We start from the raw sequence: 56,232 nt of genomic DNA on the forward strand, positions 1-56,232 counted from the left end.
CTAATGCAAGACATTAGCCACTTTGCTGAATGCGCATTAGACAACACCTATGGTATAGAGGATTTCCCAGAGCATGAATTGGAAGCTATCAGAACTGCCCTGTCAGGGATAACTGATACGGCGGCGGGACTGCGAAGGCGGATTTTAGGTAATTAACTTTATTTACAAAAACAAACCCACTTGACCGTGGGTTTTGTATTTCAATCTCACTAGTACGATAAAGCTTGTTCACTATTTTATTGTGGGCTATTTACTTTTCCCGAATCTGTGTGTATTGTTCTCTAACGCTGAGATTCCGTTGATTCGTTGCGGAACCTAAAAAGATAAACAAAAGCCCAGACTTTAACCGGTCTGGGCTTTTTGCGTTTTAGGCTTTATCCGCGCGCAATTTCTTTCCTTGCTAACTCAGCGAGAAAGGCAGAGCGGTTTTTATACTGGCCGTTCTTCTCGATAAACCTATCGATCGCCGCGATGAGATTGCTTGGCATCGTTAAGTTGAACTTAACTGCCTTGCTTTCATATTTTGTTGGGTCAATTTCCACAAAGCCGAGAAATCCGCCATCTTCAATGAGTCTTTCATCACCAAGATAAGCGGATACGTCGGCTGGCGCAGGCACGTGATCACCTCTTTCGGTTAACACATCACAATGCGCCCCAAACGCTGCTTCAGAATCTTTAACGGCATCTTCAAGCGTGTCACCAGAAAAGAAACATCCTGGAACATCAGGGAAGTAGCCATCAAAGCCGCTTTCGCTTTTGAAAATGAAGATTGGGTAAATCATATAAACCTCTTGTGTTTAACGGCTGATGCAGAGTTAAAGGGGCGGCTTTCGCCGCGCCCTGAGTTACAACAATTTCATTCCTGTGTACTTCTGAACCTGTCGGAGAATGCCTTTTGAAGTGTCTTTCCTCGGGTGGGGTATGGTGATTATTTCTCTTACCCCTTCCTTTGAGAAAGTGCGGTGGCTTCCTGAGCGTCCCACCTCCTTCCATCCGTCAGCTTCGAGAAGCTTTATCAACTCTCTACTTTGCATCAAGCCTCCATGTTGTCTTGATGTGGGTATAATACCCACATCAAGAGAGTTCGTCAATATATTTATGGGTAGTATACCCACCTTTTTTAGTCCCTGCCAAATGGTGACGACCCAATAAGGCAAACCTGTATCGCCCGAGCGTCTACGGCAGGGACTAAACCCCATTCTCATTAAAGGCAGCTTATGAAAATCGGCATTGGCGTCATTACCACTGGTGACCGGTTGATCCCTGAATATGCGATGCCCGGCAATGCTGTCTTTGAGGTGTTTACCGATGCAGATCGAAACGGCCCGGCTTATGCCCGCAATCGCGTTCTCAAGTCTCTTTACGATCAGGACTGTGATTACATTTTCCTGATGGACGATGACGTCACACCGCGCCGGGAAGATTGGGCGGAGCTGGCGATCACGGCTGCAAACAAACGCGGATTGGACTTCATCGGCTGGCCGCATGTTTTTGAAACATTGCCTTATGGCTATGTCGATGGCGTGTTGTTCTGTACCGGCGTAACGGTGCAGTTCTCGATGCTTACCCGCAAATGCGTTGAGCTGGTCGGATATTTTGATGAGCGATACGGAAAATACGGCCCTGAAGACATCACCTACGCTTACCGCGCGCATCGGGCGGGTCTCTGCGGTCGCTCCTGCGGCTGGGAAGTCCCTCTCTCAGTAGTGGCCGGGGTTCATGTAGAAGACATGTTCTCGGGCTTTCGTAAATCAGTTGTGCCAGACGACGTTAAGAAGGCCGGAATGGAAGCAGGAAACAAATTGTTAGAACAACTGGTGAGAGATGGAGGCCCTGTTTATGTCGGCTACCCAGAATAATCTCACCTCAAACCTGTTTGCCGATCTGCGGCCTTCGACGGCCTGCGACTTCCACCGCGTTGTTTTGCCTTATGAGCACATGCAGCGGACCACGATGCCGCAGCCTAAAGTACCGGTCTACTGGTGCAACCGCATGCCCACTGGTGGTTATGCAGAGATGATCCAGAAGAAGCGTGAAGGTTACCGCGTGGTGATCGACATAGATGACCACTGGATGCTTGATGAGGGCCACTACCTTTATGACCGATTCCGCAAGGCTGGTGTAAATGAAGTCATCCCGCTTTGTCTGAAAGAGGCGGCGGCTGTGATTGTCACGACACCGCATCTCGCTTCACAGGTCAGGAAGATTAATCGCAATGTGGTGGTGATCCCCAACGCTTTGCCATATGACGAAGGGCAATTTACCCGGTCCCAGGATCTGGAATCGGATACGCCCTTCATTTGGGCCGGTGGCGCGTCGCACCGTGAAGACCTGAAGCTTTTGCCCCAGTCGCCTGAATTGACTATTGCCGGGGTGCGCTTCGATGATTCGGAGTGGAAAAAAATTCTCGGCGGCATCAAAGCCCAGAAGATTAAACCGGCCATGCGGCTCGCGGAATACATGCGGTTGTATGACGGACACAAGGCCTCGCTTGCCCCTTTGGTCGATACAGCGTTCAACCGCTGCAAGTCCAATCTGAAGATGCTTGAGGCTGGGGCCAAGGGACTGGCGTTTATCGCCTCCAAGGTCCGACCCTATTTCAATGAGGTGGACTGCGATCACGTTCTCTACGCTGAGAGCGCGCATGAGTTTTCCCGAAAGATGAAGGCGCTGGCCGCTGAAAAAAACCAGATGGAAGACTATCAGTGCTCGCTGGCCGAGCATGTACGCCTTAATTATCACCTGACGGATGCGAATGAACTACGCCGCCAGCTATTCGAATCATTTTCTTGAAGGCTCCCGCGCAGATGGGTAGCCATCCCCCATTTAGCGCCGAGTGGTTAACCCTCAAATCTCCTGTAGCACTTTATTCCGGCGCTAATCCTCACGACTACAAAACACAGCCAACTAAAAGTTGGAGGTGGAGATTATGAAGATGAACCAACAGAACGACGGAGCTTGGACACATTTTTGGGCCACTATTACGGCGCTTGCCAGTGCGGCGGGCCTTACTACTGAACAATGGGTTTACGTATTCTGCGCAATTCTCGGCGCGATATTGTCGTTTAGCTCCTACCTGAATAATAAGCGCGCCCTGAAAGAGCGTCAGATTCAGGACGAGAAGCGCACAGAAGTCCTTCAGGCGTATCTGGCAGGAAAAAAGGCCAGCGCTGAAGCCGATCCGGCTACTGTAGCCAGCAACGTGAGTAACGTAATTGGTGAGATGGAAGAGGCTGATTCCTAATGGCTATGTCACCGGCAATGCGAAATAAAATCCTTAAGTTGGGCGGAACAACCGCGTTAACAATAGCGATTGCTCTGCTCGGTGGCCCGGACGGCGCAGAAGGTCAGCGCAGCACGCCCTACCGTGACCAAGGCGGCGTATGGACCGTATGCAGCGGCATAACCGGCGCAGACGTGATACCCGGACACCACTACTCTGACAAAGAGTGTGATGCGCTTCTTGTAAAACACCTGATCCCGGTTAAAAAAGCCGTGGACGCCGCCGTGAAGGTGCCGATCGACGAATACACCCGTGCGGCGCTTTACTCCTTCGCCTACAACGTCGGGGTTGGGGCTTTCCGTCGTTCTGCTTTGCTGCGTCATCTCAACGCCGGTAACACGATTGAAGCCTGTAACGATCTGCGCCAGTGGGTCTACGTGAACAAGCAGCGTAATCGCGGGCTAATCAACCGGCGCGAGATTGACAGGCAAGTCTGCCTAATGGGGCAATCATGAATCGTCATGAGGTAGCCGCGATGCTTTTCTTCTTTCCCTTCGTGATGGCGCTATTTGGCAAAGAAGGGTGGGGTTGGTGCTTGTTCATTGGGGTGCTGCTCTCATGATCAACAAAATCGCCGTGATGACCACTGTGCTTATTCTGGCCTGCATTAGCTTGCTGATGTTCATCGCTTTCCACTTCTACGGTAAGACGGTGAGCCAACAATCCGAGATTTCCGCCGCCAATCAGGCAAAGAATCAGGCTGAATTTATCACCCAATCTCAGGCGCTCTCTGTGGGCATCTTCAACCAGATCGCCGGAGCAACAATCGATGACCAGAAATCGAATATTGCCAAGAGTCAGGATCGGCAAGTCGTCATTAAAACGGTTCTGCAAACAGAGCCGTGCACTGTGGTTAATATTCCTTCTGCCGCTGCTGACAGCCTGCTCACACACTACAACGCAATACGTACAGGTTCCGGTAACACCAATTCCGACAAGTCTGCTTCAGCAGTGCCAGCCATCGCCGCCACCAAGTGACCCTCTAACCTACGGGGCGGCGGTGCTGTGGAACGAGCTGCTGCTGACCAACTTACAGAACTGCAACAATCAACTCGATGGCATCCGCAAAATTGAGGTAACTCGCAATGACCAAAGTCCCAATGCAAAAGCCCAGGGCGAATGACGTCGATGAGTTGATTGCCCGTGAAGCCTACAAAGAATATGCAGCCCAAGGGCATGGCAGTCAGTCATTCGAACGGCTGCATGAGCGTGGAGGGTTCTGCGCCATGGAAATAATCCTACTGCTATACCAACGCATTCAGAGAATCGAAGAGGCCAGACAGAAATGATTAAGCAATTTTTCGAATGGCTGAAAGGTCTTTATTACACCCCAGCCGCCACGGCTGAAACCCAATCATCAGGAGTTACCATGACCGACCAAGTAGTAGACGTCACCCTGCCCGCAGCAGCTGTTCCCGCTGCCGCAGTCGTAGCAACAGACACTTCAGCACAGACAGTAGCGCCAGTTGTTGTAAGTGCAGAAGTAGCAGCGCCTGCTGCCGCAGTAGTGACAGCGCCAGTAGCTGATACCTCAACTGTGGTAGAGACAGCCGTTGCGACTGCCGCCGCAGCTGTGACCACTTCCGCACTGGCCGAATTCAAAGCCAAAGCAGAAGCTGAGGTAGCAGCGTTTGTTGCGTTCGTTGAGCACGGCATCAAAGTGCTAGGTGCAGACGCCGAAGCCGAGCTGGTGGCCCTGAAAAACAAGTATCTATAAATGTAACGCTAAAATATTAGCCAATTTTGTTAATAACATTTAACAAAAATTCAAGCCTGGCTCATCATGGTCTCCTTTCTAATAAATAATCAGGTGGGCATGTCTATGGAGCGGGATTTTGAATACAACGGTTATAGAGTTGTCATGACTTTAAATACTTACCCAACAAAATTTAGCTTCAGTTATCAAGTTACGGATATTCAAACGGGCTTGGTCATTAGCCAACTTGGTTCTCCTTTAGAAGAGCATTCTCTACTAGGGGCTTTTAATTATGCCTTGTTCGCTGAAAATGAAGTAATCAGAAAAATTGATGCTTATATCGATGATAAATAATGAGACCGCCTACGGGCGGTTTTTTATTGCCTTAAATTCAGGAGTTAAAAATGACAGATGTAACCACCGACGAACTAAAATCTGCGATTACCGACGCAGATGTGACAGCACTGATCGCAAGCAAAATCACTGAAGCCAAAACCGTTGGCTTGGCTGATGCAGTGACAGCCTCAATCGCTGCACTGTTCCCGGGCAGCACAGACCCTACATCTGATGCTTTGGCATCGACTACTGCTGTAGTGGGAGATAACTCAGAATATGATGGCACAGTAGCTGCTGTGGCGTAATTTATAAAATTCTGCAAAAGGCATTCATAGAGTGCCTTTGACAGAATAAACATATTGAATCCTTAGGTGGTGGTGATGAAATTGCCGAGGGTAATACTCAACTAGCCAGCAGGATATTCTAAAATGACCGATTCTATCAAAAGACCGATGCCACCATTAGACCCTGCTGGCAGATTTCATTTTTACAATCGAGTCTTTCCTGCGCCCGAAGTTCTTGAATGGGTTAACGGACAAATTCTTGATGAAGACGGTCCGCTTTATAACGAAGACCATGCCCACCTGATTGAAGCCGACATAAAAATCATGTGGGCATCGTCGGCATTCGAAAAGCAGGGTAGAACTGTGCTAGGTCAAGCCGAGCAAGTGGCAATGCGTGTCGGTGGCTGGCAGAAGGCCAGAATGGAGCAGCAGATGCATGAGTGGTTCGGTGAAGTGCCGAAATTCATCATCACACTGGCAGCAGACTATTGTTCTCAGTGCACTGACCTTGAATTCTGCGCACTGGTCGAGCATGAGCTTTATCACATCGGCCAGGCCAAGGATGAATTCGGCGCGCCAAAATTCAACAAAGAAGGTCAGCCGGTATTGGCAATGAGGGGTCACGACGTTGAAGAATTTATTGGCGTTGTTCGAAGATACGGTGCGAGCGTTGAAGTCCAGGAGATGATTGACGCTGCGAAAAAAAAACCAGAGGTCGCGGGAATCGACATTGCGAGAGCATGCGGTACGTGCCTGCTAAGACTGGCCTAATGCTTTATTCAGATTGTCATGGAGGAAACCTATGGCCGCACTTTCAACAGAGGTCAAAGCCTTCATTGTTCAATCGTTAGCATGCTTTGAGCCTCCCGCAAAAGTAGTTGAGCTTGTAAAGGCTGAATTTAATGTCCAAGTCTCTCGCCAGCAGGTTTCTCAGTACAGCCCTGGCAACGCTATGGCTGCCAAGTTGAGCCAGAAATGGGTAGACCTTTTCGCAAGCACCAGGAAGCGTTTTCAAGAAGAAGTATCGGATATCCCTATCGCCAATAAGGCCTATCGTCTGCGGGTTCTGGATCGCATGGCAACTAAAGCTGAAGGCATGAAAAACTTTGGTATGACCGCCCAGCTTATTGAGCAGGCGGCCAAAGAGGCTGGCGACGCGTATACCAACCGGCAGAAGATTGAGCATACAGGGAAGGATGGCGGCCCGATCGAATCAACAACGCTGACGAAAGAAGAATACAGGCAAGCTCGACAGGAGATGTTGGAGGATGACGACTGTTGAGCAGAGGAATTACGCGCGAAGCATAGAATGCGAGGAGGACGGGCTTTACTTCTCCCGCTACTTCTTCAAGCAGCGTACCGGCGGCAAGATGATTGTCGCGCCACACCACGAGGTGATTCAGCAGACCCTCGACCGGGTGATTTCTGGTGAGATAAACCGGCTGATCATCAACGTTCCGCCTGGCTATACAAAAACAGAGCTGGCGACCATCAACATGATGGGACGCGGCCTGGCGTTGAACAATCGCGCCCGCTTCATGCACCTGTCCTATTCGCACAACCTGGCGCTGCTTAACTCCTCGACTGCGCGCGGCGTAATTAAGTCTCGCGCGTATCAGAGCATGTGGCCTATGGAGCTGCGCGATGATGCGGACAGTAAGGCGATGTGGTGGAACCAGTTCGGCGGCGGCGTCTATGCGTCGTCGGCAGCCGGGCAGGTAACGGGCTTTCGTGCCGGGCATATGGAGCCAGGCTGGCAAGGCGCACTGATCATCGATGACCCAGTTAAGCCGGATGATGCTTACTCGGAGACGGTACGTGATGGCGTAAACAACCGCTTTAACGAAACGATCAAATCGCGCCTGGCTATTGAAACCACGCCTATGATCGTCATCATGCAGCGCATCCATTACCACGACCTCAGCGGCTATCTTCTGCGCGGGGGAAGCGGTGAAATGTGGCATCACCTGAATTTGCCGGTGATCATCGATAACCACAAGAGCTACGCCGACCTCTACCCGGACAACACTCACGCTATTCCTATCGATCATGGCCTGCCTGATGGCTGGCTGTGGCCGTTTAAGCACAACGAGTCTCACCGTGTAGCGCTGTTCTCTCACCGGCGTACAGCCGAAGCCCAGTATATGCAGAACCCACGGCGCTTTAACGCCGAGGGCGCCCTATGGACTGAGGACATGGTTAACGCTGCGCACCAGATGTCTATCCTCCTGGATAAGTCGAGAACGGTTGTGGGCATCGACCCGCAGGCCTCCAACAATCCAGACAGCGATGAAACGGGGATTGTCGTCGCTTCCTCCTACGGTGGCGGCAAAGAGCGCTTGTACTCCCTCGATGGCGACTATTCGGGCCATTACTCGCCGAATGGATGGGCAACCAGAGCTATCGATGCGTACAAGGCGCACGACGCTGATGCCATCGTTATTGAGACGAACCAGGGCGGCGATATGGCCGAGGAAACGCTGAAGAACGCCGGATTCAACGGGCGCATCATTCGCGTTCACGCCAGCAAAGGTAAATTCGCCCGAGCTGAGCCAATTTCGGCGCTTTATTCGCAAGGTAAGGTCGCTCACCTGGGCAACCTGTACCAAGTCGAAAATCAGTACCTAGAGTACGTACCGGCCACCGCGAAGAAATCCCCGGACAGGCTCGACGCCGCCGTCTGGGCGTTGACCGAATTAAGCGTCGGCGCGGGCGGCCTAAACATGAACCCAAGCACTGCCGCCAGGGCGCGCGCACGTAACCTTCAATCACGACGCGGTTAATCTATGACAACAAAAACTCAACGTCGTAATGCGCGGCGGGCCTCTGCACGTCGCGAGCGTAAGGGGCTAAATCTGGGAGCGACGGCGCGCGAAAGGATTCAGGAACCTGGATACATCCCGACGCTGGACGAAATCAAGGCGCTATTCGGCCCAGCCAAGACGCTGGGAACGCCGAAGGGAGCCGCTATAGCTGTTGACCATGCGATGAATAACAGCGGGGGCTACTCGCTCTTGCAGCACGCATTCGAGATGGGACAGGGCTTAGGCGGCGGTCCGGCGTTTATGGGCTATGCCGCGCTTTCGAATATCGCTCAGAACGGCCTCATTCGTGCCTGTGTCGAGACGGTGGCGGACGACATGACCCGAGAATGGATCGAAATCATCTCTGCTGATATCGACGGCGACGGCGATGATTCGGACGATAAAAAGATTATCGAAGATGCGATGATCGACTATCAGGTCCGCGAGGTGTTTCACAAAGCCGCTGAGCTGAATGGCTATTTCGGCGGGTGCCTGATTTTCATCGATACCGGCGCGAAGGACACTTTGCTGAGTCTCCCTCTCGACATCTCGGACAAGTCGGCAGAGCTGAAGAATTTCCAACGCTTTACTGTCATCGAGCCGATAAATATCTTTCCAGGACGCTACGACTCAACCAATCCGCTAAGCCCGCGTTACTTCAACCCGGATACCTGGTGGGTGTTGAGTAAAGAAGTTCATGCGAGCCGACTGATCCGCATCGTTGGCGATGAACTGCCGGTGCTGCTGAAGCCGTCTTATAACTTCCTCGGCATCCCTCGGGCGCAAATTTTGTATGACTACGTGCTCCACTTCCAAGATGCGCGCGCGGCGGCTACCCGGCTACTGGAGAAATTCAGTCTGACCATCCTGAAAACGGATATGCAGGACATTCTTACCAATCCAAACTCGACCAGCTCGCTCGATACGCGCCTTGATTACATGAACTCTTATCGCTCCAACGACGGTACGCTTGCTATCGATATGGAGATGGAGGACATCGTAAACGTTGTGACGCCGCTCTCTGGAGTGACCGATATCGTGCGCCAGCAGCTCGAATTTGTAGTGGCAATAAACCGAACACCGGCGGTTAAAACGATGGGCATCTCGCCCGCAGGTTTTAACACGGGCGAAGCGGACTTGACCAACTACAACGATCACGTTGCGACCGAGCAGGGCAAGCTATTCAGGCCTGGCTTGCAGAAGGCGCTCGATATCATCCAGATCGTGAAATTCGGGAAGATCGATAAGTCGGTCAGCTTTGAATTTCGAAGCCTCAATGAGGACGATGACGCGGCGATTGCCAATACGCAGAAAACGAAATCTGACTCTGATGCGAGCTATCTCGACAGGAATGTCCTTTCGCCGCAGGAGGTCCGCCAGAAATTAGCGGCAGATCCGAATTCTGGTTATTCGGGCATAGATGCCGACCAGTTACCAATCAATCCAGAAGACGAGGCCCTATATGCGGATATTGAAAACCGCGCGGGCGACGAGGGGGAACGCGGGGCTAGAACAACGGTACCAGAAGAAACTAACTGATATCGTCGATGAGATGAACAAGTCGGTGAGCTACTGGCTCGAGGCTGAGTATAAGCGTCAGATGCCTGGCATAGCACAGGATGCGAATCCTGCGAAGGTAATGGCAGCACGGCTGTCAAAGCTGCTCACGCAGTGGCGCGAGCGCTTTAACGAGCATGCAGAAATCACGAGTAGCTGGTTTGTGCGCTCGACCGACAAAGCCGTTTCATCTTCCGTGACCCATGCGCTCAACACCGCCGGTATGTCGGTGAAGATGCGCAACACGCCCGAGCTGAAAAACGTCCTGGCGGCCACCTATCAGACTCAAGTGAGCCTGATCAAGAGTATCCCCGAGCAATACCTCACCCAGGTTGATCTCCTCGTACAGGAGAGTGTTTCCCGTGGGCGTGATATTGCCTGGCTCAGAGACGAACTTCAGCAGCGCTATGGTGTGACCCGTCGGCGCGCAATCATGATAGCCCGTGACCAGAACAACAAGGCCACGAACGCTATTGCGGTAGAGCGCAATATTGCCGTAGGAGTTACCGAGGGGATATGGGAACACCATAGCGGGGGCAGCAAAACCTATCGTCAATCACACGTCAAAGCCGGGAATGACAAGCTTAAGTTCGACTTGAGGAAAGGCGCTTACATCGGCGGCCAGTGGATCATGCCCGGCGAGTTACCGAACTGTAACTGCACGTTCCGTCCGGTTGTGCCGGGATTTGCTTAATAGGGTCGCTGAGGCGGCTTTTTTTATGCCTGCAATTTAGAGGGCTGAATGAGAAGAATCAGGAAAAAGTCGGTGCGTGGTATTGCCTTCGATGCCCTGGCGCTAGATGCCGAGGGCAGCCGACGCCGTAAGGATGAGAATGGCTATCTTCACATCTCGCGCACGCACCTCACAAAAGAGCAGGTTGCGCCGTACTACGGGAAGGAGATTCCCGGCTGGGAAGGCTTAGACCTTGACCCTGAGCGAGTCTATTACGGCTACCGGCCCGCTGAGGAGCTGGAAAAGTCGGCTGACATGTTTAACGGCATGCCGCTGCTCATGGTCCATCAGCGGGATAGCGCCCACGCTCCTCTGAAGGAGGTCAGGGTCGGCTCGGTCGGCACAACGCCGGTTTGGGACGCACCCTATCTCGACAATGCGTTATCTGTCACCGACCAGGTGGCGATCGACGCGATTGAGGATAAATCTCTCTCGGAAATTAGCTGCGGCTATTTCTACACCCCAGATTTTACACCGGGTGAGTTTAACGGCGTGGCGTATGACTTCGTGATGCGAGACATCCGGGGGAATCACGTTGCGCTGGTTAAGGACGGAAGGGCAGGCCCTGACGTTTGTGTTCAAGACGCTATGCCGTCGAAAATCAAAAAGGTAAAGAAACCTATGAAACTGACCCGTATGCAAGTCGCTGTTCGCGCGGCACTTGCCACCGCCCTGAATCCGCTACTGGCTCAGGATGCCGCGCCCACCGACTTAACTAAGCTGGTTGGCTCATACAAAAAACCATCGACCCTCGCTAAAGCGGTCGAACGCAAATACAGCAAACTCCTGGCGCAAGATGCTTATCTGGACGCTGAGGAGCTGGCCGAAGTTATTGAAGCGGCCACTTCGCTTGTCAGCGCTGATCCGGAAAGTACAGAAGGCGACCCAAGCGACCCTCCGGCGTTTGACGATGACAACGTTGCCGAAAGCCTGCGTGCGCTGTTGGAAGGGAAAGTCCCTGACGACTTACTGGAAAAGCTGATCGCTTGCGCGTCGGCCCCCGCGAAGGATGAAGCAAATCCTGAGCCAGGCAAGCCAGTAGTTACCGGCGACGATAATCCTGGTGATGACCCTGATAACAAAGATAACAAGGACGCAATTGGCGCGATGGATGCGAACACCATTATGCAAAAAGCCACTGAGCAGGCGATGGCGAAAGCCCGCTCTCTTACCGCTGCGGCCGCGAAGGTTCGCCCGGTGTGCGGCGAGCTGGACGCAATGGCGTTCGACAGCGCTGAAGCTATCTTCGGCCACGCCCTGAAGGCAAAAGGCGTTAAGGTGAAGAACTACACGCCAGCGGCATACGAGGGCATGGTCGACATGATGATGTCACAGGAACGTTCTGCAATGGCAAATGACCACGCTCTTGAGCCAGAAGAAAATACCGAGCTGACAGGGCATTTTTCCCATCTCGCAAACATTAAGTTCGGCTAAGGAATCATTACCATGCAATCACAAGTTGGTCTTTATTACTCCCCCGGTATCGCCGGCGATCGCGCATCAAACAACGCTGTCATTTACACGCCTTACAACCCGCTGGCAACGAGCGACGTAACGGTTGGTCAGTTCGTCTGGGCTGGTGCTTATGCTTTCACCGAGGCGCAAGCATCATCCGATGAGGCTGTGCAGCCGCTGGGCCTGGTTGAGCGCGTTATCGTGAACTTCAACTACAACCTGACTAGTCCAGGCACGATGGTGCTCCCAGCTGGCACTGTCCTGACCGTTGCTCGCCGTGGTGACTATTACGTCAAACCGACCGCAGCAGTCGCTATCGGCCAAAAAGTCTTTGCCTCCCTGGCCGACGGCAGTATTTCAGGTGCGGCCTCAGGCGCTACGGTAAGTGGCGCGGTTGAGACTGATTGGCGCGTCGAAAACTACGACACCCAAAGCGGTATCGCCACAATTTCAAACTGGACCTCGCTTTCAGCTGCTGCCTAAATAACCCCATAGATTAATCTCGCAGACGTATCGCCTTAACTGGCGAGGATTTCCCGCGTCTGTAGATTGGAGAGATAGAATGCCATTATCCTTTAACCAGGCCGCTAAATACGGCTTTAATTTCCCTGGCGCTCGCATGTGGATTGATCATGCAAACATGCCAAAAATGGCGCAGGATGCCGCGTTAATCACCAGTGCCAACGCCACCGTACCGGCTGAATTTACCGCTTATATCGACCCCGAAGTAATCGATATCCTGACCGCGCCTCGTAACTCGCGTGAGCTTTTAAGCGAAGAGCAAAAAGGCGACTGGACCACAGCCTATATGAAGTGGCGCACCAACGAAATTACCGGTACCACTTCCCCGTATTCTGACTTTGGGCAGTCTGGCCGGTCAGGTGTGAACGTTAACTGGCTGACACGCGAACAGTATCGCTTTAGTACCGTAATCGACTACGGTGATCTGGAAGTGGAGACGTCGTCTGTTGCAAAAATCAATCTGGCCGCTGAAAAGCAACGTTCCGCAGCCACGACCATCGATATTGATGCCAACAAATTCTACCTGCTGGGTGTTGAAGGTCTGGAAATTTACGGCGCGCTGAACGATCCAAACCTTCTGGCTGCTATCTCTCCAATTCCGGTCACAGTGAATGGTTCCCCTGTGACTGAGTGGGTGGATAAGAATACTCAGCAGCGTTATAACGATGTGCTGGCACTATTCCAGCGCCTGGTGAAGCAATCTAACGGTATCATCACCAACAAAGACGAACTTAAGCTGGCTGTCTCTCCTGATACCAGCGTTCAGTTCGGCGGTGCGACAGATTTCAACGTATCCGTTCTGGATATGCTGCATAAGTATTTCACCAATCTTACTATTGTTGTTCTCCCGCAGCTTTCTGGCGATGCAGGCGAGACGATGTTCATGTTTGCGCCAAAAGTGGCAGGCATGCAGACGGGCTTGCTGGGCTATGGCGCAAAACTGCGCGCTGGCCGCATCGTTCCGGGGCTGTCGAGTTTCGCACAGAAATTCACGGCAACTACTTACGGTGGCATCATCAAGATTCCGTTTGCTTATGCCCAGATGGTTGGTGTTTAACTCAATCATCAGGTTTACACATTCTTAAAGGCTCCTCAGGGGGCCTTTTTTATTTTCAGAAGAGAAAATCATGGCCGCAGAAAAAATTAAGCATGTCCGAATGAACAATCCTCACGGGATTGAGTTCAGCCTCAGCAATGGGAAGGTCATTAAAGTCAACGGTAACGCTACGTCGCTGATTGGTTTGGATAAAGGTAAAATTCCTGTCGGATTATACGGAAAAACTGAAATTCCGGCTGCTGATTGGGAAGCCCTGGTCAAAGAGCACGGGAAAACCAAGCTGTTCCGTAACGAACTGATTATCGCAGCCGATGACTTTGCAAGTGCTGAGGATATGGCCCGTGAACGGATCGAAAAACGTCATGGCCGTGAACCTGTCGATACCGAAACGACAATCACAAAAGCAGAAGCGGTTAAAGAATAATGGCTATCGTCACGTTTGACTCCACTGAGTTTACGGCGAAGTACCCTCGATTCGCTGGCACACTCACCGCTGATCAGCTCCAGCAGGCGTTTGACGTGGCATGCCTGCTAGTTGATAACTCCGACGTCTCGATCATCAAATATGACCCGGTGACCGGCGTTAACGACCGCAAGACCATTCTTTACCTGTTGACTTGCCATATTGCGACGATGGCGCTTTGGGACGACGGCCAGGCCGGGCCAATCGCTGGCGCATCGGAAGGCTCTGTCAGCGTGTCGTTCTCGGTACCTGACGCCACGAACGCCTCATGGTTCAAGCAAACCCCTTGCGGAAGCATGTACTGGCAGGCCACACGCAAATACGTCGTTGGTGGCCGTTACGTAGCGAAGAAATACATTCACCCCTTTGGGTAAGAGGTTCGCATGGGTAAGGGGTCATCTTTGAAGGTTGGCGGAAAGCTCCAGGCAGCCATAGCGCGGATCAACACGGTCAAAAACATCAGCATGAAAGTTGGCGTTCTCGACGGCGCCACCAACCCGGAGACGGGGGAGAAGATTGCGCCATACGCTGCCGCGAATGAGTTTGGTCACATGGTGCGGGGCGGGAAATATTTCGTCCTCCCGCGCCCAGCATTTCGCAACACGATCGCCGCGAAGTCAGATAGCTGGGGTGACGGCCTGTCATATCAGCTTGCGCTCAAGCCCATTTCTGGCGAGTCAGTGAAGGCTGCCTTGCAGTTACTGGGCAGTGTGATGGTTTCTGATATTCAGGCCACTATCGAAGCTGGAGAGTTTGCCCCGCTTGCGCCGGTCACCATTGCTGAGAAAACCAAAAAGGGAAGGGCAGAGCCTGAAAAGCCCATGGTTGATACCGGCGCATATCAGCGCGCCATTGATTACGAGATTATCGAATGAACCTCAGGGCTATAGTCAACAGCGCTACTCAGAGCGTTAACCCAAACGTGTCGGCGCAGATTTATAAATCGGCCGGTAACACGACAGCAGACGATGGCTCGATGACACCAAGTTACGCTGAACCGGTGACGATGGATGTGCAGAAGCAGGCTGTTTCACAAAGAGACCTTCAGCACATCGACAATCTTAACCTCGAGGGCATCTTTGCCAGTGTTCACACGAACGGAAACTGGTGCGGATTGAACCGAAAAAAGGATGAAGGCGGCGACATATTCGTGATCGGGGATGATACCTGGCTGGTTGTCGCTGTACCGGAGAACTGGCCGAACTGGACAAGGGTAGTGCTATGTTTGCAAACAACGTAAGCAACTCGCTCTCGCAATCGTATATGTTCACCGCACTGCGTAAATTTCTCCTGCTTCTCGTCGATGTGCCGGTGCTCCAGAGCCAGCAAAACAAAGTGGCACTGCCGACAGGCAATTTCATCACGATGACTTCGCTTGGTGAGGATGTGAAATCTACCAACCGAATCAGCTACGCGAATGAGGCTGGCGATCCGGGGAGCGAAATTCAGCAGCGAACGGCATTCTGGCGTGTGCAGTTGGATTGCTTCGGAAGTGAGGCCCAGTCGCTGGCGTCGTTGATATCGACCGCATTCCGTTCGGAGTGGGCTTGCATGGCCTTTAAATCCTTAAGCGACTCAATAGCCCCCATATCCGGAGGCGACCCCCGGCAAACAGCATTCATCAACTCTGAATCAGAGTATGAAGACCGGTGGACTTTAGAGGCAACCTTGGGCATCGATAAGGCGGTAACGCTTCCTCAGTATTTCTTCACCCAGGACGACGTAGAAACCTACTCCTACGAAATGTCGCAATAACTATCCCGATCAATATGGCTCGCTACGGCGAGTTTTTTCGTTTCTGGAGACAATAAATGTCTATCTCCCTGAATAAAGATATCCAGATAACCCCAGGCGTGCTGGCCGCAGCAGGCAATGCACTCGATCTGAATGGGGTTATCCTGACAAACAGCGCATATGCGCCGCTGGGCACGCTGCTGACGTTTACCAGTGATACCGATGTGGGAAGTTATTTCGGTACCGCATCGACTGAGTATTCCATGGCCGAGGTGTATTTCTCCGGCTACAGCAACGCTACTTCTCTGCCTGGCACCCTGCATTTTTGGGGGTACAACACTGCTGCGGCGTCCGCCTGGCTGCGTTCCGGCGCGTTCGCTCTGACCGTGGCACAGCTCAAACTTCTTTCCGGCTCGCTAACCCTGACCGTGGATAATGGCGCACCGATTTCGGGAGTTATCGACTTCGCCTCGGTGACCAGTTTCGCTCAAGCGGCCACCACGATTGAGACCGCACTGGGTAATACCGTGACCGTAACCTACGACACGAACGTGAAAGCCTTTATCATCGCCTCGGCGACGACCGGCGAGAACTCGGCAATAACCTACGCTTCTGGCGATCTGGCAGCATCGCTGCTGCTGACCTCTGCTACCGGCGCATTGGTCTCACAGGGCGCGGATGCCATTACTGACCCATCGGCTAACCTTACGGCGCTGGTCGGCGCTACGGGCGATTGGGCCACGTTCTCTACTGCTTTTGAGTGTTCGGTCGGCCAGCATTTGCTTTTTGCAGAATGGGAATCGAATCAGAACAACCGGTATGCCTATATTGGCTGGTCCAATGACGGCACCGAAATCGTATCTGGCAGCACTGAGACGATGACTTACCAGATTGACGAGGTTTACAGCTACGGCGGGGTGATCCCGGTCTATGGCGACCAATCTCACGCAGCGAGCGTAATGGGCTGGGCAGCGGCGTTTAACTTCAACCAGCAGAACGGTCGCAACTCGCTGAAGTATACCCAACTCGATGGACTGCTGGCCCAGGCATCAAACGATGCTGAATGGACCGCCCTAAAAGCGAACGGCTACAACTTCTACGGCCAATACGCGGCGAATAACATTGCCGAGAAATATTGGTCACCGGGCAGCATCACGGGAAAATTCCTCTGGGCCGATGCCTATCTCGGGCAAATCTGGCTTAATGCCAATCTGCAAAGCGCGGTGCTAACCGGCTTCCTGGATAAAACCTATCTGCCTTATAACACCTCCGGCACCGCGACCATCGAGTCCTGGTGCGCTGAAGTTATCGCGCAGTTTAAGGCCTGGGGCGGTTTCTCTACTGGCATGCCCCTCGACGCGAGCGAGCTCCTCGCGATTAAGTCCATCGTAGGCGTAGACGTCAGCTCGACCCTTTCTAACCAGGGCTATTACATGTACATCGCCAGTAGCACGGCGACGCAGCGCATGGACCGCGACAACGTGGTCATCTACTTCTGGTACACCGACGGCGGCATGATCCAGTCGCTGACCATTAACAGCACCGAGGTTCAGTAATGAGCGGAATAATTACATCAGCTGACGTCGTTGCCACAATGACCGTCACCAACCTTTACCCGTCCGGGTTCCAGCTACAGGGCTTTTCCGCAGATAACATTTTCGATGCCAACTCACTTGAGCTGGCCGAAACCGTTATTGGCGTCGATGGCAAGCTCTCTGCTGGCGCAATCATGGCAGCGGTGGATCAGACATGGCACATCATGCCGGACAGTCCGACCTATACCAAATTCCAGACCTGGTCTACTACCAGCCGGACCAGCATCGCAGTGTTCCGCTGCAATGCCACGATCATCTTCCCAACTCACGGCAAAAAGTACACCTGCACCAATGGTGTGTTGGTTAACTGCCAGGTTATGGCCGGGGCCGGTAAGACTGTCCAGCCCATCACTGCTTTGATCCGCTGGGAAACTGTTATCCCAAGCGAATACTCAGCCTAATAAGGACAAAAATTAAATGGCTCGTAAGCAAAAAACAGTCTCGCTCAACAAGGGGCGCGATAAGGGTAAGCGTTTCATCATCACCGAAATGTCAGCGGCGCAGATAGACCGTTGGTCGCTTCGGCTGCTGAATGGCGTTTACGGTAGTGGTAAGGGGGCTGAACTCAGCCAGATCGGTAGCGCGGCAGCTATGGCGCAAATTCTCTTTGCTGCTGCCGGTAAGGGCAATGAAGAAAATACCTCCGTAGACAAAGATAACGCCTCGAAAGCCGTCGAAGCCATGTTCATGGATATGCTGATCAAAGCTGACCCAGCGGTTTCAGAGGTCTTGCAAGCCGAACTAATGGCTCAGGTGCAAATCATGCCAAGCCCGTCTGATCCAACCGTTACGCGTGCGCTCGAGGAAGACGATATTGAAGAACTTTCTTCAATATCGAAAATTCGTGCCGAGGCTATCAAAATTAACATCGATTTTTTTACCGACGCCGCAGAGTAGAAACACCCCTCCAGGCTCCGCCGACCAAAAAGCTGATCGAGTACACCAACGTGTCGGTCACGATCGCGTCGGTGGTTTCCTCCAAGTTGGCGACGCTGTACGAATGTCAGACGGTTTATAGCCTAGAAGACGTCTATGACTTGTTGGAAATAGCCTCGGTAGACAGCCACAACACACAGATATTGAGCGGCGGTGATTAATGGATGCCAGCACCTTAGAAGAATTTTATATCAGTATCGGCGTCGATGCTGAACAGCTGAATGACTTTCAAAAAGCCGTGCTGCCAATGGTTCAGTCCATTCAAAAGAACCTTGCTCTGCTGGTCACTTCCTTTGACGACACTACAAAGCGAACTTCAGAGTCGCAAAAGAAGCTCGGTTCTGCATCTTCGAAGATGCAAAAAGGACTTCAGGACACGGCCAAGAAGACGCAAAACATTTTCGCCGGCTTAAAAACGGAATTACTGGCATTCGCGGGGATTAGCCTCTCGATCGGCGGCGCGGTCGGCTTTGTCACCAGCATGACGAAAGGCGTTATGCAGCTTTCGATCCAGTCCAAAGCGTTAGGGATGTCGGCTAAAGAGCTGGATGGATGGCAAAAAGCCGCTATAAGGGCTGGCTCAACGGCACAGTCTATTACCGGTGCGCTGGGCAGTGTGCAGCAGCAGCTAAACACGGGGAATAGCCTCCATGATTACAGCGGCTCTGTGTACCAGGTGGCCGCACGCTTAGGTGTGTCTTCTCAGGTAATGTCTGCTCATAACGCTGGTGATGTTATGAAGCTCCTTATGTCCCGTATGCGCGGGCTGAATAAGGCTGACCAGTATCAATACGGTTCGATGTTAGGACTTGATGCTGCGGAAATACAAAGCAACCAAAGCGGTGAGTTTTTACCCGCAGTCAGGCGATACACGCAAATTTCAAATATGTCGCCCGATGAACAGAGAAAGGCAAAGCAACTTAACGATGCAATGACCGATCTGAATGCTCAGTTCACAGCCATGAAAAACACGCTTTATGTGGCGCTTATACCCTATGCAGAAAAACTGATTGGCTACTTAAACCAGTGGGCAGAATGGATAAACCAGCACCCTAAAGAGGTACAAGCGGCTTTAAATAAAATCCAGAAAGCCATTGGAGATGTTGTTGACTGGGCCAATAAAGGCGTCGATGCAGTCGGCGGCTGGAAGAACGCCATTGAGATATTAATCGGTCTCAAAGTTGCCTCATGGGTGATCCAGTTTACTGGCGCAGTCAGAGGGCTAATGGGGCTGGGGTCTTTAGGTGGTGCGGGGGGAGTAGTCGGCAAACTGGGAGTGACGGGTACGGTCGCTGCTGTTTCTGAACCAGTGATCGATAAGGTATTAAACTACGCGTTTGGCAATAATGAGTCGTTTCAGAAGATCAGGACGGCGCAAACCTGGGGAGCATTCGCAAAAGCGATTTATGATGCTTTGCCGACTTTGCACGCAGGAAATGCGGGCGTACTACCTGAGGGAGAGGGGGCGTCAGGCGCATATGCCAATGTGCCTTTTCCTTTGCAACATGCGCAGGCGGCTAGAGCCGTTGGCAAGGGTAAAGAACTATTGGCCTTTATGTCCGGCCAGTTTGGGCAACTTGAGGCGCAATATGGTCTACCCGCCGGGCTGCTCAACTCCGTAGCCACTACAGAATCAGGCGGTAATCAATTTGCTCAATCCGCCGCAGGCGCAAAAGGCTTGTTCCAATTTGTGGACGGTACCGCGAAAGATTTTGGCCTATCAGGGAATGATGTTTTTGATCCACAGAAGTCGGCGCAGGCTGCCGCTAAATATCTTTCACAGCTCCTTAAGCACTATCACGGCAACTTACAGAAAACGCTGGCCGCCTATAACTGGGGGATTGGTAACGTCGATAAATACGGCCTATCAGCGCTCCCTGGTGAAACTTCTGCTTATGTCCCCAAGGTAATTGCAGGCATGCCATCACCAGGCTCTCATATGGCCGCTCAGCGCAATTCAGTGGTTAATCATCGTGGTGGCGATACCAATACCACGACGACGCATATCAGCATTGGAAGCATGACCACCGGCGCGACAACGGGGCCAGCGTTGGCAATGGACATTCAGAAGCGTTCTGCAGGAACCATCATCCCTTACAGCTCAGGACAATAAAGTGGCGTTAAATCTCAACGAAACGACGATACTCAGCGCTGTGCAGGGCGGTAGTCTCACGAGCATACTTTCCAGCGTGCTAAAGCCTGGATACAGCATCACCGTCGCCACAGTGGATAGCAATTCGAGCTTTAAAGCATCCTTCACAGCCAATACGGAGGTTTTCACTCCTACGTCTTGGGTAGGGTTCGAGCGGTCCTCCGATGCTGCGGTATCGAACGCGCCGATCCAAAAAGGCAGCTTCACCAGCTATAACAAGGTGCGGCGTCCGGGTGACATCCGTTTAACCTTCACCCTCGAGGGCTGGACAGGATACAGCGGGGCAATACCGAATCTCACCAACCTGACAACACTTTCGCGCGAAAAGCTGATCAACCTCCTCGATATGATGATCGCCAGCGCGAACACTTACACGATTGAAACCCCCGACACCACTTTCGGCTCATGTGACCTAGTCCACTACGACTACCAGATGAAGGAAGGACGGGGCGTAACACTGATGATTGTTAATGCCTATTTTCAGGAGGTGATCAGCATCAGTGAGGACTCGACCGTCAGTAGCAACGATAAAACATCTGGCGGCGTTGCCATGACGACCGTAAAAACACAAAGCTCAGTTGTAAACGCAACTCTGAAAGATGTGACCAACGCGGTCAGCAGTGGAAAAGCCAGTCTTTCTTCAGTATTGGGAGAGGCCGCCGACGCAGTTACCACTGAAATAAGCAGCGCTGCCACGAGTGTTTCGACGGCCTGGGAGTCTGCCACAACCCAAGCGGGTAATCAGATCGTTTCGGGTGTTAACTCGCTTCTAAAAAATTGGGTGATGTGATGCAAGTGATCACTTTGGCGGCGGAAATGTCGCAGCAGTTCAATATCGTGCTGGATGGCGTGACCTGTACGATGCATGTTCACCAGCACTCTACCGGGCTGTATATGGACCTGTGGGTCGGCGATATCGCTGTGTGCCTAGGCGTTCTGTGCCTCAATGCCAATCGGATAGTTCGCTATGACTACCTGCGGGCCAAGAGCGGTTTTCTGGGGGACCTATTTTTTATCGATACCCAGGGTTCAGATGATCCTGAATGGTCTGAGCTGGGCGGCCGGTACCAACTTTACTACATCACCAATTCAGAGCTGGAGAGTGCCGCAGCATGACCTATAAAACCAGAAAAATTGACGTCACCATCAGCCTGACGGGAGGATCATTCACCTCTGATGCAAACGGCAATACGCTGCATATCTCTGACGCTAAGGTAATCGCATCGCAAAATATCAATGCCGGGATGAGCGGCTATACGATGGATGCGAGTATCTACGGGCTGAGTGAATCGCAGATGGCGATCATCTCGGGTAGTGGGTTTAGGTTTAACAGTCGGCCAGGTACAACCATAAGGCTCAAAGTAGATGGCACTTTATTCTTTGAAGGGGTTATCTTTTGGGCAAGGCCAGATTACAACCAGGCTCCAGATGTTCCGCTGCAAGTACAGGTATTTGCACAGCCCACAACTTTTAATAATCCTATCACTGACACAAATATTCAGGGAAAAGTATCACTTAAAACTGTTCTTTCCACAGTGGCGCAGAAGGTGGGAATGTCAGTAGGGGTGTGCAACGTATCCTTCGATTTTGATGGCATATGCTTAAGCGGGAGCGCAGCCTCCCAACTTCAAAAGATTGGCGATGCGGTCAGTCCAAACAGGATTTTTATCACCTGGGGGTATTCCACTGTTAACGCCTATCAGGAAGGAGTTGCTATCGATGATGGGATTATATCGTTATCGCCCGATACGGGCATGATTGGTTACCCAACGTTCATGGAATTTGGATTGTTTTGCTCGGCAATATATAACCCAAAATATGAACTTGGAAAGGCGGTAGACCTCTCGACTTCAGTCCCTAACGCGTCTGGTGAATATGTCATTAACGCTCAATCATCACACCAGATATCCTCCTGGGTGGATAATGGACCTTTCTTCTCAACGCTATTGTTAACACCAAAAAATGGGGTGGCAAATGGCAGTTGAGACAACCATGATGGCACATAACTCATCTTCTGATGCTAATGCGTTAGCATTTATGTTTAGGAAGTTAATGAGCGAAAGCAAATTTATTGAGCTGGTTACGGTAGAGGAAGTGGATGCCGAGGCCAAAACCTGCAAGGTTAAACCCCTGATTATCCCGGTGGCTGCATCGGGTGTGCCGATCGATGTGCAGCCAGTTTCTGATATCCCATATTTTCGCCTACAGATGGGGGGGAGCGCCATCGTTATCAACCCAAAGGTGGGGGACATGGGGTTGATGCTGATCTGCGATGAGAATACCACCGGCGTGCTCGCAGGCAAGAGTGCCGCCACCGCATCGACCGGCCAGCAGCATTCCCGGCAGTTTGGCATCTATCTCGGTGGCGTCGCCCTGTTAAACGGTGAGCCGACAGAGTATATCGAGTTCACCGGTTCGGGCATTAATATCGTGGCGCCGAATGGGGTAAATATCGACGGCGAGGTGACCACCACCGGCACCATTACCTCCTCGGGTGAGGTGACCGGCAACGGCATCAAGCTGTCATCCCACGTTCATGGTGGCGTTGAAAACGGTGGGTTTAATACTGCTAAACCCCAATAATTTGCTTGATGTTGCAGTGACTAAAATGCAGCCTTATCAATAACTACACGCATGGAGTTATTGATAATGAAGAAAATATCCCTTGTTTTAGCCCTGTCCCTCTTTTCCAGTACAGTATTTGCTGACACTGATCCGATGTGGGGTGTCTGTGGAGGGTTGTTCGGCGCGGTTTTTGCGGCTGCGGCTAACGCTTCACATACTGGGGAACCTTGGACGGTAGAATCAGCTGAAGAGAACTTAAAGGGAGCGGGGCTGAGTCCGAAAATTTATTTCAATGCATTGAATTACTATAAGACACACCAGGAGGAAGCAAGGGATTTCTCATCAAGCTGGGGTGCGCATGTGAACGAGTTCATTCATGGTTGCCACGATGACCCCGGTAAATACCTGTCTATGTTCAAGTAAGCGATTAAGCCCACTCAGGTGGGCTTTTTTTATTTCCAAACTTCAGGATAATAATGCAAACACGATCACTATACCTCGATCCCGATACATGGGATGTGGTGCTCGATGGTAACGGTGCTCTGAAGACGGTAACCAATCCGTATGCCGTTGCCCAGGACGTTGCTTGTGCGTGCAAGACGGTGTTGGACGAAGTTGTCTACGATACCACGCTCGGTATTCCTTACTTTGATAAGCTACTCGGGCGGCCAGTGACTACCACGCTGTTATCCTACTGGCTCCAGAAGCAGGCCACGCGCTTAAGTTACGTTCAGAGTGCCACAGTAACGCTCGTTCCTGACCGCAGCACGCGCAACACCACCGGCTATATCGTCATTACTGACACCAACGGAACATCCTCTCAATTAGTCCTCTGAGGCTATCATGACCACTACCGCTACAGTTTCAACAGCAGTGCCGTCAATGACGTTCAGCACTGAGGGCATTACTGCGCCCGATTTAATCGACGTGCTTACCGGCGCGTTGACCGACGCACAGACGGCCTACGGCAGCGACGCCAGTACCGATTTAACGACGCCACAGGGCCAGATGGCGATGGTCGAGACGGCCGTGGTCGGCGATAAGAACGATCAGCTCCTGGCCTTCGCAAATAACGTGAATCCTGATTTCGCCAGCGGGCGGTTTCAGGATGCGATAGGGCAGATTTATTTTATTGACCGTAATGCCGCCACCGGCACAACCGTCACCGCGACTTGCACCGGCCTGGTGGGAACCATTATTCCCGCAGGTGTGTACGCCCAGGACACAAGCGGCTATATCTATTATTCGACGGCGTCGGCCACAATTGGCAGCGACGGTACTGCGTCGATCACTTTCATCAACACGACCACCGGTCCTATAGAGTGCGCAGCGGGAACGCTGACCAAGATTTATCAGGCTTTCTCTGGCTGGTCTGGCATCACCAACGCCGCCGCAGGTGTGCTTGGGTCTGATGAAGAGTCCCGGAATAACTTCGAGTGGCGTCGCCGCCAGATGGTTACTGCCAACAGCAAAAACACCATTGAGGCGCTGTACGCCACGCTGCTGGGTTTATCCGGGGTCACTGACGTTTATGTGAAGTCCAATAATACCACGACCACGCTGTCCGAAGGCTCTACCGCCGTGGAAATCCCAGTGGGTAGCGCCTATGTTGCGGTGTACGGCGGCGAGGCGGCGGATATTGCCGCAGCGTTTTACAACAAGCTGAACCCAGGATGTGCGACACAGTGCTCGACAGCAGGCGAAACGTCTTACACGATGGTCGATGATACCAACTACACCTCGAACTACCCGGAGTACACTTACTACTGGACAGTGCCGACGGTAAAAACCATCTACGTAAAGGTGACGCTTGAGAACAGCGATTATCTGCCGCAGGACCTGACAGCCTCAGTGCAAACGGTGGTAATGGACGCATTCAGCGGGGAGGACGGTGGAACGCGCGCGCGGATCGGCTCCACGATTTACGCCGGGCGTTACTATGGCGGCGTGCAGGATATCGATCAGCAAAACGTCAATATCCTCAGCATTGAGCTATCCACCGACAACACGACCTTTTCAACGAGCCTTGAATTCGGCGTTGACGAAATACCCTCACTGAGTTCGGCAAACATCACGGTAACACTGAGTAGCTAACTTATGGCGACAGGATTCACTGATTTCGATGTCAGTGCTGTCATCCTCAGGCAATATTCCAACTCCCCTGGGATCGTCAATATGGCTAACCTGCTCTGGCAGGCCGTAAGCCCATCTGAATTTATCGACGACTTCTACACGAATATCTGGGATGTCAGCACGGCTAATACCTACGGGCTGGATATATGGGGCAAGATCGTCAACCTGAGCCGCACAATGGAATACAGCGACACCAATCTCTATTTTGGGTTTCGCGAGGCGCAGCTCGAGGTAACGACCACCACGGATCCGCAGCCATTCAATACCTATCCGTTTTATGACCCGACCATGAGCGCCACTGGGCGCGTAGTGCTCTCAGATGACTACTACCGAAAAGCCATCATGATGAAAGCCATGATGAATATCACTGATTGCACGGTACCGAAAATGAACGCGATGCTGATGTATATGTTCAGCAGCTCCGGTAATGCCTGGGTGCAGCACGATGGCCCAAGGGCTATGTCATATCGGTTTAATTTCACGCCTAACACCACAGATCTAGCGATCATCCAGAACGGCAATATTCTGCCGCGCCCAGCGGGCTGCGTGGTTTCTTACATCTTCGAGACAACATAATGAAAAGTTCAGGAATCCCGGACCGTTTGCCAAATGCATTTGCCCATAGCGGCGATCGTAACGATATCGCCGATACATCAACCACTGCGTCGCTGGCCGACGGCCAGGCAACTTATGATGTCGGCTTCCCACCACTCACCAGGACGGCGATCGCCTCAGGTGGTATCCCGCCATCAGGGCTGGATGTTAACGGCGTGCTGTATGACGTGACGAACAAACTACAGTGGCATGACGCCGGGGGCGGCTATCCGTTTGATGCAGCGTTTTCAAACGGTATTGGGGGCTATCCGAAAGGGGCTGTAGTGCCTTCATCGGACCTGACCGGATATTGGCTTAACACCACAGATGCTAACGGCACGAACCCGGAGGGTACAGCGGCCAGCGCCACCGGCTGGGTGCCGCTCGATTTTTATGGGCTGGCATCAGTAAGTCTGGCATCTGTGAGCGTGACGATGAATTGCCTTGACGCGGCCAAGCCCATTATCGTGCTGAAGGGCACGCTTACTGCTAACGTTTATCTATATCTTCCCAAATGGCAAAAAAGATGGCGAATCGTCAATAACTGCACCGGTTCCTTTAACGTAATTCTGAGCACCACTGGCGGCAGCGTAGCGCCTGCAATCGCGACCGGATACTCCTATGAGATTTACTGCGATGGGATAGGGGTGTACCTACTCTCCGGCAAACTCGCGACGAAAGACTCACTAACGGCTACAGATGTTGGCGCGTTATCAACTAGTGGCGGGGAGCTCACAGGGGCAGTATCTAATACCCTTGGATTCACTTCGACCTCTACAGGTATAGGGTTTACTGCGACCGGCGTTGTCAGTTCCGGCTCCGGATCAAGTATTACATATACTCTTAATGGGTATCGCTTGTTTGCAAACACGAATCAGTTTTCAGACACTTATTGGTACAACGACGCGAATGGCTCAAGGCACGGAATACATGTACATGACAATTCGAACGACGTTTACTATGAGTTCTTCAATAATGGTGATCTAAAAATCCCGAGGTACTTATATGCGGGGACAGCTGTTTACCAAAATGATGGAAACGTCAAAGGCAGTTTGTGGGGAGGATACCTTTCCGATTATCTCAACAATGCACTAGCAGCCTGTGTAAGTAACGTGCAACTGGGGACGCGAGTTACCATCTCGCACGTTTCCTCTATGGTCACCACACCTACTGGTTGTGTAGCGACAAGTGCCTCCGGCGACAGCGATAACGATGTTAATGCGCAATACGCACCAATCCAGATTTACCGTAATGGTGTCTGGGCGACAATAGCAGGATAATTATGAAACTGACCAATTTACAGCGATATAGCCCTGAAGAACTGCATATGGGGGATGGAGTTCAGTATTTCAAAGATGAAGCTGGAGAAGACTGGTTTAAGTCGCTGGCAAAATTCACCAAGAAATATGCACTTGCAATCGTCGAGTCGAGCGGGGTGATCTGCGCTATCGCTACAGACCCATCAAGACTTTACCCTGCAGGGCTGAGCGTGGTTGAGGTTGATGAGCTTCCTGAAGGCATAGACAACGACAGCCTGGGAGAATGGGTATTTGACGGGGAGAATGTGGTCGCACGCAGCTATACCAGCGCGGAATTGCAGGAACAGGCATCCAAAACCCAAAGCAAACTTTTAGCCTCGGCGAATAGCACCATATCCATCTGGCAAACTGAGCTGCTGCTGGGGACGATTAACGACAGGGATAGGGCGCAGTTAGTTGAGTGGGTAACCTACATCAAGGCGCTTAAGTCTGTGAATGTCACGACCGCCCCCGATATTGAATGGCCTACTGCGCCAGCAGAGTAACCATCTAGCAAATTAGATTAACTCCACCAATATAAAATTCAAATAAAGAACCCGCTTCGGCGGTTTTTTTTCGCCCGGAGAAAATGAATGGCCTCAAATGATGTCATTAAAGCGCAGCGCTATTCAGAGGAAGCAAAGGTAGCAGCTGCAACTGCAAAATTATACTCGCAGGGTAATAGTGATTATTCTGCCGCAGCCGCTGAAGCAGCCGCAAATGCGTTAGCTTATTCGAATAATTCAGAGTCATACTCTTATTCGGCGCAGCAGTATTATTCCTATTCAACTCAGCTTTCATCCTGGTTCATTGGTACGTTAGACGCAGCACCAACAACGCGAAACGATGGCAGTGCGATTGCGGTCGGTGATATGTATAAAAACGGCATAGATGACCAAGTCTACTCTTACAATTCAGATGGAACGTGGACTAATATTTCCTATGATGCTGCAACTGCAAAAGAATATTATGAGTACGGAGTCGGGAATTATGAGTATATTTCAGAGCTAACAGCACAAAACTATAGCTTCGGTGAAAATCTATCTAAAACACCTGGTAGCGGGGTGGTTGGATATGCACTTAGTAATAGTTATCCAATGAACTCCGCTGGGAACAAACTTAACAGTTTTATTAATGTCGAAGATTTTTCTGATTTAGTTACAGATGTAATGGATTATTCACCAGCATTCAATGCTGCAATCGCGTACGCAAGTACTAATAGCATCGGCGAGGTAAGGGGGAATGGGAAGTATACAATCTCCAACCCGATTTTACTTGTCGGGTTCCCTCTTACAGGCTTTAAACTTTATATCAACGAGCTTTATGCATCTGATAACTGGCCTATTAGTAATTCGCTTTTCGGAGGCACGGCAATGATTCAGGCAGGTGTCGATGGCGGAAATATCAACGGAATAGATATTTGGATAAACAGGGTTGATGGGAATGTTAATAGAAGGGCGGACGCGATAAGTCCTATTCGGAATGGCATGTCGTCATCGAGAATATGGATAGGTATGGCAATGTATTGCAATATTGTCACTAACTTCAGTAATAATACTTCCCCAAACGGCTCAACAGATATTCTTGGTGGGTTTTGGACCGAAAATCGATTAGGCGTGTATTTAACCAATGGTGCTACCGGGAGCGCGCAAATTAACGAGGGTAGCAATGTTGATATCAAATTTAACGCTGCCAATACGCATGGCGGAATTATGTGTCATACATATGGGCAATATCTCCAAGTAAAAGGAAATATGGACTATAATGGCAAGAATTTAGCTGTTATACGCCTAGTAGATACGACTGGGATTAGTAACATATGGGGTCAGCAGGGGCTTAAATTAACGAATGGGACCACTGAACTTGATTTCATGTTCCACTATACAAAGCAAGGATGGTTTTATGTTGTGGTATCGTCATGGGAAAGCAGTCTCGCATATACTGATACTGATGGCACATTTGTTTGGACTGCTGGTGACACCATAAGCTGTACGACAGTTGATGGTGTGGCAATAAAGTTCGATACGGTAAATACAGCAACTGACGATACATCAATAGGGAATGTTAATTACTTTGATATCCTGCACGATTATGAGATGGCTCCGTTTGCTCGTATGAACGCCAATATGGCTTATCTATCGGGCTATATTGGTGGTAAGACGTATACGAGCAATCTCGTTTATGCTAACTCGTTCGACGGTATGACAACAACTTTTCAGGATGTCTCAATATATAACACGGGCAATGGTCAATATGGATGGGCCTCATTTGTTAACCGGGCATATAGTGATATCCCATTCCTTAACGTAAATGGTGATTATGTTAATATCGCATCTAAGCTCTATATGGGATACAGAGGGATTGAAGGCGGCGCATCAATTGTGCAATTAGCTGTCGGCAACGGTACGGCGACGAGAGTATTTGGTTTGAGCGACCAAACCACAGATAAATATCTGAATGAAGGGACTGTTTTCCGCGTAACGATGACCAGTGATTTTAGCGGTTGCTTTGGTTCCTTTGATGTACATATGAAAGGGAATGACTCGTGCTCGATATTTAATGAGAACATCGATGCTTCGTGGGAACTTACCGCTCAAACAGAGTATGCCGATGATGGAGTAACAGCAACCGGTGTTGGTTTCTATGCCCGACAGGAATCGCAGCCATCAATTACCATGAAATTTAACATTGTGAGGTTCTAACATGTGGAATTATTCAAGTAATAGCACGGATACTATTACTGGCAATAAAGCTATTAACCTGAGAGGTGGTGGTGCGATTCTTATCACCCCATACGGTCAAACAATATTAACGCAAGCGAATTTAGCAAGCGTTAAAGGACTGTTAGAAATACCAGGGATAGTGCCGTCGACTGCTAATTTACCAACAACTTATACAGATACTGCTGCCACTGATATCAGCGAAGCTGCTGATAGAACACAAACTAAAAACATTGCAGATAAACTAAATAACCTTATTTCTCTGCTGACAACCGCAGGGATAATTAGTAGCGCAATCACCGTTACCTCGGCTGGTGATGTCGAGAGTGCCACTGCGGGAAGTACATATGATATGTATTCGTTGTTTAATTTTGCAAACGCCCCAGCACTTGATTACGATTACACAATATCTCCTACGGAAGCGGGAACAATCGTTTCATTGTCAAATCCTACATATTCCTCATACGGGATTCAAATTAGCTCAACGTATACCGGCAATATTGTAGTCACGGCAACGCATAAAGTTCTGACCGATGTCACGGCAACAACCAATATTGATAACGTCACTGTGGCAACTACAACGACGGATACGACATCAACTACTGACACAAGTACAACGACAACCACGTCGACATCTTAATAGGATAATTAAATGAGCATTAAAGGTTCTTGGAATTTTAGAGGGGCGTTATTTCCCGAAGCGTATGCAACAGCTCACAATACTCAGCGCAATGGCAGTAATGTTTCAGGTTTTATGGCGGTATATTCGAGTGAAGCCTATGCAAATCTTAACGGCTCCCTACCTATAGCTAATATCCCGCTCCAGACAAACGCCTCAAGTACTGTTGATAATGATACGGCTCTGGAGAATTACGCGCTAACCACGCAGATTTTCAATGGTTTCACGAGCGTAGAAAGTATGACGTCAACCTAAATGGGCCATTAAAGACGGTTTTAAGGCGTGATCCGTACAGGCGCTAACTTGCCAAACTTTCTTCTTTTTATACTCAATAAGATAGCATTTTCTCCAGCGAAGCCCATTTCAAATTTTCCCATCTCATGGTTATTCTGTATGTATGAACAGTATTTATTGAGGTGTGAAATGGCACGTGAATGTGAAAAAAGCGGGGCGTTTGATATCGCTGTGAAGAGGTCCCCACAGGGAAGACTGACAGTTACGAGCGTCGATTTTGCTGCGGAGCTTGCCAGAAGGAATTGGCATCTGTCCTTGCGTGAGGCTAATTAGTGGATCGAGTTCTATGGCGGGACGTATACGGATATCTCCACTGAAGAGGGGGAAAACAGGACCTACTTCCTATACAACGGCAACGGAAGGCGCTGATGTGTGCTTTCTAACATCAGCGCCGTTGTCTTTTGCGGATGTCTGCTATGAGCGAGAAGCGGAAGTTCGCAATTTGATAAAGGCATTACTTAAATTGTGGCGTGTTAGGCAATAGTGAGCAGGTCACATCAGCAACGGGTGCTCTTCCGCTTCCTCGCTCATTCGCTAACTCCGTTCGGTCATGAGACTGCGGCGAGCGTTACCTGCTAATCATGGTGAGAGTATCCGCAGTGAATGCGGGAATAACTCACAAGAAATGCCCACCGTATTTCGATGAATTGACCACAAAGCACTGTCACAGAAGGGAACTACGAAAAGGAAGTGCTCTTACAAAGAAGGCTGTTATCTGATATAGGTTTATTTTCAGTCTCACTGCGTACGGGTGTATGATAGTGGGGTAAGCTTACCGATACACTTTTATAAAATGGATCAAATGATGAAGTCGAGAGATTTAAAAACAATCCACGACCTGATTGTTACGAACTACCAGAAACATAATTTAGGTAATGGTCGTTATCTACACACATTCCAGCCAGCAACAACAGATACAACCTATCAATTCGAAGCTAACTTTGAAAACGAGCTAGTCCCTGGAGAAAGATACAATATAGGATTTACCGAAGCAGGTGGAGTTAAAATGGTAGATATATCTTGTGTATCGAAATCCTCTATAGTTAATCAATATATTAGCTACGAATGTGCAAAATTAGTTTCAAGAGAAAAGCATGATGAAAACAAAGGCAAGAATGATTCAAGAGTAAATTACGCCGTGCAAAATGATTACTATTGGGGGAAGAAATATGCTTGGCGCGAGTTTGGATTAGTCATTCCCAAAGATGTATTTTACAGATACTTATTAGATTGTGTTAATCATCCTAATATACCGTGTACAGTTACAACGCCCGGCTATCCAAGAGGTGATGACTCGATAGCATTTGCGGATAAAGGGCTCGAAAAAGCCATCGAGGATCTAATAAGTACAGCAACAAGAATTAAAGATGGTCCTTATTTCAAATCCCCTCGATATTTCAATGGTGATAAGAGATTCACAATAAGGGGGATCAGCGCAATTACAGACAAAAAATAATTCAATGGCATGGGTTTGATGTAAAGAGATGACCTGCCCCCATTAAACTAACATACCATGTGCCAGCAATGTCCGCTGTTGGCACACAGCTGACGTTCAAATGTTACCCTTCACTTGAGATATCTTGGTCATTTGGGTGTGATGCTTAGGTATGTGGCAACCGATCGCCCGTAACGGACTGGGGATTGCAAAAGCATGTTCTGAAAAGGTGGTTTTTTAAACGCCGATGATTGTGGAGAATGCCGGTAATCCATAACATGCCTAAAAAGCATCATATAGGACGAGTCAGACACCATAAAAAGGACCGTAAGACAGGGCAGCACGAAAGCACACCTCCCAAGTAAAAATGAGTCGGCACAGAATCGCCACTCAGGATGCGCAGGCTTTCTATAGAAAACAGATCGTGCGCACCGCATCAATCACTTTCTTCTGCAGGTCAGACCGTAGGTGAGATACTTCAATGCTTGAAGCTAAAAACACGCTGGTAAACCTTTTTCATCACAAAAGGGTTGAAGTTAGAGTGATAAGCGTCTCTTATTCCATCCTCCATCCTCCATCCTCCATCCTCCATCCTCCATCCTCCATCCTCCATCCTCCATCCTCCATCCTCCATCCTCCATCTTGTAATTAAAGGGTTTCATATGCCAGTTCCTCCCCCCCATGACAGTTCAACACCGGAGCTTTCTTATAAGATAGAGCCCGAAGTGGATACAACGCTTGTGTGGTTGAAATGCGCTCCCGATATTTTCTAATATGCAGATGGATACACTGATAGTGTGTTTATGCTCGAGGGCCAGATGTGTCGCAGATTCGGCTGCTAAACGCATGTTATTGGCGACTTTTAACTCATTGCGAAGCTCTTTCAGAGTCTTCCTCGTGGGGATGCCTTGGTCACTAAGTAAAGGAATAGAATTCTCTACTAAAAAACCTACTTTAGAAAAATGTATCGTGCCATTAACATTTAATACTAGATAAACTTTAGTCTTTGTATTTCATTGCACAATGAGAACTAGAAATGTATTATCTCACCACCAATTAATCTTATTAAGATAATCAAAAGCGATAACAAGTGTATCTTTAATTTTATAACGTACTATCTTAAACAGGGGGGCGCCAGCATTATAAAAGGAATATGAAATGCCGGAAAATGCTTATCATTTATAAAGAATATTATTAGCATAAAAAATCCAGATTACAGAAAAGAAAACAAACCATCGTACAGTTCAAGATTATCATTAGACAACAGGATGAATGCAATGGAAAACGAAAATAAACACATTGAAGATTATATAAAAAATTACGTTTCTTTAAATGAGGAGCCAGGCTATGCCATACTTCTAAAAGGAAAGTGGGGCACCGGTAAAACGTGGTTTATAAATAAACTTTTATCTGACCTACCAGACATTAAAGATCCGGAAACGGGAAAAAATAAATATCTGTATGTAAGTCTTTATGGTATAACAAGTTTTGATCAAATTGATAACGAGTTCTTTAAACAATTACACCCCATTTTGTCTTCAAAAACAATGGACGTAGTTGGAAAAGTCGCGAGAGGGTTGCTTAAAGCATCTGTTAAAATAGATTTAGATACTCACCACTCAGTCAGTGCATCTCCCCAGTTACCAAATTTAGAATTGCCAGACTTCCTTAAAAACACATCGGACTTTCTCATTGTGTTTGACGATTTGGAGCGTGCGTCTATACCCTTAGACAGTTTGATGGGATACATCAACCACTTCGTAGAACAGCAAGGGCGAAAAGTAATTATTTTAGCTAATGAAGAAGAAATAAATTCCCAAAGTAGCAAAGATGTATCAAAACAAAATAGAAAGAATCAGGAAACCACACCCCTCGATGAAAATAATAAGAATGACATATATTTTCGCATCAAAGAAAAGCTTATCGGAAAAACATTTGAGGTCAAACCTTATGTAGAAGACGCTATTAAAAGTTTTTTGCAACATGCAAGAGGAAAACTTTCCCAAAATTATTACAGTGCAAACATTGAAATAATATTAGAAATTTACAATGAGTCAACATACAAAAACTTGCGCCATCTCAAGCAAGCACTCTGGGATTTTGAGTTCCTGCTGATACATATAAAAAAAGTTCACCATCAAAACATTGATTTATTGAATCACTTACTTAAAATTTATTTAGCTTTATCTTTTGAGATAAAATCCGGCAACTTTCAGGCTCAAAATATACCGCGCTTTGCAGACTCAACCATTCTAATGTATAAAGAGCTATCAGACAATGAAACTAGCGAAAACGAAATTCTTAAAATACCACGTCAATATCCTAGTGTAACATGGAGTGATTTTATTTTTGATTACCCCACTTGGGTGGAAATTTTAGATGGAAGTATTTTTAACAAAGAGGCCATGGAAAAAGCTATCTGTGAATCTTCCTACGTTAAAAAAGAGAATCCTCCTAGCTGGAAAATAGCCTACTTTGCCAGGAATACTTCCCAAAAAGTGTTGGATGACGCCTTGAATGATATTGATAGTAATCTCAAGCATCATAAAATAAAACAAGTTGGCGTTCTCCTTCATATTGTAGGAGTTTACCTCTGGTTGCAGGATGAAGGAATCATATCAACGCAAAAGAACGAGATTGTTCGTGAAGCATGTGATTATATCAATAATATGGAAGATGGAGACTTAATCGCTTGGAAAAAAACTGAGAGAAATGATGTATGGGATAACTGTGGTTATATGGAGAGAGACACTAATGAGTTTAAAGAAACAATAAAACACTTGGAAATTAAGGTCAGTGAGGCACTGGAGAGAACCTACCCTGAACATGCCAAAAATTTACTAGTATTGATGAAAACGGATGGGCAGAAATTCTTCATGAGCATGGTGTTAACCAATAGTTCCTGCGGGGAATATTACAACATTCCCATTCTAGCCCATATAAGCGCTCAAGACTTCGTAAAAAGTTTGATGGAAACCCCCGAACATATGTGGAAATATATTGCCTGGACTTTTTCTAGTCGCTACGAAAATCCAAGTTTAATTTTACTTCATGATGAGGAAACATTCGTAAAAGAAATTTCTGAGATACTTAACATTATCCTCAAGTTTGAGATGAAAAAACTTTTAGGATTACAGATACGGGATCTTTTAAAACAAGGTATTGACTGCGCCCTAGAATATCTAGCACATTCTAATACTAAGTAGTAACTTACTTGTTGAGACTCAACCATGGACCAATGACGATTGATCTGTTCAGGCACACCTTGTTGACGGTCCGCTTTTGGCACACAGCGGACAGTCAGGCTATCCGCTGGAAGAAACATTGCCAATGATTCAGACTATACGTTTCTGAGGGTAAGAGACAATTTATGTTTCTGGTAGATCAATGATAACCAGTGTGCCAAAGCTGCCGATTTCCACAGTATGAGGAACGCCAGCTTTGGCTACATAAAGCTCGCCAGACCTTACAGAGATTTTTTTACCTTTAACACTCAGTTCCAGACGTCCATCAATGACCAGTAACCCCTCGTCATACTCATGTACCTCTTCAGTTACTGAGCGTGCATCCATTCGTAAAATTTTGAGATTTGCTTCCCCAATTCGGCCTAATACTTGAGAGTGCCAGGCCTCAGTTAATGCATTTGCTTCGGTCCTAAGGTCATAAAGCGACATAAGGTCATTCCCTTTGATATTCATTTAGTGCATTTATGCCATATAAATTCCCTTTTGCCACATAACAAATAAGGAAAAGCAAGTCGAAAAAGGCTATATCTTTTCTCAGTACGCTATTAATTCTGAAGTGCCAGATTATGCATTATGACCTAGCCAGAACGATAATTATCGCAGGGTCGATGGAGTATACGCGTCCGCTTCTGGCATTTAGCTGACTTATCTATGAGAAGAGCGAGGGGATGGAAACGATCGCCTGGGGTGTGGAGACGCAAATCATCAATGAAGCCTGCATAGAAGAGTTTGATGACTGCCCGTTGGTTTAGAAAAATGCCCATCAGGAGATGGGCTAAGTAATTAAAAATAAAAAATATTTACACACATGTGCTTTAATACACACTAATAACAATACCACGCTACACACAGCCTGAATGTTTGCAGTATATCCTTATTATGTAATCATACCGAAAGTGGGTGTGTCTAAATGTAATCGTGTTGGCAACAATAATTGCAGTTGAGGGGGGAATTGGATCACAAAAAAAAGCCCGCATGAACACGGGCTATACAAAATGTATACAATCAAACAAAATTCCAAATACACCATACCTCTAGATTTTAATCTTTTCAAATGTTCCGTTTTTGGGTCGGGTTGACTCAACCCTGTTAAAAATATTGGATTCTGAACTAAAAAGCCGGTTGTGAAACCGGCTTAAATGCAATGTGTACATAACTCTTTCTGCTGAGAAAAAATTTTTGAAAAAGAGCAAGTTTGCGAGTTTATCTCTGCTCATTCACACCATAGGTGGATTTAAAAGAATACGCTTGGGATAATTATGATGGCGAAGATGACTGCTATAAGACCATGTTTTACCCAGTAGTAAAGACGGCGGTTACGCTTTTTAAGTCTTTGCCCTGCATCACGCAGGGCATAAACATATTTGAATACTCTATTAAGCGCCCCTGTGCGGTCTTTGTCATCATTGGGTGAAGCAGCAGCAGACATCAATGAAGCACCTACCCAATGATTAACCGCTTGGGCCCATCGCCATCTCATGGGACGCTCAATGTCACAGAATAAAATAATCCGCGTTTGTTCACTTTCATTCTGAGCCCAATGGACATAGGTTTCATCGAAGATTACAGCTTCCCCATCACGCCAACTATGACGCTGTTGGTCTACTTCAATAAAGCAACGATCGTCATTGGGGGTTTTTAAACCTAAGTGATAGCGCACTGAACCAGCATATGGGTCGCGATGTTTACCTAGATGACTACCTGGGGGCAGTTCGGCAAACATGGCTGCCTTTACTGTTGATATGTTACTAACTAGCTCAGTCGTTATAGGACAAAGCTCACGTGCAGAGGGATGTGCCTCGCTATACCATTTCAGGTAAAATCGCTTCCAGCCACGCTTAAAGAAAGTGTTAAACCCGGCATCATTATGAGTTTGCGAAGCTTTAATGTGGTCTTGCAAACGAATAGCTTCCTCTCTTATGACTTGCCAATTGTCTGTAAGTTGGCGTAATTCTGGAAAATCCTCGACGGGGATATAAGGTTGTTTCGAAGGTAAACGCGAAAGTCCCGTCATAAACATATTTATGGGGGCCATGAAAGTCGAATGGTCGAATAGCTGGCGTGAGAACTTCTGTTTTTCCACACCGCGGGAATGAGCATAAATAACGCTGATGATAAAAATACCAATAATAATCGCTGCCACCATACAACGAGTTCCTTATGTTGCAAGCAAAAAAACTCTGTGCACCTAATCGTGACAGAGGAGAATTAGTCCGGGCAGTTTAAATTTTAGATAAGGAAAATTGCACTTTTTTGTCAGAGTGTGCTGTTCGCATGACAGGGAAAAAACCGATATTAAACATCGTGAAGCCTGGAAAAAAATCAATCATGGGCTGATGCCTGCTGGTGAAAATTGAAACGATAACAGGCGTGACTGGCTAAGCAACTTAAGTTTAAAAATAAGGCTTTAGTGAGAGCAGTGAAAAGCTTTGTACCAGAAAGTCCTAGTGGTTAAAAAATCGATTTTAAACCCAGGGGCATATTCGGGGCAAAAAATTACCGCAAACCGATGCTACAACCCTCTAAGTAGCATGCCTGTTTGCGGTAATGCTCTGTTGCTAACCGTGATTCCTACTTACTTCCATCTAATTCAACATCTTACCCCTCTCTCTTTTGATTAAGGCTCAGCCTTCGTCACAACTCTGAGACCGGAGCAAGCATGGAGTTTTTTTATAAAGTTAAATGGTTGAACGGTCCTTTGGCGGGGCGAGAGTTAGACCTCCCCGCCGGAGAAACGCGTCTCAGCGGTGAAGATCCCGACGTTGCCTTGCCGCTGGAAGAGGGCGTTAGCACCGTGCTCACCGTAAGCGAAGAGGGCGTGATGCTCGCGCCGCCGGTGCCTGTCTGGGTCGGTGGGTTACCCTGGGACTGTTCGCAAATGCTGCCGCTGGGGCAGGTTATCGATTTGGCAGGCCAGATGTTGCTGCTCGGTGAACCTGAGAGCGAACTCCCTGCGCCGTCTCTGCCGGTGCGTCAGGTCGCTAAAAGCGAGAGCAAAAAGAAGCTTTCCTGGCCTGTAGGTGCCGCATTGGGGCTGTTGCTCACCGCCGGGGCGGTGATTGGCGCCGGGTTTATGCATCATTCTGTGCAACCTCCACCGCCGTTTGACCCCGGTCACTGGTTAAAGCAGACCCTCAATGACCCAAAGTTTACCGGGCTTAAGGCGGATATCGATTCCCATGGCACCGTCAGGCTTAGCGGTCTGGTGGCCTCGTCGCAAAGCCTGAAGGATTTACATCACCAGTTACGGCAGCACGGACTTAACTTCCACGATGAGAGCATGGGGGGCGATACGCTGCGCCAGCGGGTGCGCCAATTGCTTATCCTCAATGGATATCTGGGCGCAGAGGTCACCAGCGGTAAAACGCCTGACAGCGTGGAGATCCATGGCTCAATCAAGTCCGATGCGGCATGGCAACGAACCACCATGCGACTGCATGAGATAACGCTGCTGAAGAAGTGGGTGGTGGTCAATGACCAGGCGGAGCTGTTTCAGCTGCTGGTGGATGAGCTGCACAAAAACGAGGTGATGGAAGGGCTGAGTATTGCCGTTGTCGGTAAGGAGTTTATGGTCAGCGGTGAAAAAGACGCCAAAAGCATCGCTAAAATAACGCAGATTATCGAGGCGTTTAATCGTCGCGATCGCCTCAGCCTTAAAGCGCATTATCAAAATATTCCGACCGCGATGCAGGCAGAACATATTCTTCCTTCGGCGCTTATTAGCGTGGGGGGAAACAAAAAATCCGTGTATCTGCAGCTGGCCAACGGCATGCGGCTACAGCAAGGGGCAGTGTTGCCCAGCGGCTTTAAAATTTACTCGATAACTCACCGCACCGTGACCTTTATGCGCGGGCAGCAGGTGATATCTGTGCCGCTTAACTTTTAATTTCAGGAGGCTTGATGGCCAGATTAACCGAGTTGGAAAAAGTGCTACGCCGCGACGATCGCGGGATTATTCGCGATACCCTGCTCGCGCAGCTGCGCGGCGGCGAGACGCAGATCAAACAGCATTTAGCCGGCTGTCGCAGCGAGAAAAGCCAGCAGGACACCAAGCTGGTGCTCCAGGCCTGCCATGACACCGCTGAGGTCATTGCCACCCTGTGGGGTCGTTATCATTCCTAGGCCGTAGTTCCAGATGTTGATTTCCGATAATTAATGCATATTTTCGACAGTCCCCCTCCCCGAAACAGATTATTCTCTGGCCTACAAGGATGTAAGGTCCAAAAAATAGAGCATCAAAATCCCTTTGCGCCTTTTGCTGTGCATGACTTTTTATGTTTATGGATGAATTAAATAATGTCCGCAATTAACAATTTGACTTCCCAGGCTTTAAGTCCAATCCACCCTTCACATTTATCTGCGACAAGCAATACAGATAAATCTGGCCATAACAATATTGACAAGCTTATTAACAAGACGCTGGATGAGGTCAAAACCGCTGTCGAGAACGGAAATCTTTCTAATATTAAGCTGATGGATATGCCCGATGCGTTAATACGACGGGCAGATCAGAACGACGATCACTATCTTAAGACTATCAAAAACTTTATGGATGCTCACAACATATCCTCGATGAGTTTTGTCCATACTAATGAGCAAGGAAAGATAGATTCCGTGCGAACGCTTGAGTTCGAAGAAAAAGATCAGGTTTTTGTTCAGCATAAGTATGAGGCTCAACCTCATAGCACCGAGGTTGACTACAGTCTGAACTATCTTGAAAAAGCGGATGAGATTGAGGAGTTTTGCACTGCCCTACAGCAGCGGGTGCCTAAAATGGTGACGCCGGAAAACTATGAAACGCATTCGCAGCATCGTACGCATGAAACAGCGCCTGCTCCTGTCAGCGTTGATACAAACCAGGGCAAGAAAAAAGCCCCGGTATCAGGCGACAAAATGAGCGCTAGCATCCCGTTATCCCAGTCCACGGCTCCTAAAGCAGCCAAAGGCACTCAGCCTCGGAAAAAGGATAACGTCGAAAATCTTAACAATAAGATTAATAACAAAATCAATGAAATAAAAACTATAGTGGCCCCGGCTGTCGCGGCGGGCCAGAAGCTTGAGACGATAGTTGAAATCGCTGGCAATCTCAGAAAAATCAAAATAAAACAGAGAACCGCCTCGATTATGGAAAAAAGGCTAACAACAGACATCAACATCCTCAAGCGGGCCAAAACGTCGCCTAGCTCTGAGGGAGAAAAGTCCGAACTGGCAAAACTAAAGGGACAGAAGGGTCGCGTGCAAGCACTCCTTGGTTCTCTCAAATCAAAGGAATTAACGTTGAGGGCAGATCTTAACGCGTTATCCGAACCCGCCTCTAATAAACATAAATAACAGTAACATCCGCCTAAAGTGAAAGTGCTAAAGCCGCGGCAGGCGTTTTTTTATCTCAAGTGACGAAATTTTGTGACTGACATCTAGATAGTTGGCTAACATTACTATTGGATAAGACTTATCCGATTGGGAACACAGGTATTGCCATTTTTAACAGGAAGATAAAATGACTACAGCCGCTGAATTCGAACAGTCCTGCCGCGATAAGATGAATATTTTGATTATCTCGGAAATCCTTGCCCGCCTGGGTGGCGTTGACGCTGGCAAAGTGCTCCGCAACGTATCCAAAAAGATAAATACCGAAGAAAATGATGAAGTGAAGCAACGTTTATTAGCTTATGTCGATGAACTGAAGGCCACCTATATGCAAGACCCGTCGGCCGGTTAACTCCTGGATGAAGCGGGCTAATACCTAAACACAGCGCACAACTTTATATAAGCCCGCAGATTTGCGGGTTTTTTATTGGGGGAAGGTGAATTTCAGGCAAGAAAAAACCCGGTAATCTTGAACCTAAACAGGCGGGATTATCGGGCTCTCCAACGTGGGGACTTCTAAGAAAAGCAGTGGCAATAGTTAAGACTACCGCCATAAGAGAAAGTTCTCGGTAGTTCAAAAAAAATACAATTATTTATTGCTTTCTCTGAACTACCTTTAGAATCAAGAGATTAAATTACGACCCCGGCCAGATGATCACTATCAGCGTACCGGCAAGCGTCAGCAATACGTTAGCGATGGCGTAGGTACCGGCATAACCCAGCGCAGGAATGTTGCTGCGTGCGGTATCACTGATGATTTCCATCGCCGGTGCACAGGTGCGTGCCCCCATGATGGCCCCGAACAGCAGCGCGCGGTTCATGCGCAGCACATAGGCACCAAAGATAAAGCAGATAACCACCGGCACCAGGCTAACTATCAGTCCTGACACCAGCATTTGACCGCCAACTGCGCCAAGCCCGTGGTTGATTCCCGCGCCTGCGCTCAGGCCGACACCGGCCATGAACACCATCAGGCCAAATTCCTTGACCATGTTCAACGCGCCCTGCGGGATATAGCCAAAAGTAGGGTGGTTGGCCCGCAGGAAGCCGAGCATGATACCCGCGAACAGCAGGCCGGCCGCGTTTCCAATGCCGAAGGTGATGGTTTTGAACTGGAAGGTGATCAGCCCAATCATCAGGCCGACGATAAAGAATGCGCAGAAGGCCAGCAGGTCAGTTAACTGGCTGTGAATCGAGATAAACCCGATACGTTCTGCAACGCTTTTAACCCGTCGTGCGTCGCCGCTAATCTGCAACACGTCGCCTTTGTTCAATACGATGCTGTCGTCGATAGGCATCTCAATCTGGCTGCGGATAACGCGATTCAGGAAGCAGCCGTGGTCGGTCAGATTCAACTGGCTGAGGCGTTTACCCACGGCGTTGTTGTTCTTCACCACGACTTCTTCGGTGACGATGCGCATGTCGAGCAGGTCGCGGTCGAACACCTCTTTACCGTTACGGAAGCTGGGGTCAAGGCGTGAGTGCGCGTCCGGGTATCCCACTAGCGCGATTTCATCACCATATTGCAGCACCGCGTCGCCGTCCGGGGTCGCCAGAATACCGTTGCGGCGAATACGCTCGATGTAGCAACCGGTCTGGCGATAAATACCCAGCTCACGCAGGTTTTTGCCGTCAGCCCAGGCGACCAGCTCCTGACCCACCCGGTAGGCGCGAATCACCGGCAGGTAAACCTTGCGCTGACTGTCAGCGTCGAGGCCACGTTCGCGAGCAATCTGCTGGGCGCTGGTCGAGAGGTCTTGATGCTGAAGCTTCGGCAGATAGCGTGCGCCAAAAATCAGGCTGACCAGACCGATAAGATAGGTTAGGGCATAGCCGAGGCTAAGGTTGTCGAGCTCTGGACCCAGAACCCTGGTGCCGCCGAGCGTGTTGCGTAAGGTATCGCCCGCGCCCACCAGAACCGGCGTCGAGGTCATCGAACCGGCCAGCATACCGGCGGTCAGGCCAATGTCCCAGCCAAAGAAACGCCCCAGCCCAAAGGCGAGCAGCATGGCGGAACCGACCATGACCAGCGCCAGCATCAGGTAATTCTTGCCATCACGGAAGAAAATTGAAAAGAAATTGGGACCCGCTTCGATACCGACACAAAAAATAAACAGCATAAAGCCGAGATTCAGTGCTTCGGTGTTGATCGTGAAATGTTGTTGCCCAAGCAGCAGGGAAACGACTAAAACCCCAATGGAATTACCTAACTGTACCGATCCTAGTCGAACTTTTCCGAGGCACAGGCCTAACGCCAATACCACGAAGAGTAAAAGGATGTAGTTACCGTTTAACAAACTAGCGACATTTATATTCACAGAGTATTACTTTTTGGTTACCAGCAATTTATTGAAATATATAACGGCAAGAGATAAATTCCTTCATGCTACTTATGAAAATCACGCAGCCAACGGATCGCACTCAATCGCAGTTACTGTTTATCCGAAATCACGGGCAGTATTCTAGTCGTTGAACGGGCTTACAGCCAGTATTAGCCGGTGTTTAAGAGCAAAAACAGTTATGTAGCCTTATGGATAGGGTTACTTGTCTTCGCTTTTGTTACGTATAGCAACAAACAGCCCGAAGATTTAGGGTTGATGAACTATGGAGAGAGGACATGAGACGGGTATTTCCCTTTTTAGCCAGCGCGATAAACATTGTGTTATTTGTTTTTGTTTTTATTTCGTTAAAAGGTCATGTCATTCCTGTTAATAAAGTTATTCCGCAGGAAGATTTTTGCATGTTGTTGTACTTACTACCGGGAATCATTGCCTGTCTTGTCAGCCGTGGTGAACATTTTGTTGCCTTATTCCTCGGCTCGGTGATTTGCATCCCGCTGTGCCTGCTGATTCGGCACTATTTCTTATTTGAAATCCGCAGTTACTGGGAAGAACTTGCCTATTTAACCAGCGCGGTATTTTGGTCGATGCTCGGGGTTATGCTGGTGACGCTTTATCGGGTCTGGAGCAGGCAAGCGCGCCGCCAATAGGGCCAACTTCAGCGAGAGGCAGGTTTGTGTCGGCAGATCTGCTTCTAAATCTTGGTTAATTGTCGCTTTATACTTTCCCTCGAATTTTCACCCTTCAACAGATTTTATTATTTTCGAAAATTTAATGTTATTTATATTATCTCAAGAATAAACATCATTAGGGTTTATATTACCTTGTAATATATCGATAATATTCCTACGGCTTTATTCTTCCCTCTATTTATTACTTATAGCACCCAGCTGATCTGAATCAATGCGTCAAATAGGATGTATTGGTTATTATTGCACTGAAAGAAAATGCGTCAGGTACCTGTGTCGGAATCAGTGCGGCTCAAATAACTTACTAGTTTGAATAATTTAAAACGCATTGGAGATATTTCTTAATAAAGGGTCTCTCTTTCTTTATATTAAATGGCGCCAGGGAGAATATTATATTTTTTCACGACGGTTATTTTTCGCAATATATCGTGAAAGGCGTCTCTCTATCTAAAAATAGTGTGTTATCTAAGGGAAAGTATGAAGTTTTTTGCTAATCAGTATTCACTTATGTCTCTATCGGTTCTACTTGCTCTGTCTGGAAGTGCAAATGCAGCGGGCACATATATGGAAGCGCGCAACGACGCGATGGGAGGTACCGGTGTTGCTTCTTCCCGTTATGGAACGGCTCCATTGGCCAACCCGGCACTGATGTCCAGCTTTGGTCAGAGTGATGATTTTAGTCTGATTTTACCCTCGGTCGGGGCTCAGGTATCCGATCCTAATAATATGCAAGACGGCCTTAAACAGGTTAAAGATGCACGACAGCATTACGCAAATGAGCTTGGGACGGGCAGGATATCTGCGTCTACAGCCAAAGAATACAAAAGCAAATTGTTGGACCTTAATAATGCCAAAACGACCGGGCAAGTCAGTGCCGGAATTATTGCAGCAGTGCCGAGCCGTGTGATGCCGTTTGCGTTGGTAATAAAATCCTGGGGTACCGCTACATTAGAAGGCAAAGTCAACGGGCGTGACCTGAAATATCTTGACGGTGTTGCAAATGGCAGCATTAATCCCACTGATGCTGGTGAAAATGCACTGACATCTCATATGATAGGCCGTGCAGCCACGATAACTGATGTGGGTATTGCTTTTGCTAAAGAATTTGAAATTAATGGCGTTAAGTCTTCGATAGGTATTACGCCTAAATACCAGCGTGTCGATTTATATAACAACAACATGACGTTGAAGAACTATACCGGTAAATATTTAAGCACCAAAAATTATCTTAGCACTCAGTCAAACTTTAACAGTGACATTGGTTTTGCCTCCTATCTCACCGATCGCTGGACATTGGGGCTGGTTGCGCAAAATATCGTGCCACGCATGATGGAAAGTAAAGAAGTTAATGGTTTGAAAGAGACGTTTAAAGTGCGCACCCAGGTGACTACGGGTGTTGCCTGGCACAACGATTTCTTTACTAGCGCAGTGGATATCGATCTCACGCCAGCCAGCGGTTTTGCTACAGATGAAAAGCGTCAATTTGCCAGCGTGGGGGCAGAGCTTAATGCGTGGGATTGGGCACAACTGCGCGCCGGTTATCGCCAAAACATGATGTCGAACAGCGGTAGCGCACTCACCGCCGGTGTGGGTCTTTCACCTTTTGGCGTGATACACGTAGATGTGGCGGCTATAAAGGGCACAGACCGTACTTACGGCGCTGTGGCACAGCTCAGCTTTACCTTCTAATCGACAAAGTTGTTTGATTAACCTGCTGAGTGTTTTCAAACGATGTAAGCCTGTTACGCAAAAAGGCCCTTCTTTACAGGAGGGCCTTTACTCAATCTTTCGCTAAAAAATGTTCTTACTGCTGATAAAGCGCCAGATTTTCTTTTGCGTAAGCTTCAAAATCAGTGCAACCACCGATGTGTTTCTGGTCGAGGAAAATCTGTGGCACGGTTTCTACAGGCTTACCCACGGTTTTTTCCAGATCGGCTTTGCTGATGCCTTCCGCATGAATATCAACGTAGCGGAAATTGAAATCATCACGTTCTTCAGTCAGTTTTTCAGCCAACTCTTTTGCACGAACACAATAAGGACAGCCAGGACGCCCGAAAATTACTGCAAACATGGAGACTCCTTAGATTTTAAAATGCCTGAATTTCAGGACTTGATAAATTTGAGAATGATATCGCAGAATTTTTTTGTAATTTAGCGCATAGCTCTCAATGCTTGGGGCTACTATGCCTGTCTCTTTTGAGAAAAAAAAGTAGGAATTACCTGTCGCTTTGATGTGCTGTGCCTATCTGCGCGAAAATACAACGCAATGGTGCAGCCTTAGGCAACGTCATCTCAGGCCGTTACGTCATTTAGTGCGGCGAGGCTTGCAAAGGCCTCTGCGAACATGAATCATTGATGTCTTGAGGGTTTATCTTTTACCCATCTCATTCTTTCAAGGATTCGTATTATGACGCCAACTATTGACCTCCTTCGCGCGCACAGCTCCGTGCGTTCCTTTACCGGCCAGGCGCTGACCGATGAGCAAAGAGAGGCAATTATTGGCGCAGCTCAGGCTGCGTCAACGTCGAGTTTCTTACAGTGCTCATCCATTATTCGTATCACCAACCCACAACTGCGCGAGAAGCTGGTGGAATACACCGGCGGCCAGAAATATGTCGCTACCGCTGCCGAGTTTTGGGTGTTCTGTGCCGACTTCAACCGTAACCTGCAAATCAATCCACAGGCCGAACTGGGCCTGGCAGAACAGCTGCTGCTGGGCTGCGTGGATACTGCGCTAATGGCGCAGAATGCGATGGTCGCTGCCGAATCTCTCGGGTTGGGCGGCGTGTTTATCGGCGGTATCCGCAACAGAATCGAAGACGTGATAGCGCTGCTGAACCTGCCTAAGTTCGTGATGCCGCTGTTTGGCTTTTGCGTGGGGCATCCGGCGCAGGTTAATGCCTTCAAACCGCGTATGCCACAGAGCATGCTGGTGCATGAAAATAGCTATCAGCCGCTGGATAAAGACCAGCTGGCAGCCTACGACGCAGAGCTGGAAGATTACTATGCCCAGCGCGACAGCAACGCACGCCGCGATAACTGGAGCGACCTGATTATCCGTACGCTCAAAAAAGAGCAGCGTCCCTTTATGCTTGAAGCGCTGCACAAGCAGGGCTGGGCAACGCGTTAATCGGCAACGGAGTGTCTGATGAAAATTGCCATACTTTCTCGTGACGGCAGCCTTTATTCCTGCAAGCGCCTCAAAGAGGCAGGGGAGTCTCGCGGTCATGAAATCGACGTGATAGACCCGCTGTCGTGCTATATGAACATCAACTGCGCCGCGCCGAGCGTGCACTATCGGGGGAAGCAGCTGGACAAGTATCAGGCGGTTATCCCAAGGATAGGATCCGCGATTACGTTTTATGGCACGGCGGTGCTGCGGCAGTTCGAGATGTTAGGCAGTTTTCCATTAAACGAATCGGTCGCCATTACCCGCGCGCGCGACAAGCTGCGCTCAATGCAGATTCTGGCGCGTGAAGGCATTGACCTGCCGATTACCGGTTTTGCTCATTCGCCGGACGATACGTCCGATCTGATAGCGCTGGTCGGTGGCGCACCGCTGGTGGTGAAACTGGTCGAAGGGACGCAGGGCATCGGTGTGGTATTGGCCGAGACCCGGCAGGCGGCGGAGAGCGTGATTGACGCCTTTCGCGGTCTGAACGCGCACATTCTGGTGCAGGAATACATTCGTGAGGCCAATGGTGCAGACATCCGCTGTCTGGTTATCGGTAAAAAGGTGGTCGCCGCGATTGAACGCCAGGCCAAACCGGGTGATTTTCGCTCCAACCTGCATCGCGGCGGCACCGCGCGGAATGTGACTATTACGCCACAGGAAAAAGACATCGCTATTAAGGCTGCGCTCACGCTGGGTCTGGACGTCGCAGGCGTGGATATTCTGCGCGCCGAGCGCGGGCCGCTGGTGATGGAGGTCAATGCCTCTCCGGGACTTGAAGGGATTGAAACGACGACAGGATTAGACATCGCGGGCATGATGATCGATTACATTGTACAGCGCGCCAAACCGGGATTTAAACTCAAGTCTGGTGGGTAAATCGATCGATAAACACACAACGCCGCCTTTTTGTGGCGGCAGTACCCATATTTTAAGCGAATAACGGTTAATGTCAGGATTGATCGTGGCGCTCAACGGGAAATTTCCGTAAGCTGTCGCACTTAACTATTCGCTTAAAATGACTGACTGCGCAAAATTGGCGTAGAGTGATTTTCGAGTTCCGATCTTTTTACGATTCATCATCGTGCTTTACCGACACACTGAGGCTGATTATATGGATTCACTCACCGTCCCTGATTTGGCGTTATTACGACGCTGGCTCGATCAGCTGGGCATTTCTTTTTTCGAGTGTGATTCTTGTCAGGCTCTTCATTTGCCGCATATGCAGAATTTTGACGGCGTTTTTGATGCCAAGGTTGACCTGGTTGACGGCGTTATCCTGTTCTCTGCGCTTGCCGAAGTTAAACCGACTGCGCTTATCCCGCTGGTTGCCGATCTGAGCCAAATCAATGCCAGCTCGTTGACCGTAAAGGCTTTTGTCGATATCCAAGACGACAATCTGCCGAAGCTAATCGTCTGTCAGTCGATCAGCGGGGTGGTCGGCATTACCCTCGACCAGTTTGCGCATTTCCTTCAGCAGGGCGAAGAGCAGATGTCGATGATAATCCTTGAGGCACATGCCAACGATCTGCTGTTTTTGGGCGATGACGATGAATCAGCGCCACCGGTCAGTGTGAATATCCCGCTGCTGCATTAATCATTAACGGGCATAACGTTCGCCCGCTCAAAGACACTCCCCGCCAGCCAGATTTTACTTCTGATGAATTCTTAACCCGCGCAGCCATTCCGATGGCTGCGCTAGCTTTGCTATGTTTCAAAAAACATTATGCTAAATATTGCGCATTGTTGCGGGTCATTTCCCTTTGTATGGACATGAATGCCACACGGCATAGACAAAATTGCATAAAAAATCGATGAATGGTGTTTTTTTTCAACAGGTATGGTGTGATTTTGATCACGGCGTTATGCTGCCCATTGTGTACTAATCGTCGGATACCTTGAAAAGCCAAACGATTATTTCATCGGTGATGCAGCAGACAAGGTGCATGCCTATGCACCGTCTCAATGCCAGGGTAGGCAACAAAAATATTCAGATCGGTAAAGTATTTACTCATCTACTTAATTACTGGTTATTTGACCTGTTTTATAACCACTGCGGGTTTACAGATAGCATCCTGCAGACAGGCGCGACGACCAGAGTCCTTTTTATTTTTATCACCCCTGTTGGAGGTAATAACGGATGTTTACCCTGCGTAAAAAGTGGTTGTCAGGCGTCATCGCGGGTGTGGCGATGGCTGCGTCAGTCGCCGCGTCTGCGGAAGATAAAACGCTGCATATCTATAACTGGTCAGATTATATTGCGCCAGACACCGTCGCTAACTTCCAAAAGGAAACCGGCATTAAGGTAGTCTACGACGTCTTCGACTCCAACGAGGTGCTGGAAGGCAAGCTGATGGCAGGGAGCACCGGCTTTGATCTGGTGGTGCCTTCGGCGAGTTTCCTCGAACGCCAAATCTCTGCGGGCGTGTTTAAGCCGCTCGACAAGAGCAAACTGCCAAACTATAAAAACCTCGACCCAGAACTGCTAAAGATGGTTGCACAGCACGATCCGGGTAACAAATACGCTATTCCTTACCTGTGGGCGACAACCGGCATCGGCTACAACGTCGATAAAGTAAAGGCCGCGCTCGGTAAAGACGCGCCGGTTAACAGCTGGGATCTGGTATTAAACCCAGACAATCTCGCCAAGCTGAAGGGCTGCGGCGTTTCATTCCTCGACGCTCCGGCCGAAATCTACGCTTCGGTGTTGAACTATTTGCACCTCGACCCGAACAGCACTAAACCTGAAGATTACGCGGCTGCAACCGACCTGCTGCTCAAGCTACGTCCAAGCATCCGCTACTTCCACTCTTCTCAATACATCAATGACCTGGCGAACGGCGATATTTGCGTGGCCGTGGGTTGGGCGGGTGACGTCATTCAGGCTTCAAACCGCGCAAAAGAGGCGAAAAACGGCGTAAATATCGCCTACAGCATTCCTAAAGAGGGAGCGCTGGCGTTCTTCGACGTGTTCGCGATGCCAGCCGATGCAAAAAACACCGACGAGGCGTATCAGTTCCTCAACTATCTGATGAAGCCTGAGGTGATGGCCGGTATCAGTAATGCGGTGTTTTACGCTAACGGCAATGCGGCGGCAACCCCGCTAGTCAAGCCAGAAATCCGCAATAACCCAAGCATCTATCCACCGGCCGATGTGCGCGCCAAGCTCTTCACCCTGAAAGTTCAGGATCCGAAGATTGACCGTCTGATCACCCGCTCTTGGACCAAAGTGCAAAGCGGTAAATAATCTTGCATCTGGCCGCTCCCCTGATTTTTTCAGGATTAATTCCTGATATTTATCTGATGAGGAGCGGTAAGTTCAACGCGGCTCCGGGCAACACGACGGGGCCGCGTCGTTTTATTGATTGAGCTCTGATTTCATTACCTAAGTTCGCAATCGGCCCGGCGTTATCTGAGCGGGCTGTTATGCTTAAATTATCCTGATCCGCTTCTGACGGAGGCATCACTGAGTGAATGACGTTATTCCACGCCCTCAGCCGCAACATGCAGGCGAGCGATTTTCGGGCGAAAAAGTCCGCACAGGTTTTACTCCTCTGTTGGAAATTCGCAATTTGTCCAAGTCTTTTGACGGCCAGCTTGCCGTCGACGATGTCAGTCTAACCATCTTCAAGGGCGAGATTTTCGCGCTGCTTGGCGCGTCGGGGTGCGGCAAGTCAACGCTGCTGCGCATGCTGGCCGGTTTCGAGTCGCCGACCAAGGGCGAAATCGTGCTCGACGGGCAGGACCTGTCGCAGGTACCGCCGTATCAGCGTCCTATCAATATGATGTTCCAGTCTTACGCGCTGTTCCCCCATATGACGGTTGAACAGAATATCGCCTTTGGCCTCAAGCAGGACAAACTGCCGTCCGCCGAAATCAAGGCCCGCGTGGCGGAGATGCTAACGCTGGTACATATGGAAGAGTTCGCCAGGCGCAAACCGCATCAGCTTTCAGGCGGTCAGCGTCAGCGCGTGGCGCTGGCGCGAAGCCTGGCAAAACGGCCGAAGCTGCTGCTGCTCGACGAGCCGATGGGCGCGTTGGACAAAAAGCTGCGCGACCGTATGCAGCTCGAAGTGGTCGATATTCTCGAGCGAGTCGGCGCGACCTGCGTGATGGTCACCCACGATCAGGAAGAGGCGATGACCATGGCGGGGCGCATTGCGATTATGAATCGCGGCAAGTTTGTGCAGATTGGTGAGCCGGAAGAGATTTATGAGCACCCAAACAGCCGCTTCAGCGCCGAATTTATTGGCTCGGTTAACGTGTTTGAAGGCCTGCTGGAGTCCCGCGAAGACGACGCGATAACCCTCCGTAGTCCGGGGCTGGTGCACCCGTTGAAGGTGGCCGCAGACGCCGCCGTCAGCGACGGCGTGCCGACGTTTGTGGCGCTGCGTCCCGAAAAAATCATGCTCTGTGAGGCGGTCCCGGCCGACGGATGCAACTTTGCAGTTGGCGAGGTGGTGAATATCGCCTATCTGGGCGACCTGTCGATTTATCACGTCAGGCTGCACAGCGGGCAATTGATTACCGCCCAGTTGCAGAACGGTCACCGTTTCCGCAAAGGGATGCCGACCTGGGGCGATGAAGTGCGTCTTTGTTGGGAAGCCGACAGCTGCGTCGTGTTGACCGTTTAGGGCGGGGAGAATAACCATGACTGTGATAACAAAGAGTTCCGAGGCGACGCCTGCCGGTAAATCACGCTCGCTTTTCGACAGGCTGATGCAGTCGCAGGGTAAAAAACTGGTGATCCTGCTGCCGCTGCTGTGGTTTATCCTGCTGTTTGCCTTACCGTTTCTGATTGTCCTGAAGATAAGCTTTGCCGATATGGCGCGGGCAATCCCGCCCTATACTGACTTGATGACCTGGACCGACGGCGTGCTGGATATCGCCTTAAACTTTGGTAACTACCTTCAGCTGTCGGGGGATGCGCTTTATATCGAGTCTTATCTGCAGTCGCTCGAGGTCGCCGCCATCTCAACGCTGCTGTGTCTGATCATCGGCTATCCGCTGGCGTGGGCGGTCGCGCACAGCAGTCCGGCGACGCGTAATATCTTGTTGCTGCTGGTTATTCTGCCGTCGTGGACCTCTTTCCTGATCCGCGTTTATGCCTGGATGGCAATCCTTAAAGACAACGGCGTGCTGAACAATTTCCTGATGTGGACGGGGGTTATCGACCAGCCTTTAATTATTCTGCATACCAATCTGGCGGTCTATATTGGCATTGTTTATTCCTATCTGCCGTTTATGGTGTTGCCGATTTATACCGCGCTGACCCGCATGGACTATTCGCTGGTCGAGGCGTCGCTGGATCTCGGCGCCAGGCCCTTTAAAACCTTCGTGAAAGTGATTATGCCGCTGACCAAGGGTGGGATTATCGCCGGTTCGATGCTGGTATTTATTCCGGCGGTGGGCGAGTACGTTATTCCTGAGCTGCTTGGCGGGCCAGACAGCATCATGATTGGTCGTATTCTTTGGCAGGAGTTCTTCAACAACCGCGACTGGCCGGTCGCCTCGGCGGTGGCCGTGGTGATGCTATTGCTGCTGATAGTGCCTATCCTCTGGTTTCACAAGTACCAGAATAAAGAGCTGGGGGACAACGCATGAATTCATTACCGGTGGTTCGTTCGCCGTGGCGCATCGCCATTCTGGTGCTGGGCTTCGCCTTTCTCTATGCCCCCATGCTGATACTGGTCATCTATTCTTTTAACAGCTCCAAACTGGTTACCGTATGGGCCGGATGGTCGACCCAGTGGTATACGGCGCTGTTTCATGACTCGGCGATGATAAGCGCCGTGAGCATGAGTCTGACTATCGCGACTGCGGCGGCAAGTATGGCGGTGGTGGTCGGTACCTTGGCCGCGGTGGTCATGGTGCGCTATGGTCGATTCAAAGGATCGACCGGGTTTGCCTTTATGCTGACAGCACCGCTGGTGATGCCCGACGTTATCACCGGTCTGGCGCTCCTGCTGCTGTTTGTTGCAATGGGGCATACGCTGGGTTGGCCGGGCGAACGCGGCATGTTTACCATCTGGCTGGCGCACGTCACGTTTTGCAGTGCCTACGTGGCGGTGGTGGTCTCGGCACGGCTGCGTGAGCTTGACCGCTCCATCGAGGAGGCAGCGATGGACCTTGGCGCCACGCCGCTGAAGGTGTTCTTTATCATCACCATCCCGATGATTGCGCCTGCGTTGGTTTCCGGCTGGCTGCTGGCGTTTACGCTGTCGCTGGATGATTTGGTGATTGCCAGTTTTGTAGCGGGGCCGGGGTCGACGACGCTGCCGATGCTGGTATTCGCCAGCGTGCGTTTAGGAACCAACCCGGAGATAAACGCCCTGGCGACGCTGATTCTGCTGGTGGTAGGGATTATCGGCGTGATTGCCTGGGGGTTTATGCATCGCGCCGAGAAACAGCGCGCCAAAGACCGTCAGCGAGCGACGCGAATGTAGTCCGTCTGCCGGTTCTAAGGTCAGAGAACCGGCAGACGCCTTTTTCGCGGGCGTGATAAAGGAGCCTTTCCCCGCGTGCGGTGGTACACTTCGCGCCAACTTTTTAACTGTCAGAATACGCAACAGCGACAACGGTCATCATTTATGCATTGCGCACAATACACCGCCGGAACCTGCCGGTCCTGCCAGTGGCTGGATAAACCCTACGCCACTCAGCTCATCGACAAACAGCACGACCTGTCCGAATTGCTCGGCGGCCTTGAGGTGGGCGAATGGCGCGAACCTGTGGCGGGACAGGAGCAGGCGTTTCGCAATAAAGCCAAAATGGTGGTGAGCGGCAGCGTTGAGCGCCCGCTTCTTGGCATGCTGCATCGCGACGGTACGCCGGTTGACCTCTGCGAATGCCCGCTTTATCCCGCCAGCTTCGGCGAAGTTTTTCGGCATCTTAAGACCTTTATTGCCCGTGCGGGGCTAACGCCGTATAACGTGGCGCGCAAGCGCGGCGAGCTTAAGCATCTGCTGCTGACGCAGAGCCAGCACAACGGCGGCCTGATGCTGCGTTTTGTCCTGCGCTCCGAAACCAAGCTGACGCAGCTGCGCGCGGCCTTGCCTTGGCTGATGCAGCAAGTGCCTGACCTACAGGTGGTGTCTGCCAATATCCAACCGGTGCATATGGCCATTCTGGAGGGTGAACGTGAGATTGCCCTGACCAGCCAGCAGGCGCTGGAAGAATATTTTAATCAGGTACCGCTGTTTATCAGGCCGCAGAGTTTCTTCCAGACCAATCCGCAGGTTGCCGCCGCGCTTTATGCGACCGCGCGTGACTGGGTGGCCGAACGCGATATCTCGAGTATGTGGGATCTCTTCTGCGGCGTGGGGGGGTTTGGTCTGCACTGCGCAAAGCCAGAGACGCGTCTTACCGGGATTGAAATCAGCGCCGAGGCTATTGTCTGTGCCAAAATTTCGGCCGAAAAGCTCGGGTTGAAGCACGTTGAATTTAAGGCGCTGGACTCCACGGGCTTTGCTACGGGTAATGAACAAGTGCCTGAGCTGGTATTAGTTAATCCGCCGCGTCGGGGAATTGGCAGCGAGCTTTGTCAGTATCTGGATAATATGGCGCCGGAGAGGCTGTTATATTCCAGCTGTAATGCGCAGACAATGGCTAAAGATATTCGCGAGTTGAAAAATTATCGCATCGAGCGAGTGCAGCTATTTGATATGTTTCCTCATACCGCACACTATGAGGTGCTGACGCTATTGGTCCGCGTGTAAGAGGATTATGACAGAGAGGTGATTGGCGGCCTGAGCAGACCGCCGATTATCGCAATTTAGAACAGTGAGAATAACATCACGACCGGCAGGCTCATCGGCCAGGTTAATCCAATAATACCTGATGTCAGCAAACGAATTTTAATCGTGTCGCGGCTCACCAACAGAGTGAACAACGCAGCAAGTGCTAAACCGCCCCAGTAAATTGTTTTAATGACTTCCCACCACAAATGCACGATAACCCCTGATATATTAAAAACCCTAGCCAATGGCCGGTATTCTATTCGGTTAACATTTTGCAATCAATTGGTAAGTGACTATGTTCACACATTTACAAAGTTAACAAATTGTTAATATTGAAGGGGTTGTTTTCGTTAAGGATTATTTATAACCGTTTTCACGTTAGCAGCGTAATTGTTTCCGTAATCGATTGCGAAATGCGTAATCATGACTTGTCCGACGATCCCTGACTGGTTTAAGCTGGGTGAGAGATTGAAAATCTTTGAACTAAAGGCCCAAAGAGGCCATCCGGAATTATCACTATTTGTTGGAAGTGAATTATGCCAGCGGGAAAAAAAACACGGCCACTGAGCCGTTATCTAAAAGATTATAAACATAGTCAGACGAACTGTTCACAGTGTGGGAAAGAGTTAGACAGAATGGCCCTGGTGTTTCGTGGCGAAGTCATTAATAAAGACGCGATTGCGAAAATGGACCAACCCATTGATGATGAGCTGTGGCGCGATCTCTCTAAAGAATTAACGGCGCTGTGCCGTTTTTGCAGTGAGATTTCATTTAATACCACCTCTTCTTATTTCGATATTGTTGCCTTCAAGCAGTATCTCTTTGAACAGACAGAAATGAACCACAGTACGGTGCGTGAATATGTGGTGCGATTGCGCAGGCTGGATGAAATTTTGGCCGCCAACGAGTATCCTCTTGAGAAAATTCAAGGGGAGAGCATTCACCAGCGAATAATGGATGATTTGCCGGTCGCCGCATCAGATAACTATAGGATTGCCCTAAGAAAGTACGATCAGTACCTCGCCTGGCAAAAAGAGACATCGCCAGAGAGTTTTTACATGGCGCAGGCTTGAAACCCTGCGGCGATTGCAGATAAAGTTATTCCTAATATCGACAGGCGTCTTCGGACGCCTGTTTTTAGTTTGTCCGCCTGTCTCCAATGTCAGAGGCTAATTCACTGATATAGTAGAATGACATTTGGTCAACATAACGCATCAGTTTAAAAACATAGCTTCGGGGGAACACCGTGCCTTCATCTTTGCCTGATTCATCTTCACTTTCTATTCTGAAACACCAGCTAGAGAATTATTCCCGCATTGATCTGGTCGGGAACAGTACGCCGCTAGAGCGTTTAAA

67 protein-coding genes (2 of these 67 running past the window's edge) are annotated in these 56,232 nt (G+C 49.5%); 60 read left to right on the forward strand and 7 right to left on the reverse strand.

What is annotated here, in order from left to right; translation table 11 throughout:
* A protein-coding gene (locus O1V65_RS06070) for a hypothetical protein (RefSeq protein ID WP_269130292.1) crosses the window boundary here: on the forward strand, positions 1 to 156 show its 3' portion. It extends 81 nt beyond the left edge of the window; only the last 156 of its 237 coding nucleotides appear in the window; the start codon falls outside the window, past its left edge; it ends in the stop codon at positions 154 to 156.
* Positions 157 to 374: 218 nt separating this feature from the next.
* Here O1V65_RS06070 and O1V65_RS06075 read toward each other — a convergent pair whose 3' ends face one another.
* Positions 375 to 782, reverse strand: a complete 408-nt coding sequence (locus tag O1V65_RS06075) for a type II toxin-antitoxin system HicB family antitoxin (RefSeq protein ID WP_017491645.1) — start codon at positions 780 to 782, stop codon at positions 375 to 377.
* 63 nt (positions 783 to 845) lie between these two features.
* Positions 846 to 1,205: a type II toxin-antitoxin system HicA family toxin gene (locus O1V65_RS23140; protein ID WP_420066645.1), complete on the reverse strand. Its 360-nt coding sequence runs from the start codon at positions 1,203 to 1,205 to the stop codon at positions 846 to 848.
* Between the two features lie 12 nt (positions 1,206 to 1,217).
* Here O1V65_RS23140 and O1V65_RS06085 point away from each other — a divergent pair, with 12 nt between their 5' ends.
* The 43 genes from O1V65_RS06085 (at position 1,218) to O1V65_RS06290 (ending at position 35,531) form a co-directional block, all read left to right on the forward strand.
* On the forward strand, positions 1,218 to 1,859 hold the full coding sequence (locus tag O1V65_RS06085) for a glycosyltransferase family 2 protein (protein ID WP_017491643.1): 642 nt from the start codon (positions 1,218 to 1,220) through the stop codon (positions 1,857 to 1,859).
* Positions 1,840 to 2,793, forward strand: a complete 954-nt coding sequence (locus O1V65_RS06090; protein WP_269130293.1) for a glycosyltransferase family protein — start codon at positions 1,840 to 1,842, stop codon at positions 2,791 to 2,793. Before O1V65_RS06085 ends, O1V65_RS06090 begins: the two co-directional genes overlap by 20 nt.
* Before the next feature lie 136 nt (positions 2,794 to 2,929).
* A complete protein-coding gene (locus O1V65_RS06095) occupies positions 2,930 to 3,244 on the forward strand; it encodes a hypothetical protein (RefSeq protein WP_017491641.1) in 315 nt (104 codons plus the stop codon).
* The gene (locus O1V65_RS06100) at positions 3,244 to 3,738 is read left to right on the forward strand and encodes a lysozyme (RefSeq protein WP_269130294.1); all 495 of its coding nucleotides are present in this window, start codon (positions 3,244 to 3,246) and stop codon (positions 3,736 to 3,738) included. Before O1V65_RS06095 ends, O1V65_RS06100 begins: the two co-directional genes overlap by 1 nt.
* A 103-nt stretch (positions 3,739 to 3,841) precedes the next feature.
* The gene (locus tag O1V65_RS06105) at positions 3,842 to 4,261 is read left to right on the forward strand and encodes a hypothetical protein (RefSeq protein ID WP_269130296.1); all 420 of its coding nucleotides are present in this window, start codon (positions 3,842 to 3,844) and stop codon (positions 4,259 to 4,261) included.
* Positions 4,212 to 4,406: an Rz1-like lysis system protein LysC gene (lysC, locus tag O1V65_RS23145; RefSeq protein ID WP_420066651.1), complete on the forward strand. Its 195-nt coding sequence runs from the start codon at positions 4,212 to 4,214 to the stop codon at positions 4,404 to 4,406. Before O1V65_RS06105 ends, lysC begins: the two co-directional genes overlap by 50 nt.
* A complete protein-coding gene (locus O1V65_RS06110) occupies positions 4,369 to 4,572 on the forward strand; it encodes a hypothetical protein (RefSeq protein ID WP_269130297.1) in 204 nt (67 codons plus the stop codon). The genes lysC and O1V65_RS06110 overlap by 38 nt, the downstream gene beginning before the upstream one ends.
* Positions 4,573 to 4,652: 80 nt before the next feature.
* Positions 4,653 to 5,000 carry a hypothetical protein gene (locus O1V65_RS06115; protein ID WP_269130298.1) on the forward strand — a complete coding sequence of 116 codons (348 nt, stop codon included), beginning with the start codon at positions 4,653 to 4,655 and terminating at the stop codon, positions 4,998 to 5,000.
* 99 nt (positions 5,001 to 5,099) lie between these two features.
* Complete coding sequence (locus O1V65_RS06120; protein WP_269130299.1) at positions 5,100 to 5,333, forward strand: hypothetical protein; 234 nt, start codon at positions 5,100 to 5,102, stop codon at positions 5,331 to 5,333.
* Positions 5,334 to 5,383: 50 nt separating this feature from the next.
* Positions 5,384 to 5,620, forward strand: a complete 237-nt coding sequence (locus O1V65_RS06125; protein WP_269130300.1) for a hypothetical protein — start codon at positions 5,384 to 5,386, stop codon at positions 5,618 to 5,620.
* Between the two features lie 123 nt (positions 5,621 to 5,743).
* Complete coding sequence (locus tag O1V65_RS06130) at positions 5,744 to 6,370, forward strand: putative metallopeptidase (protein WP_420066646.1); 627 nt, start codon at positions 5,744 to 5,746, stop codon at positions 6,368 to 6,370.
* A gap of 31 nt (positions 6,371 to 6,401) precedes the next feature.
* On the forward strand, positions 6,402 to 6,881 hold the full coding sequence (locus O1V65_RS06135; protein ID WP_269130301.1) for a DUF2280 domain-containing protein: 480 nt from the start codon (positions 6,402 to 6,404) through the stop codon (positions 6,879 to 6,881).
* The gene (locus tag O1V65_RS06140; RefSeq protein ID WP_269130302.1) at positions 6,868 to 8,382 is read left to right on the forward strand and encodes a phage terminase large subunit family protein; all 1,515 of its coding nucleotides are present in this window, start codon (positions 6,868 to 6,870) and stop codon (positions 8,380 to 8,382) included. The genes O1V65_RS06135 and O1V65_RS06140 overlap by 14 nt, the downstream gene beginning before the upstream one ends.
* A 3-nt stretch (positions 8,383 to 8,385) precedes the next feature.
* A complete protein-coding gene (locus tag O1V65_RS06145) occupies positions 8,386 to 9,942 on the forward strand; it encodes a phage portal protein (protein ID WP_269130303.1) in 1,557 nt (518 codons plus the stop codon).
* 13 nt (positions 9,943 to 9,955) lie between these two features.
* The gene (locus tag O1V65_RS06150; protein WP_269130304.1) at positions 9,956 to 10,654 is read left to right on the forward strand and encodes a phage head morphogenesis protein; all 699 of its coding nucleotides are present in this window, start codon (positions 9,956 to 9,958) and stop codon (positions 10,652 to 10,654) included.
* A 72-nt stretch (positions 10,655 to 10,726) separates the two neighbouring features.
* A complete protein-coding gene (locus O1V65_RS06155) occupies positions 10,727 to 12,127 on the forward strand; it encodes a DUF2213 domain-containing protein (protein WP_269130305.1) in 1,401 nt (466 codons plus the stop codon).
* Positions 12,128 to 12,139: 12 nt separating this feature from the next.
* On the forward strand, positions 12,140 to 12,631 hold the full coding sequence (locus O1V65_RS06160; RefSeq protein WP_269130306.1) for a structural cement protein Gp24: 492 nt from the start codon (positions 12,140 to 12,142) through the stop codon (positions 12,629 to 12,631).
* A gap of 79 nt (positions 12,632 to 12,710) precedes the next feature.
* Positions 12,711 to 13,727 (forward strand): hypothetical protein, encoded by a 1,017-nt coding sequence (locus tag O1V65_RS06165; RefSeq protein WP_017491626.1) that lies wholly within the window; start codon positions 12,711 to 12,713, stop codon positions 13,725 to 13,727.
* Between the two features lie 70 nt (positions 13,728 to 13,797).
* Positions 13,798 to 14,151 (forward strand): hypothetical protein, encoded by a 354-nt coding sequence (locus tag O1V65_RS06170; RefSeq protein WP_017491625.1) that lies wholly within the window; start codon positions 13,798 to 13,800, stop codon positions 14,149 to 14,151.
* The gene (locus tag O1V65_RS06175; RefSeq protein ID WP_269130307.1) at positions 14,151 to 14,564 is read left to right on the forward strand and encodes a DUF4054 domain-containing protein; all 414 of its coding nucleotides are present in this window, start codon (positions 14,151 to 14,153) and stop codon (positions 14,562 to 14,564) included. The genes O1V65_RS06170 and O1V65_RS06175 overlap by 1 nt, the downstream gene beginning before the upstream one ends.
* Positions 14,565 to 14,573: 9 nt before the next feature.
* The gene (locus O1V65_RS06180; protein WP_081601400.1) at positions 14,574 to 15,065 is read left to right on the forward strand and encodes a hypothetical protein; all 492 of its coding nucleotides are present in this window, start codon (positions 14,574 to 14,576) and stop codon (positions 15,063 to 15,065) included.
* Positions 15,062 to 15,430 (forward strand): hypothetical protein, encoded by a 369-nt coding sequence (locus O1V65_RS06185; protein ID WP_017491622.1) that lies wholly within the window; start codon positions 15,062 to 15,064, stop codon positions 15,428 to 15,430. Before O1V65_RS06180 ends, O1V65_RS06185 begins: the two co-directional genes overlap by 4 nt.
* Positions 15,412 to 15,945, forward strand: coding sequence for a phage neck terminator protein (locus tag O1V65_RS06190; protein ID WP_269130308.1), 534 nt, complete (start codon positions 15,412 to 15,414; stop codon positions 15,943 to 15,945). Before O1V65_RS06185 ends, O1V65_RS06190 begins: the two co-directional genes overlap by 19 nt.
* A 56-nt stretch (positions 15,946 to 16,001) precedes the next feature.
* Complete coding sequence (locus O1V65_RS06195) at positions 16,002 to 17,480, forward strand: DUF3383 domain-containing protein (protein ID WP_269130309.1); 1,479 nt, start codon at positions 16,002 to 16,004, stop codon at positions 17,478 to 17,480.
* The gene (locus tag O1V65_RS06200) at positions 17,480 to 17,920 is read left to right on the forward strand and encodes a phage tail fiber protein (protein WP_017491619.1); all 441 of its coding nucleotides are present in this window, start codon (positions 17,480 to 17,482) and stop codon (positions 17,918 to 17,920) included. The genes O1V65_RS06195 and O1V65_RS06200 overlap by 1 nt, the downstream gene beginning before the upstream one ends.
* Before the next feature lie 16 nt (positions 17,921 to 17,936).
* The gene (locus O1V65_RS06205) at positions 17,937 to 18,416 is read left to right on the forward strand and encodes a hypothetical protein (protein WP_269130310.1); all 480 of its coding nucleotides are present in this window, start codon (positions 17,937 to 17,939) and stop codon (positions 18,414 to 18,416) included.
* A 50-nt stretch (positions 18,417 to 18,466) separates the two neighbouring features.
* Entirely contained in the window at positions 18,467 to 18,616 is a 150-nt protein-coding gene (locus tag O1V65_RS06210) for a transglycosylase (RefSeq protein WP_269130311.1), read from the forward strand.
* Positions 18,616 to 20,568, forward strand: coding sequence for a lytic transglycosylase domain-containing protein (locus O1V65_RS06215; RefSeq protein WP_269130312.1), 1,953 nt, complete (start codon positions 18,616 to 18,618; stop codon positions 20,566 to 20,568). The genes O1V65_RS06210 and O1V65_RS06215 overlap by 1 nt, the downstream gene beginning before the upstream one ends.
* 1 nt (position 20,569) lies before the next feature.
* Positions 20,570 to 21,397, forward strand: coding sequence for a hypothetical protein (locus tag O1V65_RS06220; RefSeq protein ID WP_269130313.1), 828 nt, complete (start codon positions 20,570 to 20,572; stop codon positions 21,395 to 21,397).
* Entirely contained in the window at positions 21,397 to 21,723 is a 327-nt protein-coding gene (locus O1V65_RS06225) for a phage baseplate plug family protein (RefSeq protein ID WP_017491615.1), read from the forward strand. The genes O1V65_RS06220 and O1V65_RS06225 overlap by 1 nt, the downstream gene beginning before the upstream one ends.
* A complete protein-coding gene (locus O1V65_RS06230; RefSeq protein WP_269130314.1) occupies positions 21,720 to 22,592 on the forward strand; it encodes a baseplate hub protein in 873 nt (290 codons plus the stop codon). The genes O1V65_RS06225 and O1V65_RS06230 overlap by 4 nt, the downstream gene beginning before the upstream one ends.
* A gap of 67 nt (positions 22,593 to 22,659) precedes the next feature.
* Positions 22,660 to 23,190: a hypothetical protein gene (locus O1V65_RS06235; protein ID WP_269130315.1), complete on the forward strand. Its 531-nt coding sequence runs from the start codon at positions 22,660 to 22,662 to the stop codon at positions 23,188 to 23,190.
* A 66-nt stretch (positions 23,191 to 23,256) separates the two neighbouring features.
* On the forward strand, positions 23,257 to 23,595 hold the full coding sequence (locus O1V65_RS06240; protein ID WP_017491612.1) for a hypothetical protein: 339 nt from the start codon (positions 23,257 to 23,259) through the stop codon (positions 23,593 to 23,595).
* A gap of 53 nt (positions 23,596 to 23,648) precedes the next feature.
* On the forward strand, positions 23,649 to 24,008 hold the full coding sequence (locus tag O1V65_RS06245; RefSeq protein ID WP_269130316.1) for a contractile injection system sheath initiator: 360 nt from the start codon (positions 23,649 to 23,651) through the stop codon (positions 24,006 to 24,008).
* A gap of 7 nt (positions 24,009 to 24,015) precedes the next feature.
* Positions 24,016 to 25,266, forward strand: a complete 1,251-nt coding sequence (locus O1V65_RS06250) for a baseplate J/gp47 family protein (protein ID WP_026110494.1) — start codon at positions 24,016 to 24,018, stop codon at positions 25,264 to 25,266.
* 3 nt (positions 25,267 to 25,269) lie between these two features.
* Positions 25,270 to 25,881 carry a DUF2612 domain-containing protein gene (locus O1V65_RS06255; RefSeq protein WP_269130317.1) on the forward strand — a complete coding sequence of 204 codons (612 nt, stop codon included), beginning with the start codon at positions 25,270 to 25,272 and terminating at the stop codon, positions 25,879 to 25,881.
* On the forward strand, positions 25,881 to 27,179 hold the full coding sequence (locus tag O1V65_RS06260) for a hypothetical protein (protein WP_269130318.1): 1,299 nt from the start codon (positions 25,881 to 25,883) through the stop codon (positions 27,177 to 27,179). Before O1V65_RS06255 ends, O1V65_RS06260 begins: the two co-directional genes overlap by 1 nt.
* Before the next feature lie 2 nt (positions 27,180 to 27,181).
* Positions 27,182 to 27,703: a tail fiber assembly protein gene (locus O1V65_RS06265; protein ID WP_269130319.1), complete on the forward strand. Its 522-nt coding sequence runs from the start codon at positions 27,182 to 27,184 to the stop codon at positions 27,701 to 27,703.
* A gap of 87 nt (positions 27,704 to 27,790) precedes the next feature.
* On the forward strand, positions 27,791 to 29,899 hold the full coding sequence (locus tag O1V65_RS06270; RefSeq protein ID WP_269130320.1) for a hypothetical protein: 2,109 nt from the start codon (positions 27,791 to 27,793) through the stop codon (positions 29,897 to 29,899).
* A 1-nt stretch (position 29,900) separates the two neighbouring features.
* Positions 29,901 to 30,557 carry a hypothetical protein gene (locus tag O1V65_RS06275; protein WP_269130321.1) on the forward strand — a complete coding sequence of 219 codons (657 nt, stop codon included), beginning with the start codon at positions 29,901 to 29,903 and terminating at the stop codon, positions 30,555 to 30,557.
* A 12-nt stretch (positions 30,558 to 30,569) separates the two neighbouring features.
* The gene (locus O1V65_RS06280) at positions 30,570 to 30,851 is read left to right on the forward strand and encodes a hypothetical protein (protein ID WP_017491602.1); all 282 of its coding nucleotides are present in this window, start codon (positions 30,570 to 30,572) and stop codon (positions 30,849 to 30,851) included.
* Positions 30,852 to 31,692: 841 nt separating this feature from the next.
* Positions 31,693 to 32,346, forward strand: coding sequence for a hypothetical protein (locus O1V65_RS06285; protein ID WP_269130322.1), 654 nt, complete (start codon positions 31,693 to 31,695; stop codon positions 32,344 to 32,346).
* 1,256 nt (positions 32,347 to 33,602) lie between these two features.
* Positions 33,603 to 35,531, forward strand: a complete 1,929-nt coding sequence (locus O1V65_RS06290) for a P-loop NTPase fold protein (protein WP_269130323.1) — start codon at positions 33,603 to 33,605, stop codon at positions 35,529 to 35,531.
* A gap of 162 nt (positions 35,532 to 35,693) precedes the next feature.
* Here O1V65_RS06290 and O1V65_RS06295 read toward each other — a convergent pair whose 3' ends face one another.
* Positions 35,694 to 35,999, reverse strand: coding sequence for a cupin domain-containing protein (locus O1V65_RS06295; protein WP_026110730.1), 306 nt, complete (start codon positions 35,997 to 35,999; stop codon positions 35,694 to 35,696).
* Between the two features lie 805 nt (positions 36,000 to 36,804).
* Positions 36,805 to 37,716 carry a lipid A hydroxylase LpxO gene (lpxO, locus tag O1V65_RS06300; RefSeq protein ID WP_269130324.1) on the reverse strand — a complete coding sequence of 304 codons (912 nt, stop codon included), beginning with the start codon at positions 37,714 to 37,716 and terminating at the stop codon, positions 36,805 to 36,807.
* Positions 37,717 to 38,229: 513 nt separating this feature from the next.
* Between lpxO and sctD the strand changes: the two genes are divergently transcribed.
* The 4 genes from sctD (at position 38,230) to O1V65_RS06320 (ending at position 41,289) form a co-directional block, all read left to right on the forward strand.
* Positions 38,230 to 39,456: a type III secretion system inner membrane ring subunit SctD gene (gene sctD, locus O1V65_RS06305; protein ID WP_227953814.1), complete on the forward strand. Its 1,227-nt coding sequence runs from the start codon at positions 38,230 to 38,232 to the stop codon at positions 39,454 to 39,456.
* A gap of 14 nt (positions 39,457 to 39,470) precedes the next feature.
* Positions 39,471 to 39,692 carry an EscE/YscE/SsaE family type III secretion system needle protein co-chaperone gene (locus O1V65_RS06310; protein ID WP_017491259.1) on the forward strand — a complete coding sequence of 74 codons (222 nt, stop codon included), beginning with the start codon at positions 39,471 to 39,473 and terminating at the stop codon, positions 39,690 to 39,692.
* Positions 39,693 to 39,866: 174 nt separating this feature from the next.
* Complete coding sequence (locus O1V65_RS06315; protein WP_269130325.1) at positions 39,867 to 40,901, forward strand: hypothetical protein; 1,035 nt, start codon at positions 39,867 to 39,869, stop codon at positions 40,899 to 40,901.
* A 166-nt stretch (positions 40,902 to 41,067) separates the two neighbouring features.
* Positions 41,068 to 41,289: a hypothetical protein gene (locus O1V65_RS06320; RefSeq protein ID WP_017491257.1), complete on the forward strand. Its 222-nt coding sequence runs from the start codon at positions 41,068 to 41,070 to the stop codon at positions 41,287 to 41,289.
* A gap of 283 nt (positions 41,290 to 41,572) precedes the next feature.
* Here O1V65_RS06320 and O1V65_RS06325 read toward each other — a convergent pair whose 3' ends face one another.
* On the reverse strand, positions 41,573 to 43,255 hold the full coding sequence (locus tag O1V65_RS06325; protein WP_026110450.1) for an aspartate:alanine antiporter: 1,683 nt from the start codon (positions 43,253 to 43,255) through the stop codon (positions 41,573 to 41,575).
* A 299-nt stretch (positions 43,256 to 43,554) separates the two neighbouring features.
* Between O1V65_RS06325 and ybjM the strand changes: the two genes are divergently transcribed.
* Both ybjM and O1V65_RS06335 read left to right on the forward strand, forming a co-directional pair.
* Entirely contained in the window at positions 43,555 to 43,926 is a 372-nt protein-coding gene (gene ybjM, locus O1V65_RS06330; RefSeq protein WP_017491255.1) for an inner membrane protein YbjM, read from the forward strand.
* A 516-nt stretch (positions 43,927 to 44,442) separates the two neighbouring features.
* On the forward strand, positions 44,443 to 45,654 hold the full coding sequence (locus tag O1V65_RS06335) for a conjugal transfer protein TraF (RefSeq protein WP_051040055.1): 1,212 nt from the start codon (positions 44,443 to 44,445) through the stop codon (positions 45,652 to 45,654).
* A 115-nt stretch (positions 45,655 to 45,769) separates the two neighbouring features.
* Here O1V65_RS06335 and O1V65_RS06340 read toward each other — a convergent pair whose 3' ends face one another.
* On the reverse strand, positions 45,770 to 46,036 hold the full coding sequence (locus O1V65_RS06340; RefSeq protein ID WP_017491253.1) for a GrxA family glutaredoxin: 267 nt from the start codon (positions 46,034 to 46,036) through the stop codon (positions 45,770 to 45,772).
* A 336-nt stretch (positions 46,037 to 46,372) separates the two neighbouring features.
* Here O1V65_RS06340 and nfsA point away from each other — a divergent pair, with 336 nt between their 5' ends.
* From nfsA to rlmC, 8 genes are all read left to right on the forward strand, one after another.
* A complete protein-coding gene (gene nfsA, locus O1V65_RS06345) occupies positions 46,373 to 47,095 on the forward strand; it encodes an oxygen-insensitive NADPH nitroreductase (protein WP_017491252.1) in 723 nt (240 codons plus the stop codon).
* Between the two features lie 18 nt (positions 47,096 to 47,113).
* The gene (gene rimK, locus O1V65_RS06350; RefSeq protein WP_017491251.1) at positions 47,114 to 48,016 is read left to right on the forward strand and encodes a 30S ribosomal protein S6--L-glutamate ligase; all 903 of its coding nucleotides are present in this window, start codon (positions 47,114 to 47,116) and stop codon (positions 48,014 to 48,016) included.
* A gap of 235 nt (positions 48,017 to 48,251) precedes the next feature.
* The gene (locus O1V65_RS06355) at positions 48,252 to 48,734 is read left to right on the forward strand and encodes a type III secretion system chaperone family protein (protein WP_017491250.1); all 483 of its coding nucleotides are present in this window, start codon (positions 48,252 to 48,254) and stop codon (positions 48,732 to 48,734) included.
* A gap of 543 nt (positions 48,735 to 49,277) precedes the next feature.
* The gene (potF, locus tag O1V65_RS06360; protein ID WP_017491249.1) at positions 49,278 to 50,384 is read left to right on the forward strand and encodes a spermidine/putrescine ABC transporter substrate-binding protein PotF; all 1,107 of its coding nucleotides are present in this window, start codon (positions 49,278 to 49,280) and stop codon (positions 50,382 to 50,384) included.
* A 223-nt stretch (positions 50,385 to 50,607) separates the two neighbouring features.
* Positions 50,608 to 51,771, forward strand: coding sequence for a putrescine ABC transporter ATP-binding subunit PotG (potG, locus tag O1V65_RS06365; RefSeq protein WP_017491248.1), 1,164 nt, complete (start codon positions 50,608 to 50,610; stop codon positions 51,769 to 51,771).
* A gap of 16 nt (positions 51,772 to 51,787) precedes the next feature.
* Positions 51,788 to 52,741, forward strand: a complete 954-nt coding sequence (potH, locus tag O1V65_RS06370; RefSeq protein ID WP_017491247.1) for a putrescine ABC transporter permease PotH — start codon at positions 51,788 to 51,790, stop codon at positions 52,739 to 52,741.
* Entirely contained in the window at positions 52,738 to 53,583 is an 846-nt protein-coding gene (potI, locus tag O1V65_RS06375) for a putrescine ABC transporter permease PotI (protein WP_017491246.1), read from the forward strand. Before potH ends, potI begins: the two co-directional genes overlap by 4 nt.
* A 144-nt stretch (positions 53,584 to 53,727) precedes the next feature.
* Positions 53,728 to 54,855, forward strand: coding sequence for a 23S rRNA (uracil(747)-C(5))-methyltransferase RlmC (rlmC, locus tag O1V65_RS06380; protein ID WP_017491245.1), 1,128 nt, complete (start codon positions 53,728 to 53,730; stop codon positions 54,853 to 54,855).
* A gap of 56 nt (positions 54,856 to 54,911) precedes the next feature.
* Here the strand turns inward: rlmC and O1V65_RS06385 are convergent, their stop codons facing one another.
* A complete protein-coding gene (locus tag O1V65_RS06385) occupies positions 54,912 to 55,088 on the reverse strand; it encodes a GhoT/OrtT family toxin (RefSeq protein WP_017491244.1) in 177 nt (58 codons plus the stop codon).
* A 324-nt stretch (positions 55,089 to 55,412) separates the two neighbouring features.
* On the opposite strand from O1V65_RS06385, the gene fliZ reads away from it, so the two are divergent.
* Both fliZ and O1V65_RS06395 read left to right on the forward strand, forming a co-directional pair.
* A complete protein-coding gene (gene fliZ, locus O1V65_RS06390) occupies positions 55,413 to 55,949 on the forward strand; it encodes a flagella biosynthesis regulatory protein FliZ (RefSeq protein WP_051040054.1) in 537 nt (178 codons plus the stop codon).
* A 209-nt stretch (positions 55,950 to 56,158) separates the two neighbouring features.
* Positions 56,159 to 56,232: the start of a D-cysteine desulfhydrase gene (locus O1V65_RS06395; protein WP_269130515.1), read on the forward strand. Its footprint extends 913 nt past the window's final position; the window shows 74 of its 987 coding nt (coding positions 1-74); its start codon is at positions 56,159 to 56,161; the stop codon falls past the right edge of the window.

The organism is Rouxiella badensis (assembly GCF_026967515.2).
Taxonomy (GTDB): domain Bacteria; phylum Pseudomonadota; class Gammaproteobacteria; order Enterobacterales; family Enterobacteriaceae; genus Rouxiella; species Rouxiella badensis.

Coding starts and splice junctions, on each gene's coding strand:
- O1V65_RS06190 (WP_269130308.1), top strand. CDS start 15,412: ATGTTTGCAAACAACGTAAGCAACTCGCTCTCGCAATCGTATATGTTC.
- fliZ (WP_051040054.1), top strand. CDS start 55,413: ATGCCAGCGGGAAAAAAAACACGGCCACTGAGCCGTTATCTAAAAGAT.
- O1V65_RS06240 (WP_017491612.1), top strand. CDS start 23,257: ATGAAGAAAATATCCCTTGTTTTAGCCCTGTCCCTCTTTTCCAGTACA.
- O1V65_RS06175 (WP_269130307.1), top strand. CDS start 14,151: ATGGCTATCGTCACGTTTGACTCCACTGAGTTTACGGCGAAGTACCCT.
- O1V65_RS06095 (WP_017491641.1), top strand. CDS start 2,930: ATGAAGATGAACCAACAGAACGACGGAGCTTGGACACATTTTTGGGCC.
- O1V65_RS06255 (WP_269130317.1), top strand. CDS start 25,270: ATGGCGACAGGATTCACTGATTTCGATGTCAGTGCTGTCATCCTCAGG.
- O1V65_RS06130 (WP_420066646.1), top strand. CDS start 5,744: ATGACCGATTCTATCAAAAGACCGATGCCACCATTAGACCCTGCTGGC.
- O1V65_RS06250 (WP_026110494.1), top strand. CDS start 24,016: ATGACCACTACCGCTACAGTTTCAACAGCAGTGCCGTCAATGACGTTC.
- O1V65_RS06180 (WP_081601400.1), top strand. CDS start 14,574: ATGGGTAAGGGGTCATCTTTGAAGGTTGGCGGAAAGCTCCAGGCAGCC.
- O1V65_RS06320 (WP_017491257.1), top strand. CDS start 41,068: ATGACTACAGCCGCTGAATTCGAACAGTCCTGCCGCGATAAGATGAAT.
- O1V65_RS06265 (WP_269130319.1), top strand. CDS start 27,182: ATGAAACTGACCAATTTACAGCGATATAGCCCTGAAGAACTGCATATG.
- O1V65_RS06290 (WP_269130323.1), top strand. CDS start 33,603: ATGGAAAACGAAAATAAACACATTGAAGATTATATAAAAAATTACGTT.
- O1V65_RS06280 (WP_017491602.1), top strand. CDS start 30,570: ATGAGCATTAAAGGTTCTTGGAATTTTAGAGGGGCGTTATTTCCCGAA.
- O1V65_RS06100 (WP_269130294.1), top strand. CDS start 3,244: ATGGCTATGTCACCGGCAATGCGAAATAAAATCCTTAAGTTGGGCGGA.
- O1V65_RS06105 (WP_269130296.1), top strand. CDS start 3,842: ATGATCAACAAAATCGCCGTGATGACCACTGTGCTTATTCTGGCCTGC.
- rlmC (WP_017491245.1), top strand. CDS start 53,728: ATGCATTGCGCACAATACACCGCCGGAACCTGCCGGTCCTGCCAGTGG.
- sctD (WP_227953814.1), top strand. CDS start 38,230: ATGGAGTTTTTTTATAAAGTTAAATGGTTGAACGGTCCTTTGGCGGGG.
- potI (WP_017491246.1), top strand. CDS start 52,738: ATGAATTCATTACCGGTGGTTCGTTCGCCGTGGCGCATCGCCATTCTG.
- O1V65_RS06315 (WP_269130325.1), top strand. CDS start 39,867: ATGTCCGCAATTAACAATTTGACTTCCCAGGCTTTAAGTCCAATCCAC.
- O1V65_RS06160 (WP_269130306.1), top strand. CDS start 12,140: ATGCAATCACAAGTTGGTCTTTATTACTCCCCCGGTATCGCCGGCGAT.
- O1V65_RS06140 (WP_269130302.1), top strand. CDS start 6,868: ATGACGACTGTTGAGCAGAGGAATTACGCGCGAAGCATAGAATGCGAG.
- O1V65_RS06355 (WP_017491250.1), top strand. CDS start 48,252: ATGGATTCACTCACCGTCCCTGATTTGGCGTTATTACGACGCTGGCTC.
- O1V65_RS06205 (WP_269130310.1), top strand. CDS start 17,937: ATGGCTCGTAAGCAAAAAACAGTCTCGCTCAACAAGGGGCGCGATAAG.
- O1V65_RS06125 (WP_269130300.1), top strand. CDS start 5,384: ATGACAGATGTAACCACCGACGAACTAAAATCTGCGATTACCGACGCA.
- O1V65_RS06185 (WP_017491622.1), top strand. CDS start 15,062: ATGAACCTCAGGGCTATAGTCAACAGCGCTACTCAGAGCGTTAACCCA.
- O1V65_RS06335 (WP_051040055.1), top strand. CDS start 44,443: ATGAAGTTTTTTGCTAATCAGTATTCACTTATGTCTCTATCGGTTCTA.
- O1V65_RS06135 (WP_269130301.1), top strand. CDS start 6,402: ATGGCCGCACTTTCAACAGAGGTCAAAGCCTTCATTGTTCAATCGTTA.
- O1V65_RS06120 (WP_269130299.1), top strand. CDS start 5,100: ATGTCTATGGAGCGGGATTTTGAATACAACGGTTATAGAGTTGTCATG.
- O1V65_RS06150 (WP_269130304.1), top strand. CDS start 9,956: ATGAACAAGTCGGTGAGCTACTGGCTCGAGGCTGAGTATAAGCGTCAG.
- potF (WP_017491249.1), top strand. CDS start 49,278: ATGTTTACCCTGCGTAAAAAGTGGTTGTCAGGCGTCATCGCGGGTGTG.
- nfsA (WP_017491252.1), top strand. CDS start 46,373: ATGACGCCAACTATTGACCTCCTTCGCGCGCACAGCTCCGTGCGTTCC.
- O1V65_RS06165 (WP_017491626.1), top strand. CDS start 12,711: ATGCCATTATCCTTTAACCAGGCCGCTAAATACGGCTTTAATTTCCCT.
- O1V65_RS06310 (WP_017491259.1), top strand. CDS start 39,471: ATGGCCAGATTAACCGAGTTGGAAAAAGTGCTACGCCGCGACGATCGC.
- O1V65_RS06085 (WP_017491643.1), top strand. CDS start 1,218: ATGAAAATCGGCATTGGCGTCATTACCACTGGTGACCGGTTGATCCCT.
- O1V65_RS06235 (WP_269130315.1), top strand. CDS start 22,660: ATGAGCGAAAGCAAATTTATTGAGCTGGTTACGGTAGAGGAAGTGGAT.
- O1V65_RS06115 (WP_269130298.1), top strand. CDS start 4,653: ATGACCGACCAAGTAGTAGACGTCACCCTGCCCGCAGCAGCTGTTCCC.
- ybjM (WP_017491255.1), top strand. CDS start 43,555: ATGAGACGGGTATTTCCCTTTTTAGCCAGCGCGATAAACATTGTGTTA.
- O1V65_RS06225 (WP_017491615.1), top strand. CDS start 21,397: ATGCAAGTGATCACTTTGGCGGCGGAAATGTCGCAGCAGTTCAATATC.
- O1V65_RS06110 (WP_269130297.1), top strand. CDS start 4,369: ATGACCAAAGTCCCAATGCAAAAGCCCAGGGCGAATGACGTCGATGAG.
- O1V65_RS06285 (WP_269130322.1), top strand. CDS start 31,693: ATGATGAAGTCGAGAGATTTAAAAACAATCCACGACCTGATTGTTACG.
- potH (WP_017491247.1), top strand. CDS start 51,788: ATGACTGTGATAACAAAGAGTTCCGAGGCGACGCCTGCCGGTAAATCA.
- O1V65_RS06260 (WP_269130318.1), top strand. CDS start 25,881: ATGAAAAGTTCAGGAATCCCGGACCGTTTGCCAAATGCATTTGCCCAT.
- O1V65_RS06090 (WP_269130293.1), top strand. CDS start 1,840: ATGTCGGCTACCCAGAATAATCTCACCTCAAACCTGTTTGCCGATCTG.
- O1V65_RS06215 (WP_269130312.1), top strand. CDS start 18,616: ATGGATGCCAGCACCTTAGAAGAATTTTATATCAGTATCGGCGTCGAT.
- O1V65_RS06270 (WP_269130320.1), top strand. CDS start 27,791: ATGGCCTCAAATGATGTCATTAAAGCGCAGCGCTATTCAGAGGAAGCA.
- O1V65_RS06230 (WP_269130314.1), top strand. CDS start 21,720: ATGACCTATAAAACCAGAAAAATTGACGTCACCATCAGCCTGACGGGA.
- O1V65_RS06195 (WP_269130309.1), top strand. CDS start 16,002: ATGTCTATCTCCCTGAATAAAGATATCCAGATAACCCCAGGCGTGCTG.
- O1V65_RS06340 (WP_017491253.1), bottom strand. CDS start 46,036: ATGTTTGCAGTAATTTTCGGGCGTCCTGGCTGTCCTTATTGTGTTCGT.
- O1V65_RS06275 (WP_269130321.1), top strand. CDS start 29,901: ATGTGGAATTATTCAAGTAATAGCACGGATACTATTACTGGCAATAAA.
- O1V65_RS06200 (WP_017491619.1), top strand. CDS start 17,480: ATGAGCGGAATAATTACATCAGCTGACGTCGTTGCCACAATGACCGTC.
- O1V65_RS06075 (WP_017491645.1), bottom strand. CDS start 782: ATGATTTACCCAATCTTCATTTTCAAAAGCGAAAGCGGCTTTGATGGC.
- O1V65_RS23140 (WP_420066645.1), bottom strand. CDS start 1,205: ATGAGAATGGGGTTTAGTCCCTGCCGTAGACGCTCGGGCGATACAGGT.
- lpxO (WP_269130324.1), bottom strand. CDS start 37,716: ATGGTGGCAGCGATTATTATTGGTATTTTTATCATCAGCGTTATTTAT.
- rimK (WP_017491251.1), top strand. CDS start 47,114: ATGAAAATTGCCATACTTTCTCGTGACGGCAGCCTTTATTCCTGCAAG.
- O1V65_RS06245 (WP_269130316.1), top strand. CDS start 23,649: ATGCAAACACGATCACTATACCTCGATCCCGATACATGGGATGTGGTG.
- O1V65_RS06145 (WP_269130303.1), top strand. CDS start 8,386: ATGACAACAAAAACTCAACGTCGTAATGCGCGGCGGGCCTCTGCACGT.
- O1V65_RS06295 (WP_026110730.1), bottom strand. CDS start 35,999: ATGTCGCTTTATGACCTTAGGACCGAAGCAAATGCATTAACTGAGGCC.
- O1V65_RS06170 (WP_017491625.1), top strand. CDS start 13,798: ATGGCCGCAGAAAAAATTAAGCATGTCCGAATGAACAATCCTCACGGG.